Origin of the sequence: Bradyrhizobium manausense (assembly GCF_018129685.1) — a bacterium.
Taxonomy (GTDB): domain Bacteria; phylum Pseudomonadota; class Alphaproteobacteria; order Rhizobiales; family Xanthobacteraceae; genus Bradyrhizobium; species Bradyrhizobium manausense_D.
Genome location: NZ_JAFCLG010000002.1, coordinates 331,632 through 389,302, shown reverse-complemented (window position 1 = coordinate 389,302; position 57,671 = coordinate 331,632). Strand labels below are relative to the sequence as shown.

General features: G+C 61.4%; 50 protein-coding genes and 3 pseudogenes (1 of these 53 only partly in view). 25 read left to right on the top strand and 28 right to left on the bottom strand.

All coding sequences use genetic code 11. From position 1 onward, the window contains the following. The first annotated feature begins 68 nt into the window (after positions 1–68). The 3 genes from JQ621_RS09495 to JQ621_RS09485 all read left to right on the top strand — a co-directional run bounded on the left by JQ621_RS09495 (position 69) and on the right by JQ621_RS09485 (position 2,727). Positions 69–923 (top strand): VOC family protein, encoded by an 855-nt coding sequence (locus JQ621_RS09495; protein WP_212234165.1) that lies wholly within the window; start codon positions 69–71, stop codon positions 921–923. A gap of 66 nt (positions 924–989) precedes the next feature. Beyond that, the gene (locus JQ621_RS09490) at positions 990–1,643 is read left to right on the top strand and encodes a class II aldolase/adducin family protein (protein ID WP_249125003.1); all 654 of its coding nucleotides are present in this window, start codon (positions 990–992) and stop codon (positions 1,641–1,643) included. A 232-nt stretch (positions 1,644–1,875) separates the two neighbouring features. Beyond that, a complete protein-coding gene (locus JQ621_RS09485) occupies positions 1,876–2,727 on the top strand; it encodes a site-specific integrase (RefSeq protein WP_249125001.1) in 852 nt (283 codons plus the stop codon). A gap of 253 nt (positions 2,728–2,980) precedes the next feature. Here the strand turns inward: JQ621_RS09485 and JQ621_RS09480 are convergent, their stop codons facing one another. Further along, positions 2,981–5,584 carry a LuxR C-terminal-related transcriptional regulator gene (locus JQ621_RS09480; RefSeq protein WP_212234163.1) on the bottom strand — a complete coding sequence of 868 codons (2,604 nt, stop codon included), beginning with the start codon at positions 5,582–5,584 and terminating at the stop codon, positions 2,981–2,983. 188 nt (positions 5,585–5,772) lie between these two features. On the opposite strand from JQ621_RS09480, the gene JQ621_RS09475 reads away from it, so the two are divergent. The 7 genes and pseudogenes from JQ621_RS09475 (at position 5,773) to JQ621_RS09440 (ending at position 14,302) form a co-directional block, all read left to right on the top strand. Further along, positions 5,773–6,975, top strand: a complete 1,203-nt coding sequence (locus JQ621_RS09475) for an alkane 1-monooxygenase (protein WP_212234162.1) — start codon at positions 5,773–5,775, stop codon at positions 6,973–6,975. Positions 6,976–7,203: 228 nt separating this feature from the next. Then, a complete protein-coding gene (locus JQ621_RS35985; RefSeq protein ID WP_409334209.1) occupies positions 7,204–7,764 on the top strand; it encodes a rubredoxin in 561 nt (186 codons plus the stop codon). 56 nt (positions 7,765–7,820) lie between these two features. Beyond that, a complete protein-coding gene (locus JQ621_RS09460; RefSeq protein WP_212234161.1) occupies positions 7,821–9,272 on the top strand; it encodes an aldehyde dehydrogenase family protein in 1,452 nt (483 codons plus the stop codon). Positions 9,273–9,307: 35 nt separating this feature from the next. Continuing rightward, positions 9,308–10,918: a GMC family oxidoreductase gene (locus tag JQ621_RS09455; protein ID WP_212234160.1), complete on the top strand. Its 1,611-nt coding sequence runs from the start codon at positions 9,308–9,310 to the stop codon at positions 10,916–10,918. Positions 10,919–11,142: 224 nt separating this feature from the next. Further along, a complete protein-coding gene (locus JQ621_RS09450; RefSeq protein WP_212234159.1) occupies positions 11,143–12,771 on the top strand; it encodes a fatty-acid--CoA ligase in 1,629 nt (542 codons plus the stop codon). A 249-nt stretch (positions 12,772–13,020) separates the two neighbouring features. Next, positions 13,021–14,049, top strand: a pseudogene (locus tag JQ621_RS09445) (IS1634 family transposase); the annotation flags it as partial. Positions 14,050–14,110: 61 nt separating this feature from the next. Then, positions 14,111–14,302, top strand: coding sequence for a hypothetical protein (locus JQ621_RS09440; RefSeq protein WP_212234157.1), 192 nt, complete (start codon positions 14,111–14,113; stop codon positions 14,300–14,302). Positions 14,303–14,354: 52 nt separating this feature from the next. On the opposite strand, the gene JQ621_RS09435 is transcribed toward JQ621_RS09440, so the two are convergent. The 4 genes from JQ621_RS09435 to JQ621_RS09420 all read right to left on the bottom strand — a co-directional run bounded on the left by JQ621_RS09435 (position 14,355) and on the right by JQ621_RS09420 (position 18,251). Then, a complete protein-coding gene (locus JQ621_RS09435; protein ID WP_212234156.1) occupies positions 14,355–15,002 on the bottom strand; it encodes an NAD(P)H-dependent flavin oxidoreductase in 648 nt (215 codons plus the stop codon). 84 nt (positions 15,003–15,086) lie between these two features. Further along, positions 15,087–15,833 (bottom strand): SDR family NAD(P)-dependent oxidoreductase, encoded by a 747-nt coding sequence (locus tag JQ621_RS09430; protein ID WP_312015403.1) that lies wholly within the window; start codon positions 15,831–15,833, stop codon positions 15,087–15,089. A gap of 46 nt (positions 15,834–15,879) precedes the next feature. Further along, entirely contained in the window at positions 15,880–17,118 is a 1,239-nt protein-coding gene (locus JQ621_RS09425; protein WP_212234154.1) for a thiolase family protein, read from the bottom strand. A gap of 17 nt (positions 17,119–17,135) precedes the next feature. Next, entirely contained in the window at positions 17,136–18,251 is a 1,116-nt protein-coding gene (locus JQ621_RS09420; RefSeq protein ID WP_212234153.1) for a CaiB/BaiF CoA transferase family protein, read from the bottom strand. 124 nt (positions 18,252–18,375) lie between these two features. On the opposite strand from JQ621_RS09420, the gene JQ621_RS09415 reads away from it, so the two are divergent. Continuing rightward, complete coding sequence (locus JQ621_RS09415; protein ID WP_212234152.1) at positions 18,376–19,182, top strand: enoyl-CoA hydratase/isomerase family protein; 807 nt, start codon at positions 18,376–18,378, stop codon at positions 19,180–19,182. A 17-nt stretch (positions 19,183–19,199) separates the two neighbouring features. On the opposite strand, the gene JQ621_RS09410 is transcribed toward JQ621_RS09415, so the two are convergent. The 6 genes from JQ621_RS09410 to JQ621_RS09385 form a co-directional block, all read right to left on the bottom strand. Then, a complete protein-coding gene (locus JQ621_RS09410) occupies positions 19,200–19,991 on the bottom strand; it encodes an ABC transporter ATP-binding protein (RefSeq protein WP_212234151.1) in 792 nt (263 codons plus the stop codon). 50 nt (positions 19,992–20,041) lie between these two features. Beyond that, a complete protein-coding gene (locus tag JQ621_RS09405; protein ID WP_212234150.1) occupies positions 20,042–21,271 on the bottom strand; it encodes an ABC transporter substrate-binding protein in 1,230 nt (409 codons plus the stop codon). 62 nt (positions 21,272–21,333) lie between these two features. Next, the gene (locus JQ621_RS09400) at positions 21,334–22,380 is read right to left on the bottom strand and encodes a branched-chain amino acid ABC transporter permease (protein ID WP_212234149.1); all 1,047 of its coding nucleotides are present in this window, start codon (positions 22,378–22,380) and stop codon (positions 21,334–21,336) included. 3 nt (positions 22,381–22,383) lie between these two features. Beyond that, complete coding sequence (locus JQ621_RS09395; RefSeq protein WP_211376038.1) at positions 22,384–23,277, bottom strand: branched-chain amino acid ABC transporter permease; 894 nt, start codon at positions 23,275–23,277, stop codon at positions 22,384–22,386. Further along, positions 23,277–25,238, bottom strand: a complete 1,962-nt coding sequence (locus JQ621_RS09390; protein ID WP_212234148.1) for an AMP-dependent synthetase/ligase — start codon at positions 25,236–25,238, stop codon at positions 23,277–23,279. The genes JQ621_RS09395 and JQ621_RS09390 overlap by 1 nt, the downstream gene beginning before the upstream one ends. Before the next feature lie 17 nt (positions 25,239–25,255). Continuing rightward, positions 25,256–26,065: an ABC transporter ATP-binding protein gene (locus JQ621_RS09385; protein ID WP_212234147.1), complete on the bottom strand. Its 810-nt coding sequence runs from the start codon at positions 26,063–26,065 to the stop codon at positions 25,256–25,258. A 209-nt stretch (positions 26,066–26,274) separates the two neighbouring features. On the opposite strand from JQ621_RS09385, the gene JQ621_RS09380 reads away from it, so the two are divergent. Next, on the top strand, positions 26,275–27,177 hold the full coding sequence (locus tag JQ621_RS09380; RefSeq protein WP_249124999.1) for an NAD(P)H-dependent flavin oxidoreductase: 903 nt from the start codon (positions 26,275–26,277) through the stop codon (positions 27,175–27,177). Positions 27,178–27,279: 102 nt separating this feature from the next. Here JQ621_RS09380 and JQ621_RS09375 read toward each other — a convergent pair whose 3' ends face one another. Then, on the bottom strand, positions 27,280–27,906 hold the full coding sequence (locus JQ621_RS09375) for a TetR/AcrR family transcriptional regulator (RefSeq protein ID WP_212234145.1): 627 nt from the start codon (positions 27,904–27,906) through the stop codon (positions 27,280–27,282). Positions 27,907–28,004: 98 nt separating this feature from the next. Beyond that, entirely contained in the window at positions 28,005–29,165 is a 1,161-nt protein-coding gene (locus JQ621_RS09370) for an acyl-CoA dehydrogenase family protein (RefSeq protein WP_212234144.1), read from the bottom strand. Between the two features lie 264 nt (positions 29,166–29,429). Here JQ621_RS09370 and JQ621_RS09365 point away from each other — a divergent pair. Then, positions 29,430–30,026: pseudogene (locus JQ621_RS09365) on the top strand (cobyric acid synthase); the annotation flags it as partial. Here the strand turns inward: JQ621_RS09365 and JQ621_RS09360 are convergent. Both JQ621_RS09360 and JQ621_RS09355 read right to left on the bottom strand, forming a co-directional pair. Further along, positions 29,999–30,262 (bottom strand): cobalamin biosynthesis protein, encoded by a 264-nt coding sequence (locus JQ621_RS09360; RefSeq protein ID WP_249124997.1) that lies wholly within the window; start codon positions 30,260–30,262, stop codon positions 29,999–30,001. The pseudogene JQ621_RS09365 and the gene JQ621_RS09360 sit on opposite strands and share 28 nt — an antisense overlap. A 69-nt stretch (positions 30,263–30,331) precedes the next feature. Then, entirely contained in the window at positions 30,332–30,781 is a 450-nt protein-coding gene (locus JQ621_RS09355) for a hypothetical protein (RefSeq protein WP_212234142.1), read from the bottom strand. 149 nt (positions 30,782–30,930) lie between these two features. On the opposite strand from JQ621_RS09355, the gene JQ621_RS09350 reads away from it, so the two are divergent. From JQ621_RS09350 to JQ621_RS09325, 6 genes are read left to right on the top strand one after another with little or no spacing between them, the layout of a single operon-like run. Continuing rightward, positions 30,931–32,913: an AMP-binding protein gene (locus JQ621_RS09350; RefSeq protein ID WP_212234141.1), complete on the top strand. Its 1,983-nt coding sequence runs from the start codon at positions 30,931–30,933 to the stop codon at positions 32,911–32,913. A gap of 5 nt (positions 32,914–32,918) precedes the next feature. After that, positions 32,919–33,776 (top strand): ABC transporter ATP-binding protein, encoded by an 858-nt coding sequence (locus tag JQ621_RS09345; RefSeq protein ID WP_409334214.1) that lies wholly within the window; start codon positions 32,919–32,921, stop codon positions 33,774–33,776. 26 nt (positions 33,777–33,802) lie between these two features. Then, entirely contained in the window at positions 33,803–34,723 is a 921-nt protein-coding gene (locus JQ621_RS09340; protein ID WP_212234311.1) for a branched-chain amino acid ABC transporter permease, read from the top strand. A gap of 2 nt (positions 34,724–34,725) precedes the next feature. Further along, entirely contained in the window at positions 34,726–35,814 is a 1,089-nt protein-coding gene (locus JQ621_RS09335) for a branched-chain amino acid ABC transporter permease (protein WP_212234140.1), read from the top strand. 56 nt (positions 35,815–35,870) lie between these two features. Continuing rightward, entirely contained in the window at positions 35,871–37,196 is a 1,326-nt protein-coding gene (locus JQ621_RS09330; protein WP_212234139.1) for an ABC transporter substrate-binding protein, read from the top strand. Between the two features lie 53 nt (positions 37,197–37,249). Next, entirely contained in the window at positions 37,250–38,095 is an 846-nt protein-coding gene (locus tag JQ621_RS09325; RefSeq protein WP_212234138.1) for an ABC transporter ATP-binding protein, read from the top strand. 3 nt (positions 38,096–38,098) lie between these two features. Here the strand turns inward: JQ621_RS09325 and paaI are convergent, their stop codons facing one another. The 7 genes from paaI to JQ621_RS09290 form a co-directional block, all read right to left on the bottom strand. Continuing rightward, on the bottom strand, positions 38,099–38,545 hold the full coding sequence (paaI, locus tag JQ621_RS09320; RefSeq protein WP_212234137.1) for a hydroxyphenylacetyl-CoA thioesterase PaaI: 447 nt from the start codon (positions 38,543–38,545) through the stop codon (positions 38,099–38,101). Continuing rightward, complete coding sequence (meaB, locus tag JQ621_RS09315) at positions 38,529–39,533, bottom strand: methylmalonyl Co-A mutase-associated GTPase MeaB (protein ID WP_283813163.1); 1,005 nt, start codon at positions 39,531–39,533, stop codon at positions 38,529–38,531. Before meaB ends, paaI begins: the two co-directional genes overlap by 17 nt. 4 nt (positions 39,534–39,537) lie before the next feature. Further along, entirely contained in the window at positions 39,538–41,217 is a 1,680-nt protein-coding gene (locus JQ621_RS09310) for an acyl-CoA mutase large subunit family protein (RefSeq protein WP_212234136.1), read from the bottom strand. Further along, positions 41,214–41,663 (bottom strand): cobalamin B12-binding domain-containing protein, encoded by a 450-nt coding sequence (locus JQ621_RS09305; RefSeq protein WP_212234135.1) that lies wholly within the window; start codon positions 41,661–41,663, stop codon positions 41,214–41,216. Before JQ621_RS09305 ends, JQ621_RS09310 begins: the two co-directional genes overlap by 4 nt. Continuing rightward, complete coding sequence (locus JQ621_RS09300) at positions 41,663–42,253, bottom strand: TetR/AcrR family transcriptional regulator (RefSeq protein WP_212234134.1); 591 nt, start codon at positions 42,251–42,253, stop codon at positions 41,663–41,665. The genes JQ621_RS09305 and JQ621_RS09300 overlap by 1 nt, the downstream gene beginning before the upstream one ends. A 14-nt stretch (positions 42,254–42,267) precedes the next feature. Continuing rightward, a complete protein-coding gene (locus JQ621_RS09295) occupies positions 42,268–42,501 on the bottom strand; it encodes a hypothetical protein (protein ID WP_212234133.1) in 234 nt (77 codons plus the stop codon). Positions 42,502–42,737: 236 nt separating this feature from the next. Further along, positions 42,738–43,259 carry a TetR/AcrR family transcriptional regulator gene (locus JQ621_RS09290; RefSeq protein WP_312015401.1) on the bottom strand — a complete coding sequence of 174 codons (522 nt, stop codon included), beginning with the start codon at positions 43,257–43,259 and terminating at the stop codon, positions 42,738–42,740. 267 nt (positions 43,260–43,526) lie between these two features. On the opposite strand from JQ621_RS09290, the gene JQ621_RS09285 reads away from it, so the two are divergent. The 6 genes from JQ621_RS09285 to JQ621_RS09265 all read left to right on the top strand — a co-directional run bounded on the left by JQ621_RS09285 (position 43,527) and on the right by JQ621_RS09265 (position 50,220). After that, positions 43,527–45,449 carry a class I adenylate-forming enzyme family protein gene (locus JQ621_RS09285; protein WP_212234131.1) on the top strand — a complete coding sequence of 641 codons (1,923 nt, stop codon included), beginning with the start codon at positions 43,527–43,529 and terminating at the stop codon, positions 45,447–45,449. A gap of 88 nt (positions 45,450–45,537) precedes the next feature. Next, positions 45,538–46,761 (top strand): cytochrome P450, encoded by a 1,224-nt coding sequence (locus JQ621_RS09280; protein ID WP_212234130.1) that lies wholly within the window; start codon positions 45,538–45,540, stop codon positions 46,759–46,761. A gap of 37 nt (positions 46,762–46,798) precedes the next feature. Then, positions 46,799–48,064: a thiolase family protein gene (locus JQ621_RS09275; RefSeq protein WP_212234309.1), complete on the top strand. Its 1,266-nt coding sequence runs from the start codon at positions 46,799–46,801 to the stop codon at positions 48,062–48,064. A 215-nt stretch (positions 48,065–48,279) separates the two neighbouring features. Then, positions 48,280–48,663: an alpha/beta hydrolase gene (locus JQ621_RS35370; RefSeq protein ID WP_249124991.1), complete on the top strand. Its 384-nt coding sequence runs from the start codon at positions 48,280–48,282 to the stop codon at positions 48,661–48,663. Between the two features lie 13 nt (positions 48,664–48,676). Next, entirely contained in the window at positions 48,677–49,111 is a 435-nt protein-coding gene (locus JQ621_RS35365; protein WP_312015400.1) for an alpha/beta fold hydrolase, read from the top strand. Then, positions 49,108–50,220: a hypothetical protein gene (locus JQ621_RS09265; RefSeq protein WP_212234129.1), complete on the top strand. Its 1,113-nt coding sequence runs from the start codon at positions 49,108–49,110 to the stop codon at positions 50,218–50,220. The genes JQ621_RS35365 and JQ621_RS09265 overlap by 4 nt, the downstream gene beginning before the upstream one ends. Positions 50,221–50,229: 9 nt before the next feature. On the opposite strand, the pseudogene istA reads toward JQ621_RS09265, so the two are convergent. From istA to JQ621_RS09235, 6 genes and pseudogenes are all read right to left on the bottom strand, one after another. Beyond that, positions 50,230–50,992: pseudogene (istA, locus tag JQ621_RS09260) on the bottom strand (IS21 family transposase); the annotation flags it as partial. 379 nt (positions 50,993–51,371) lie between these two features. Continuing rightward, entirely contained in the window at positions 51,372–52,115 is a 744-nt protein-coding gene (locus tag JQ621_RS09255; RefSeq protein ID WP_212234128.1) for a TetR/AcrR family transcriptional regulator, read from the bottom strand. Positions 52,116–52,315: 200 nt separating this feature from the next. Beyond that, positions 52,316–53,485, bottom strand: coding sequence for an aromatic ring-hydroxylating oxygenase subunit alpha (locus JQ621_RS09250; protein ID WP_212234127.1), 1,170 nt, complete (start codon positions 53,483–53,485; stop codon positions 52,316–52,318). 175 nt (positions 53,486–53,660) lie between these two features. After that, complete coding sequence (locus tag JQ621_RS09245) at positions 53,661–54,848, bottom strand: ABC transporter substrate-binding protein (protein WP_212234126.1); 1,188 nt, start codon at positions 54,846–54,848, stop codon at positions 53,661–53,663. Positions 54,849–54,904: 56 nt separating this feature from the next. Then, complete coding sequence (locus JQ621_RS09240) at positions 54,905–56,755, bottom strand: AMP-dependent synthetase/ligase (protein ID WP_212234125.1); 1,851 nt, start codon at positions 56,753–56,755, stop codon at positions 54,905–54,907. A gap of 158 nt (positions 56,756–56,913) precedes the next feature. After that, positions 56,914–57,671 carry the 3' portion of an acetyl-CoA hydrolase/transferase family protein gene (locus tag JQ621_RS09235; protein WP_312015399.1) on the bottom strand. It continues 496 nt past the right edge of the window, so the window shows 758 of its 1,254 coding nt (coding positions 497–1,254); its start codon lies off the right edge, out of view — the gene reads right to left on this strand; it ends in the stop codon at positions 56,914–56,916.

Here is a 57,671-nt window from a genome sequence, read left to right as displayed (position 1 = left end):
TGCGCGGCAGCCCTGGCCGGCATGCGGCCGGACCACAACGTCGTTCCCGAACAGGAAAGGACACCGAGATGATTGAGCTTCTGGATGTCTGCTACACGCGGCTCGGCACGAACGACTTGGAACTCTGCCGCGACTTCGCCACCAGGATCCTCGGTCTGCAAGTGACGGGCGCGAGTCGCAACGACCTGTACCTGCGCTCCGACGACCGGGCGCACACGCTCTACTACCATGACGGCGACCCGGCCGACCATGTCATCGGCTTTGAGGTCCGCGACAGCGCCGCGCTCGATGCAGCCGGCGCCACGCTGGAAGGGCTTGGCCATGCGGTCTGGCGCGGCACGCGTTCCGAATGTGAGTCGCGGCACGTCGCCGACTTCATCGTCTTCGAGGATCCGAACGGCACCGCGGTCGAGCTGGCCGTCCGTCCCGAAGTGGCCGGCCGCAGGCACTTTCCCTCGCGCGACGCGGGCATCACCGGGTTCAGCCACGTCGGCATCTTCAGTAAGGACGCGGTGCGCGACGAGCATTTCTGGACACAAGTCTGCAACGCGCGCGTCAGCGACCGGATCGGAGACGTGCCGCTCCTGCGCGTCAACGAGATCCATCACACGATGGCGCTCATTCCCGCACCGCGCTCCGGCATTCAGCACATCAACCACCAGGTGGAGAGCACCGACGATATCATGCGCTCCCACAGCCTGCTGCTGCAACACAACGTGCCGATCGTCTTCGGTCCCGGGCGGCACCCGACCTCATCGGCCCGATTCCTCTATTTCAAAGGCCCCAACGGCATGGTGTTCGAATATTCGGTCGGCGTGAAGCATATCGACGAGGAAACCTATCGCGAGCGCCAGTTCGGCTTCGAGCCGTTCAGCCTGTGCATGTGGGGCGGGCGCTCGCGGCTGCCCGGCCTCGAGAACTGAAGCCGGTGTCGGAAACGCGGAGGCCCTATGGACGCCTTAGAGGATACGCAGAGAACAGTCCGCGTCATGGCTCGCGCTCTGGCGCGCGCTGGGCTGAGCGGCGCCTATGGCCACTGCTCCATGCGGTTGGACGGGGACCGCTTCCTGGTCTGCGCGGCGCGGCCCATGGGCTTGGTCCGGTCGGGGGAACCCGGTACGGTCGTGCCGGTCTCCGGGCCGCTGCCGCAGGGAGTCCTAAGCGAGGTCCGGCTGCACCAGCAGATATATCGCCGGCGTTCCGAGATGCAGGCCGTCTGCCGGTTTCTTTCGCCCAGCGTGCTCGCGCTGGCCGCTATGGGCCGGACGGTGCGGGCGCGGAACGGCTTCGGATCCTATTTCCACCCCCAGGTGCCGTTCTGGGGCGATCCGCGGCTCGTGCGTTCCGACAACCTTGCGGAAGGGGTGATCGGGCTTATGGGAAAGGCGCCTGCTGTGATCGTGAACGTGAACGGCGCCGTGGTGGCCGCCGAGACGCCGGCGCGCGCGCTCACCCTGGCGTGGAACTTGGAGGAGGCAGCCCGGATAGAGCTGGCCGTGCTGGCGAGCGGCCTCGAAGCAAGCGCGCCGGTCTTCTCCGAGGAATCGGCACGGGCGCGCGCTGTCTGGGAGGGCGCCATAGCCGAGCGGATGTGGGACTTCCTGACCCACGGCGATCCCGAGGCATCCGATGCGAACGCCTAGCTAGTCGACCGTGAAATATTCTGAAAGCTGCCTGAGCGGTAAGGGAAATCCGGCGATTTTCGGCAATTGGATTTGCCGGAAATTGGGGCTTCGGCATCGATTTTCTTGCAAATTCGAGTTTGGGATTGAACGAAGCCGCTAACGCGGCGTGAACGACGAGGTCGCGTGAAGGGCCTCCTGCCTGAGAGGATGTGGGTGTTGCAGCCCACCCCCCAGACAGGAGGTTTCCCAGATGGCCACGATGAGCCCTTTGCGCCGTCGCATGATCGAGGACATGACGGTCCGCAATTTATCGCCGGCGACACAGCGATCCTACATCAGTGCGGTTTCGAAGTTCAGCCGCTATTTCGGCCGATCGCCTGACCGGTTAGAGCTGGAAGACGTCCGCGCCTTCCAGGTGCATCTGGTCTCGACCGGCATCTCATGGCCGGCGCTGAACCAGATCGTCTGTGCGCTACGGTTTTTCTACGGCGTTACGCTCGGCGAGGCGCTCATCCCCGAGCGCATTCCCTATGCGCGAGAACCCCGCAAGCTACCGGTCGTGCTGAGCGCCGACGAAGTGGTGCAGTTCCTCGAGGCCGTGTCGAGCCTGAAGAGCCGCGCCGCGCTCACCACCGCCTATGCGGCCGGGCTCAGGGCCTCCGAGGTCGCGGGATTGCGGGTCGAGGACATCGACAGCGCCCGCGGTGTCATCCAGGTGCGCCACGGCAAAGGCGCGAAGGATCGCAACGTGATGCTGTCGCCCCAACTGCTTGGCATCCTGCGCACCTACTGGCGGCTCGCCCGGCCGCGGCTTTATCTGTTCCCTGGGCGTGACGAAGATCACCCGATCGATCCGACCGTGTTGCACGCCGCCTGCCGCTCGGCGGTGAAGGCTGCGGGCCTGACCAAGCGCGTCACGCTGCACACGCTACGCCACAGCTTCGCAACGCATCTTCTCGAGAACGGAACCGACATGAGGTGCAGCCGGCGAGCGCTTCCTTCAGGCCCCGCGCATCGGAAAGGCTGCGCAGATAGCAGACGCCGTTCAGGCCGGCCCCCGCGCAGTGCGCTGGATCCGGTTGCCAGGATCAGCGCCTCATAGGGATACGCCCTGCCTCCCTGGTGACGACTCTGCTGCGGGCGCGGTCGATCTCGACAACCTTGGCGCCGGTCTCGAGCTGGATTCGGTTCTGTTCGAAGAACGGCTCCGGCTTCAGCCGGGTCGCCGCGCCCCGGCGGCAAGAAATGCCTTTGAAAGTGGTGGCCGCTGATAGGGCACCACAGTTTCCGCGCTCAGCAGCTCTCCTCCATTAGCGCATCCGTTTCTGTTCCGGCCAAAGTCCCGAAATACCCCATCAGATCAGATTGCGACGCTCGGCCTCGCTGATGGCCTGCACGCGGTTGCGCGCTTTCAGGTCGGCGAAAATCTTGCGCATGTGCCATTTCACCGTGTCTTCGCTGACCAGGAGCTGGTCGGCGATCCGCTTGTTCGAGAGTCCATCGCGGGCAAGTCGCAGGACGCTGATCTGCCGGACGGACAGCGTGGTAAGCTCGGGGGGGAGCGAGGGCTGCTCAGTCCTTGGCCTTGGCCTGGCGATCCCGTCGAAATCGAACGTGACAAAGGCATCGGCGGATGCCGGGGTCAGGGCCAGCAACAGATCCCGCGTGTCTAGCCCAGTCCGATAGCTTCCCAACTGCTTGATGAGTTCGAAGGCATTGACCGCCTTTCGTCGTGCGGGTGTCAGCGCTCCGGCGGCGGCATGGGCCGCGGCTTCGCACATCAGCGCGCGCACTTCCAATCGACCAGCGCCGATCGACCGGGCGATCTTGGCAGCCGCCTCGGCATTGCGGCGGGCGAGGCTGTGCTGCCCCTTGGGGATGGCTTCCATCGCGCGCAACAGCGATATTTGAGCACGCATGGGTCTTGCATGGGGCCCGGACAGGACCTCACCAGAGTCCCTCGGCAGCAGGTGCTCGATGTCCCGCGCACCGCTGAACAGGGCCAGTTCGGCAAGTTCCAACTCGATCAACACTCCCAGTCGCGGCAATGCCCTTTCCGCCGCAAGGGCGCGTACCCGTTCCAGTAATGCCGCAGCGCCCTTGAGATTGCCATTGGCCCGATGCCAGGTCGCGATGACGCGGCTGACCCCGTAGAACACGTCGGTAACGCCGTAGTTGGCGACAAAGTCAAGCAACCCGGCGACGGAGTGCTCGGCGATATCAAGCCGCCTTTGTTCGAACAGCACCTCAAGTTCCAGGGCGATCAGCATCTTTGACGAGAAGGATGTGCGCGTCACCTGAACGTCGCTGTCATTGCGGGCGGTATCGATAAGCTGCAGCGTGGCGCGCATGTCGCCCCGGGCGAGTGCTGCCTGGATCTCGGCGGCATAAAGCCAGCCAAAAGCATAGCGCTGGCGAGCGGCGCTGTTGACCGAATGGGCCATGACCAGGATCTGCTTCAGTTCGTCAAACCGGTATTCACTGGCCAGCATGAAGGCCAGACAGGTGAGCGCCGCACCCTTACCGACGGAATTATCGTCGCCGAAGTTACGGATCCAGTCGTTGCACAGCCGCTCGCTCAATTGCAATTCGTCATGGGTCGCAGCACCGATCGCGCGGACCAGTTGCAGCCAGCCGCGGTCAGGATGCGCGCCGGACGGCGTGCGCGGGGCGGGCAGATAGCCCAGCAGCCTTTCGGCCTTGTCGGCCTGCTGGCTGAAATACATGGTCCAGGCGTAGCTGAGGCAGATGATCGGATGCTTGCGCAACTCGCGGGTTGGGAACCGGCCAAGCCATTCGCGCAACGCCTCGATCTCGCCTTGGCGCAGGGCGAGATCGAGCATGATGTCCTCGCTCAGTCCCAGCGCCCAGCGGTGGTCGCCCGCCCGCAGCGCAAGGTTTACCGCCCTCTGGAACTCGCGCCTCCGCCAGTGCCAGAAGGCCGCGCGTTTCAGGACATAGGATTTTCGCTCGGCACTGCGCGCCAAAAACCGATGCTGAAGGTAGTCGCGTAGAACCGGGTGCAACGAGAATAGCGTCGGGCCGCTTTCGGCGGGGCGAAACAGCAAATGATCGAGGTCGATCTCCTCGATCAGCGCGGCGGCGTTGGTGGACTTGTAGGCGTAATTGTAGCTTTCCGCCGAAATCGGGTCGATCATCGCTGCGTTTTCAACGAACTCAAGCTGCTGGCGCGACAGGCGCCTCTCGATCTCCTCGTGGAGGAAGGTTACCGTTTCAGGCCAGTTTGCCGCGGGCCGGACCGGCAATTCGGTCCGGCACATGATGTGGCAGAGCGCGGGCCAGCCCTGCGTCTCCGCGATCATCTGCTGCGCCGTTACGTTGGGGACCGGGTGCACCTTCAAGAACGCTTCGGCATCATCCAAGGTAAAGGCCAGATCGCGGGCATAGACCTCCCGCACTCCGCTTTCGAGCCCAAGCCGGGCAAAACCGCGCCGGGTATCCCCGGCGATAGCGAATCGGACATTCGGCGGACTTTCCAGCGCGAAGGTTTCCAGTGCGTGCAGCAGAGCGGGTGCGTGTTCGATGTCGTCGATGCAGATTACCTTGGCCGGCCGCTCAGCGCCGAATTCTTCCCATAGCGTGGACACCAACTCGGCCAGATCCGCCGGGACCGCCCGGTTTTCGCGGGGCGCTGCGTCGAGCAGTTGGCTGCAGATGGCCTCTGCCAGCGCGCCTTCCGTTCCGCATCCGTCGCGCAAAGACACCCAGGCCGCGTTGTTTCCAGCCGCCCTGAAGGCCAACCAGTTCTGCGCCAGAACGACTGATTTTCCATAACCCTGCGTTGCGCGCAGGATCAGTGTCCGGAGCTCCGGTTGGCCTGAAAACGTAAATCTGGGCCGCGCGATACAGCCCTTGGCGATCGTCTCCAGACGCGCGGAAATGCGGGCGGCAAGCAGCCGTCCCGAATGTATCGGGTCGTCGCTGGTATCCATGGTCATCGACGTCTCAAAGCACGCACGAATGAGCGTAGGATACTCGTTTGGAACACAAGAACTACACCTAAGTGTAGTTGTGGATCCTGACGCAATGATCTCCGCTTGCTCGGTCGCCCGCTCGGGAACCGGGAAGGGCGTACTGGTGTCACCTGCCGCGCGATGAATGGTGGGGTCAAGGGAGGATATGCCGAATGATCAATACGCCAGAACAATCCGCTTCAACCGTGGGGTACGTTGACCACAAGCGCTATCTTTGGATGCTGTCCACCTTGTGGCCCGCAACGCCGATGATCGGGCTCTGGCTAGTGGCGCAGACCGGTTGGAGCATCTGGTACGCCCTGGTCCTGATCATCTGGTACGGGATGGTGCCGCTTCTGGACGCGATGTTCGGCGAGGATTTCAACAACCCGCCGGAAGAGGCCGTCGAGATGCTCGAGAAGGACCGATACTATCGCGTTCTAACCTATCTGACCGTGCCGATCCATTATGCAGCCCTTCTGGTGTCGGCCTGGTGGGTCAGTACCCATGCGATGTCTTGGCTCGAAATCATTACCTTGGCGCTCTCGCTGGGAATCGTGAACGGCCTCGCGCTGAACACCGGGCATGAGCTCGGGCACAAGAAGGAGACTTTCGACCGCTGGTTGGCCAAGCTGGTGCTTGCGGTTGCGGGTTACGGTCATTTCTTCATCGAGCACAACAAGGGCCATCACCGCGACGTTGCCACCCCGATGGATCCCGCGACCTCACGAATGGGCGAAAGTATCTACCAATTCTCCACCCGCGAGATCCCCGGTGCCTTCCGCCGCGCCTGGGCACTCGAGGAAGAGCGTCTGTCGCGCCGGGGCAAAAGCGTTTGGAGCCTGGAGAACGAGATTTTGCAGCCGATGCTGATCACCTTCGCGCTCTATGCGGGCCTGCTGGCCTTTTTCGGCCCCCTGATGCTGGTCTTCCTTCCGATCCAGATGGCGTTCGGGTGGTGGCAGCTGACTAGCGCCAACTACATCGAGCATTATGGCCTGCTGCGTGAGAAGCTGCCCAATGGCCGCTACGAGCACCAGAAACCGCACCACTCGTGGAACTCGAACCACATCGTGTCGAACCTGATCCTGTTCCATTTGCAGCGCCATTCGGATCACCACGCGCATCCGACGCGGTCCTACCAATCGCTGCGCGACTTCAAGGATCTGCCGACGCTGCCCTCGGGCTATCCGGGCATGTTCTTCATCGCGCTGATCCCGGGCTGGTTCAGGTCGGCTATGGACTCGCGCGTGGTAGATTGGGCCCATGGCGATCTGAGCAAGATTCAGATCGAGGATGGCAAGCAAGCGTTTTACGAACGCAAGTTTGGCACGGTCGGCACCGACGCTAAGCCCGGCCTGGTTGCTGCCGAGTGAAGCGCCATCTTCCGCGCCGCTCTGGCTTGCCGAGCGGCATGGACACCCGACACCACAGCCCCGAGCCGCACGACTCGTTTCAATCGTCGAGCGGCAGCGGCTGGCCATGTGGGGCGGTCAGGCCGTGCGATAGGATAGGGGGCCGCGCGCCGATCACGGAGAAGACCAGAGATAGCTGCCATTCGGCCCGGCAAAACCGGATCGGCGGAAAAGGGAGGAAATAGGAACATGGCCAGGTACCAGTGTCCCGATTGTAAATACACCTATGACGAAACGCTGGGCCATCCGCATGAAGGATTTCCTGCAGGCACTGCTTGGGCCAACGTGCCCGACGAATGGGCTTGCCCCGATTGCGCAGTGCGCGACAAGGTCGATTTCGAATTGATCGGCGGATCGCCCGCCGCCACCGCGTCAGCTGCTCAGGCCGTCGAGGTTGCCGCCGTGACGCGTAGCGCTGCAACAGTCACTGACACCGCAGTGATCGAGAAACCCGCCGGCCCGGTGTCGAAACCGGCAGTGCGAACGCCAGCTGTACTGCGGGCCACCGCCCCAGCCCTGGAGGCTGTGCAATCCGCAGGGGTCACCATAGACGGTAAGCCTGCCTCCGCCGGCTGCAAGCCCTTTGCGAAATGGATATGCATCACCTGCGGCCATATCTATGACGAGGCGCTTGGTGATGCGTCCGATGGCTTCGCCGCAGGGACGCGGTTCGAGGATATTCCTGACGATTGGTGTTGCCCGGACTGCGGCGCAACGAAAAAAGACTACGTTCTTTGCCAGGAAACTTAGTCAATCCGTGTCGGCAAAGTGTATCGGGCCGATCAGGCCTGCTATGGAGGTCAACCGTGAATATTCACGCTCATCCGAGCGACATATCGTTGGGCGATACCAGATCATCCCTTGCGGATGTTTTTGTGAAGCAACGCAAGGCAGGCTGGGCGCGGCGCTCGGATTTCGACCGCAAGGCACGCATCGCGGCGCTGAACCGGCTGAGGGAAGTCCTGCAGCGGCGCGAGGCGGACATCATCGCGGCTCTCTATGCGGATTTCCGCAAGCCCGAGAGCGAGGTGAGGCTGACCGAAATCTTGCCGGTGCTGCAGGAGATCGCGCACACCAAACGCCACCTGAAGGGCTGGATGCGACCACGCCGGGCGGCGGCCACACTGGGTGTTCTGGGCACCAAGGCCAGGATCCGGCCCGAGCCGAAGGGTGTCTGCCTGATTATTGCGCCCTGGAACTATCCGTTGAACCTGGCCTTCGGGCCGCTGGTCTCGGCACTGGCAGCGGGCAACAGCGCGATCATCAAGCCGTCGGAACTGACGCTCGCGACCTCCGCCCTGATTGCAGATATCGTGGCCGAGACTTTTTCGCCAGATCTGGTGGCGGTGGTCGAGGGCGACGCTGCGGTCGCGCAGGAATTGCTGGCAATGCCGTTCGACCACATTTTCTTCACCGGCAGCCCGCAGGTGGGCAAGCTGGTGATGGAGGCGGCGGCGAAATCTCTGGCCTCGGTCACGCTGGAATTGGGCGGCAAGTCGCCCACCATCGTCGGCCCCACCGCCAACCTGAAAAAGGCCGCGCGCAATATTGTTTGGGGCAAGTTTGCCAACAACGGCCAGACCTGCATTGCGCCCGACCACGTGTTCGTGCATCGCGACATCGCGCAAGAGTTCAACGAGACGGTGATGGCGGAAATCGGCCGCGTCTATGGCAAGACGCCTGAGGCGCAGAAGATGACACCCGACTATTGCCGTATTGTGAATGACCGGCATTTCAACCGAGTTGCCGGCCTGATCGAGGATGCCCGTGCCAAGAGCGCGCGGATCCTGCTGGGCGGGCAGACGGACGCGGCGCAGAAATTCGTGGCGCCCACGCTGATCAGCCAGATCACCCCCGAGATGGCGATTTCGCGCGAGGAGCTGTTCGGCCCGATCCTGCCGATCATCGAATATGACGATATCGACAAGGTGATTGATCAGATCAACGCCAACCCGAAACCGTTGGCGCTTTATGTCTTCGACAATAGCCGGGCTTTTGCCGAGGACATCATCACGCGCACCAGTTCGGGCGCGGTGGGGATCAACCTGACGGTCGTGCATTTCCTGCATCCCAACCTGCCCTTTGGCGGGGTGAACAACTCGGGCATCGGTGCGGCGCACGGAATCTATGGCTTTCGGGCATTTTCGCATGAGAAGCCCGTCCTGCAGGACCGGTACTCGATCGTCCACATGCTGTTCCCGCCCTATACGGGCTTCGTGAAGCGGCTCATCAGCCTTGTCGTCAAGGTGCTGGGGTGATCGGTTCGATAGAGCGACGATCGGAGAGTCAAGGAATGTACGACTATATCATCGTGGGAGCCGGTTCGGCGGGCTGCGTGCTTGCAAATAGGCTGTCCGCAGATCCCGCAAAGCGCATCCTCTTGTTGGAGGCGGGACCGCGAGACAAAAGCGCGCTGATCCATACGCCGATCGGCATCGCGCTGCTGGCCAACAGCAAGAAACTGAACTGGGCCTTCAATACCGAACCCCAACGGCATCTGAACGCCCGCCGTCTGTTCTGGCCGCGCGGCAAGACGCTGGGCGGGTCCAGTTCGATCAACGCCATGGTCTATATGCGCGGCCACAAGGCGGATTACGACGGTTGGGAAGCTGCCTCTGACACCTCGGTCTGGGGCTGGGACCGTGTCCGCGCCCTGTTCAAGCGACTGGAAAACAATCAACGGTTCGGAAGTTCCGAATATCACGGGGCGGGCGGTGAACTGTTCGTCAGCGAATTGCAGACGGTCAACCCGCTCAGCCGATCCTTCGTCAAGGCGGGGCGCGAATTGCAGATCCAGCACAACGATGATTTCAACGGCGAGCATCAGGAAGGGGTGGGCCTTTATCAGGTTACGCAGAACCGCGGGCGGCGCTGGAGCTCGGCCAAGGCGTTTCTGGAAAGCGCGCTGGATCGGTCGAATCTGGAGGTCGTCACCGATGCGCGGGTGACCCGCGTGGTGATGGACGGTCGGCGCGCGACCGGCGTGTCCTACAGGCGGGGCAACGAATACAAGCAGGCGCGGCTGAACGCCGGGGGCGAGGTCCTGCTGTCCGGCGGCGCGGTGAACTCGCCGCAGATGTTGATGCTTTCAGGCATCGGCGCGGCGGAGGAGCTGAAGGAACATGGCATTCCGGTGGTGCATGACCTGCCCGCCGTGGGCAAGAACCTGCAGGACCATCTGGACATCACGCTGATGAACGCGGCCACTTCGCGCAAACCGATCGGAGTGGCGTTGAGCTTCCTGCCGCGCGCGGTGGCGGGGCTGTTTTCCTACATCTTCCGCCGCAAGGGGTTTCTGACCAGCAACGTCGCGGAATCGGGCGGCTTCGTCAAAAGCACACCCGAGCGCGACCGGCCGAACCTGCAATTCCACTTCCTCCCGACCTATCTGAACGACCATGGACGCAAGATCACCTATGGTTATGGCTATACCCTGCACATCTGCGACCTGCTGCCGAAAAGCCGGGGCAGAATCGGTCTGAAAAGCCCCGATCCCCTGGATGATCCGCTGATCGACCCGCAATACCTCGAGGACCCGGAGGACATGAAAACCATGATCGCCGGGGTCAAGATCGGCAGGCGCATCTTCGACGCGCCTGCCATGGCTGTTCATTCCCGGCGCGAGGTTTTGCCCGGCCCCGCGGTTCAGAGCGATGACGAGATCGCCGCCGATATCCGCAAGCGGGCCGAGACGATCTATCACCCGGTCGGAACCTGCCGGATGGGCGCCGACCCGGCCTCGGTGGTCGATCCGCAGCTTCGGGTGCGCGGCATCGAAGGGCTGCGGGTGATCGACGCCTCAATCATGCCGACGCTGGTAGCGGGCAACACCAATGCGCCCACCATGATGATCGCGGAAAATGCCGCTGACATGATCTTGGGGAACATCCATGTGCAAGGCTGAAAATCGCAGTATAATTTCAGCAAGGTTGCTACCCCACAAAAGGATGTCGATCCGGGAGGGGTGACCACAATCGGGCGGGCTCCGATGGGGAGCCTACATCCGACGCTCTCAGCGCTTTCGCACCGGACAGGACGGATCAATCCTGTCCACGAAACTCAACCCCGATCCGCCCGTAACGTTCGCGGATCGTGCGGCAACAAACAAACCATCGGAGGGAAGTGCGTATGCTCGGATTGATGCAAGACTGGCCTTTGCTTTGCCATCGGATTATCGAACACGCGGCGAAGTATCACGGTACGCAAGAGGTCGTCACACGGTCGGTCGAGGGCCCCATTCATCGCACCAATTATGCCGAAATCCACAAGCGCGCACTGAAGATATCGCAGCGGCTCGATCGCGACGGCATCAGGCTCGGCGACCGCGTCGCCACCATTGCGTGGAACACCTGGCGCCATCTCGAGGCCTGGTACGGCATCATGGGCATCGGCGCGATCTGCCACACCGTCAATCCGCGACTGTTCCCCGATCAGATCGCCTGGATCATCAACCATGCCGAGGACCGCGTGGTGATGACGGATATCACCTTTGTGCCGGTGCTGGAAAAGATCGCCGACAAGCTTCCCAGCGTCGAACGCTACATCGTGTTCACCGACAAGGCGCATATGCCGCAGACCACGCTGAAGAACGCGGTCGCCTATGAGGACTGGATCGCGGAGGCCGACGGCGATTTCAGGTGGAAGACCTTCGATGAAAATACCGCGGCCGCGATGTGCTATACGTCCGGAACCACGGGCGATCCCAAGGGCGTATTGTATTCGCATCGTTCCAACGTGCTGCATGCGCTGATGGCCAATACCGGCGATTCCCTTGGCACAGGCGCGGGCGACACGATGCTGCCGGTGGTTCCGCTGTTCCATGCCAACAGCTGGGGCATCGCCTTCTCGGCCCCCTCGATGGGCACCAAGCTGGTGCTGCCCGGCGCGAAACTCGACGGCGCGTCGGTATTCGAGCTGCTCGACAGCGAAAAAGTGACCCACACCGCGGGTGTTCCAACGGTGTGGCTGATGCTGCTCAATCATATGGCCGCCAACCATCTGAAACTGCCGCACCTGCGAATGGTGGTGTGCGGCGGCTCGGCGATGCCGCGCTCGATGATCAAGGCGTTTGTCGACATGGGGGTGACGGCGCGCCACGCTTGGGGCATGACCGAGATGAGCCCGATCGGCACGCTTGCCTCGTTGAAACCTCCGTTTTCCGAACTCACTGGCGAGGCCCGGCTCGACATTCTCCAGACCCAGGGCTATCCGCCGTTCGGCGTGCAGATGAAGATCACCGACGACGCCGGCAAGGAACTGCCGTGGGACGGCAAGACGTTCGGCCGGCTGAAGGTGAGCGGCCCCGCGGTATCGAAGGCCTATTTCCGCATCGATGCCAACATCCTCGATGAGGAAGGCTATTTCGACACCGGCGACGTCGCGACCATCGACAAGTACGGATACATGCGGATCACCGATCGCTCGAAGGACGTGATCAAATCCGGCGGCGAGTGGATTTCCTCGATCGACCTGGAAAATCTCGCGGTCGGACATCCGGCGATTGCGGAAGCAGCCGTGATCGGCATCCATCATCCTAAATGGGACGAGCGTCCGCTGCTGATCGTGCAGCTCAAGCAGGGCCAGAGCGCGTCGCGCGAGGACATTCTGAAATACATGGATGGCAAGATCGCCAAATGGTGGATGCCGGATGACGTCGCGTTCGTCCATGCGATTCCGCACACCGCGACAGGAAAGATCCTGAAGACCGCGCTGCGCGACCAGTTCAAGAGCTACAGCTTCCCGACCGCGGCGGCGTGATCGCGAAGCCTGCGAACAACACGATCATGATCCGGTCCAGTCCGACCGGATCACTATACGGACACCGATTTCGGTAATTCGCGAACAGCGATTTCATTAATTCCGGGAAAGAAATTCCGCTAAACCCAAGTTTGCACTTTGCGGGACTTAAAAACTGAGTCTTTTCGCGGTTTTGGGTTGTGAACAGCTCTCGATTTGTATCCATGTAAGGGGCTTTTGAAATCAACGCGCGTGTGGTTCAATTTGGAAATGTTCATTGAGACAGTTCCGAATCGCGATTCACCACCGGCGGTGGTCTTGCGGGAGAGCTATCGCGACGAGAACGGGCGGCCTAAGAAGCGGACACTGGCGAATTTGAGCAAGCTGCCGGACCATGTGGTCGCCGCGCTGAAGGCGATCCTCAGGGGCGGTACACTGATCGGGACAGGCCCGGATCACTTGCAGATCGAGCGTTCGCTACCGCATGGCCATGTTGCAGCAGCGCTCGGGATGATCCGCAAGATCGCCCTGGATCGATTGATCCTGAGCACGGCGAAGGATGCCGACGCGCGGCGCGGTTGCGATCTCGTGGTGGCAATGCTGGTCGACCGGTTGATCGCACCACGCTCCAAGCTTGGCTTTGTGCGGGCGGTCGACGAGGAGACGGCAACAACGAGTCTGGACGCGGTCTTGGACCTTGGCAGGGTGAAGGATCGCGAGGCCTACGAGGCACTGGATTGGCTGCTTGAGCGCCAGGTGCGGATCGAGAATGGTCTGGCGTGGCGCCATCTCGAGGACGGCGTCCTGGTTCTCTACGACGTGAGTTCATCCTACTTTGAAGGTCGCCATTGTCCGCTGGCGCACTATGGCCACAGCCGCGATCATCGGAGCGATCGCCTGCAGATCGTTTACGGCCTGCTGTGCACGCAGGACGGCTTACCGATCGCTATCGAAGTGTTTGAGGGGAATACGGCCGATCCAATCACGCTGAAATCGAAGATTGAGAAGCTGAAATCCCGCTTCGGCATCAAGCGAGTTTTGCTGGTCGGCGACCGCGGCATGATCACCACGGCCAGGATCGGCGAGGATCTCAAATCGTCAGGCTTGGATTGGATTACGTGCCAGCGTGCATCGCAGATTCAAGCGCTGGCCAAAGACCATGGGCCGCTGCAGCTCTCGCTCTTTGATGAGCGGGATCTGGCCGAGATCAGCTCTCCTGACTTTCCGGGCGAGCGACTGATCGTGTGTCGCAATCGCGAACTTGCCGATGAGCGCGCCCGAAAGCGCGAGGCGCTTCTAGGTCAGAGATTTTGAAGTTCGAATCATATCAAGCGGCCTTGTCGAGTTTGTAGGTCCAAGAGTGAACGACGGGATCGCGATTGAAGAAGTCGATGGCGGCCATGATGCGATCCCTGAGCTCGGCGTCATCGCCGACAACATCGTCAACATCGGTCGCTCAATGGAAAAAAATCCGTCCAGTAGGCGCCTCAATCTAAGCCAACTCGGGCCCGCCGCTCACCCCGGCGGGCTTTATTTTGCGGCAACCAACTGACCTCAATCCGGAAACGTCAATTTTGCGCCGGAAAGTAGCTAGCCCGGATATCTCACACACTAATTTTGTAAGGCGTTGATTTGGCGCCGGGAAGCAGTTTGGCGCAGGTCGTTTCTGGTTCGGCGGGCGCTTGGGCGCTCGGCATTGGAGCTCGCTTCCACACCGCTCGACGACGTTGCGCGGCGAACACGATGGCGCTGGCAACGGACTGACCGTTGCTGACAGCCCCGGCAAGAATGATCGTCTTGTCGCCGGCGGTCTGCCTCAGTTCCGTGATGAATGCGAACGGGTTGTACGTGCCGGCGGGGCCACCCGCACCGGCACAGACGGCAATGATCCCGTCCGCGTTGGCGTCGAGCGCCTTCTTGGCATGCTTCATCGTGGTCGCGTCGTGGAACACCAGCCCGCCATAGGCATGTATGGCGTCGGTCAGCTCTCGCGTAATTCCGAGGGTCGTGATGACGATGGGAACCTCATGACGGATGGCTGCGGCGAAGTCTGCCGCGTGCCGAGGATTGGTGGAGTGAACGACGAATTGCGCACCAAAGGGCGCGCAATGTTGCCCGGCGAGCCGGCCGCGTATGTCGGCCAGCCACGCTTCGAAACCGTCCGTCGTGCGCTGGTTGAGCACCGGAAAGGTGCCGATCACGCCAGCTTGACAGGTCTCGACGACCAGATCCGGTCCCGAGACGAGAAACATCGGCGCTGCCATCACCGGAATTTTGAGATGCCATCGCAGTCGATCAGGTAGCATATCGGATGCCGATTGCCAGAGGAAACGTGGTCAGCGCGACTGCATGCGCGCGCCTGCATCCAGATCGAGCGTGGTCGCGTTCAGGTACGAGTTCTCGACGATATGTTGCACCAGCCGGGCAAATTCCCGCGGTTGCCCCATCCGGTTCGGATACAGGATCATGCGATCGACGATCGACTGAGAGACATTGTCCGGCATGCCTGCGACCATTGCAGTATCGAACAGCCCCGGCGCGATCGAGACGACGCGGATACCGTGCGGCGCCAAGTCGCGGGCAACTGGAAGCGTCAGGCCGATTACGCCCGCCTTGCTGGCGCTGTAGGCCGCTTGACCGACCTGCCCTTGGGATGCGGCGCCCGAAGCCGTGTTGACGATGACGCCGCGCTCGCCGCCGTCCGCATCAGGAGCGTTCCTGGTCATGGCGAGCGCAGCAAACCTGATGATATTGAAGGTGCCGGTCAGGTTGATCGCGATCACCTTGTTCCATGTCGCGATCGGGAACGGCTCGCCTTTTGATACGGTCTTGGCGGCATCGGCAACCCCGGCGCAATTCACGGCTACATGAACACCGCCTAACGCGGCGACGACCGCCGCTATCCCGTCTTTTACGCTGATCTCGTCAGCGACATCGACGACGCGCGTGAGGCAGGCATCGCCGAGGTCCGATTTGAGTGCCTGCAGCTTTTTCTCGTCGCGATCGAACCCGGCGATCCGCGCGCCGGCCGCGGCGAGCTGCTTGCAGGTCGCGAGCCCCAGTCCAGAGGCCGCGCCGGTCACTACGGCAACCTTGCCATGAAGCTCCATGAAATATCCTCGTTGTCTTCTATTTGCTCAGGATGGTCACGCACGCCACCGCTTCTTCGATACCGTGCAGTCCGCCGCCATTTTCGGCGATCGCGATCCGCGCGCCGGCGACCTGGCGGGCTCCGGCCTCGTTGCGCAGCTGCGCGACCAGTTCGTGGACCTGCGCGAGGCCGGTGGCGCCCACCGGATGCCCCTTCGATTCCAGTCCTCCCGACGGATTGACAGGTACGCGGCCTCCGATGGTGGTTTCGCCGCGTTCGCTGATGGCGCCGCCGTCGCCGAAGGCGCACAGGCCGAGATTTTCGATCTGGATGATCTCGCCCATGGCGGTGGCATCATGCACTTCGGCAACCGAGATATCGCCCGGACCGACGCCCGCCTTTTCGTAAGCGCGCCTGGCGGCGCGCGCGGTGCAATGGTTTTCGACGTCCGACGGGTCACGGTCGCTGCCGGTCTGGACCACGGATGCCAGCACCCGGATCGCGCGCGACCGATCGATGCCGTAGCGCTTGAGGCCCGCTGCAGTTGCCACCACAACCGCCGCTGCGCCGTCCGACACCGGCGAGCACATCGGCAGCGTCAAAGGATACGTGATCGGCGGCGCGCCCAGCACCTCGTCAATGGAATAGGGCGTGCGAAACTGCGACAGCGGATTTTCAACGGAGTGCTGGTGGTTCTTGGCTGCGACCGCGGCGATCTGGCGCTGCGTCGTTCCGAACCGCGCCATGTGATAGCGGGAGAACGCCGCATAGACGTCCATGAATACGCTGTAGGGCTTGTCCGACGTAGTGCCAGGCGGCGGATCGATGCCTTCGCCGAGCTGCATCAGCCGCTCGCCGATTTCGTCCTTGCGGCTGATGTCCCAGGCGCTGTCGAATGATCCGAACATCAGCTCGCGATCCTTCGAGAACATCTTCTCAGCGCCAACCGCAAGCGCGACGTCTCCGTCGCCTGCTTTCAGGAAGTTGACGGCCAGGTTCAGCGCCGAGCTGCCGCTCGCGCACGCGTTCTCGATGTTGACGACCGGGATCTGCCCGATCCCCATCGACCGCAGCGCGATCTGACCGCGCACCATGTGCTGCTTTTCCATGTGCCCCTGCGACGCGTTGGCGAAGTAGGCGGCTTCCAATGCCGTGGTCTCGAGGCCGGCATCCGCGAGCGCTGCGTTGACCGCCTCCTTCGTCATCGTCTTGATGTCTTTGTCCAGCATGCGGCCGAACGGCGTCATGCCCACTCCCACGACGTAAACGTCTTCCATGCTGGCGGCTCCCGTTCTCAGGTTCTGTTTGGTGCCCGGTGCGACAGTTCTAATAGCACTTCATCGGTGTGTTCGCCGAGGGCGGGCACGCCCCGGGTCGGTCCCGGATGGTGGCCGTCGATAATCAGGGGCTGTGCCACGTAGCGGCGACGTCTGCCATCGCTGTCGGCCGCGTCGTTGAACAGCCCGCGTTCTTTGAAGTGCGGATCGGCCGCCACCTCGTCAATGGAATTGACGGGACCCCAGGGAATCCCTGCGGCGTCGAGCCTTTCGGCCCACTGCGCCCGTGGTGCTGCGGCGATAGCCTTGCCGATGCGCGCGACCAGCTCGATTTCCCGTTGGGTCCGTTGCGCCCGCTTCAGATCGGCAACGTCCTCCATGCGGATCAGCGTGCAAAGCGGCCGCCAGAACCAGTCCTCATGCGCGATCGACAGCGACAGCAGCTTGCCGTCCTGGCACTCGAACAGACCATAAGCGGGCTCTGCCGCGATGTCGGCGAGCGGCTCGCCGTTCATCGCCGGGCCAACCATGACCGACATCCACGATACCAGCCCGTCGGTCATCGACACGTCGATATACGCCCCCTTTCCCGTGCGCGCGCGCGCCAGCAGCGCCGCAAGCACGCCGAGCGCCGCAAACATCCCCGATGAAAGGTCGCCAACCGCGATATCGCTCGGAAGCTGCGTCGAACGCGTTGCGGCCTGGGCGTGCAGGAATCCGGCGAGGGCCTGGTAGGAGAGATCATGGGCGGGTCGGTCGCGGTAGGGGCCGGTCTGTCCGAAGCCAGAGATCGACGCATAGACCAAACGGGGATTGATCGAGGCCATCGCCTCATAACCCAGCCCCAGCCGCTGCATGGTGCCGGGCCGAAACCCTTCCAGCAGGACGTCGGCAGAAGCGACGAGATCCCGGAACCGCTGCTTGTCGCCGTCCGCCTTGAGATCGAGCGCCACCGAGCGCTTATTGCGATTGAGCGCGGCATGGAACGCCGGAAACTGCCGCGCGGGATCTCCGATGCCCGGACGCTCGACGAGGATGACGTCGGCCCCAAGATCGGCCATCAGAAGCGTCGCGTAGGGCCCGGGATATTGCTCAGCCAGGCTGACAATACGAATACCCTCGAGCTGCAACATGACGATGTCTCTTCCCCGGATGTGCAGAGCCTAAGCTTGCAGATTTTATTCGTTGGTCTATAATTTTACTGACTAAATTATTAATTGACCCAAAAGTCAAATACTTGTTGTCGAGGTGAGAACAGTGACGACGTCTAAAAAGATCAAGCCGGAGCAAAGCGTTCTGGTCGAAGTTCGTGCCGATGCGGTATGGATCACGCTCAATCGGCCGACGGCGCTCAACGCAATTACGCCCGACATGGTGGCGGGAATTACCACCGCTCTAACGCATGCCGACGATCCGGCGATCAAGGCCGTGGTGCTGATGGGCACCGGGCGTGCCTTTTGCGCCGGAGCCGATTTGAAATACGTCAATAGCGCGACGCAGGGCGATGCACCCGCCGCGACGCGGTTCCTCGACGCCGTCCTCGACATGATGGCACGACTGGAGACCTGTCCGCGGCCGGTCATCGCCGCAGTCAATGGGTTGGCCCTGGCGGGCGGCCTGGAATTGGTGCTGTGCTGCGATCTGGTTATCGCAGCGCGGTCAGCGAAGCTTGGTGACGCGCATGCCAATTTCGGTCTGCTGCCGGGCGGCGGCAGTTCGGTGCGACTGCCTCGAAAAATCGGTCCGACCCGTGCGAAATATCTGCTGTTTACTGGCGATTTCGTGCCGGCCGACGATCTGGTTGCCTGCGGTCTCGTCAACGAGGTCGTCGATGACGCCGAACTGACGGCGGCCGTCGAGCGCCTGGTCGCCAAGCTCGGGTCAAAGAGCTCGCTGGTGCTCCGCCGCATGAAGGCGCTGGTCGCCGACGGTCTCGAACAACCAAAGGAGGTTGCGCTCCGGCTCGAATTGCTCGCAAGCGAAGTCCACGTCCACAGCCACGACATGAAAGAGGGGCTTGCCGCATTCGAGGAAAAGCGCAATCCGTCGTTCATCGGCCGCTGAAACGCTCTCTGCCTCAATTACCCGAGCCATCGCTTGCGGCGCCGATAGTGCTTGATGTTCCGATAGCTCTTGCGTTCGCCTTCGAGGTTGAGGCCGAGATAGAATTCGCGGATGTCCTCGTTGGCGCGAAGGTCGGCCGCGTTACCTTCCAGCACGATGCGTCCGTCTTCCATGACGTAGCCGAAATCGGCGAGGTCCAGCGCGACGCGGGTGTTCTGTTCGACGATGAGCAGCGTCAGGCCGTCGTCCTTCAACGAGCGCAGAACGCCGAACACCTCATCGACCATCATCGGCGCCAGCCCCAGCGACGGCTCGTCGATCATGATGAGCTTCGGATTTGCCATCAGCGCGCGGCCGATCACCACCATCTGCTGTTCGCCGCCGGACAAATACCCGGTCGTGCGCGACTTCAGCAAGGCAAGGCGCCTGATCCGGTCGTAGACACCATCGAGCCGCCGCCGCATCGCCGGCGCTGAAGGCTCCATATGACCGCCGGCAATCAGGTTCTGCTCCACGGTCAGGTGACTGAGGACGCGGCGGCCCTCCATGACGTGGACGATCCCGTTGCGGACGATTTTTGCCGGATCACCGCCGTCGATCCGCGAGCCCTCGAACGAAATCGTCCCCGACGTCACCTTGCCGTCCTCGGTCATGAGGAGGTTCGAGATCGATTTGAGCGTGGTCGACTTGCCGGCTCCGTTGCCGCCCAGGAGCGTGACGCATGACCCCTTTGGCACGGCAAGCGTAAGGCCCTTCACCGCAAGGATGACGTCGCTGTAGAGAACTTCGACATTGCTGAGCTCAAGCATAGGCAACTCCGCGGCCGGAGCGCTGTCGCGCTCCGGCTGATCCAGCAGGGCTACCACTTCGTAATTGCAGGAACCGGCACATTTTCAGCGGCGATAACATACTTGCCATCCTTGATTGTCGCGACGTTGACGGTCAGGCCCGTAACCGGGAATGGCGCATCATTCGTGTAGGTCAGATTCGGCAGGATGCCGAAGGTCTGATCGCTCGGGAGTTGTGTCGCCATCAGCGCCGTGCGAACCGCCTCACCAGTGACTTTGTCGGCGCCGACCTTGCGTGCAGCAGCTTCGATCGCCCGCAGCGCGACCAGCGTCTGATTAAAGCCCATGACGCTCGCGACGGACCATGTCACCTGCGCCTTGTATTTTGCGACAACCATTTGCTGGAAATCATGGGCCTTGGTCTTTTCGTCGGTTGGCACGGCCATGCCGTAGACCTCATAATCGCCTTCCAGATCCTTCATCCCACCGATGGCCTTACCCGAGGCAATCAAGCCATTGTGCGAACTCATCATGATTGCAATGTCAGTCTTGCCGAGCGCCTGCAGCGCACGCTTGGTCGCTACGACCGCGGCCGTGTTGGTCTGGATATCGATCACTTGCGCGCCCTTGCGGATCACGCGGCCAATCTGCGTCGTCAGATCGGTCGGCTGCACTTCGGTATAAATCGTCTCGACGATCTCGGCCTTGTCCGGGTTGTCTTTGGCGAACTTTTCCGCACCCTTGGCAATATCGACATAAGCTGGCGAGGCTTCCGAGGAAATGATGGCAACCTTCAGCGGTCCCTTGATGCCGCGCGTACTGCGGAACCATTCGAAGAACGCCGCCGCCTCATGGCCGTAAGTTGGACGCGGGTTGAAAATCCAGGGATCCGGCTTCCAGGCGAATCCGTAAGCTGCGGTCGACATGAACATCGGCACCTTGTCCGCTGGAAGCCGGCCCTGGAGCGCGGCGACGTCAGGTCCACCGACGCCGAGAACGGCCACCGGATTGAGCTCGGCCTTGATGCCGGGCCAAAGGCTCGCCGTCTGCGCCGCGTCGTAACGGCCGTCATAGTCCTTGATCCCGACCTTGATGCCCATTCCCTTGCCGATTTCGTCGTTCCACCAATCGACGGCGGCACGGCGCGCGCCGACAAGATCCTTCATGATATCGGCGTAGGGACCGGTAAAGTCGGCAATCGAGGCAATGTTGTAGGTCGTCTGCGCCGAAGCGGGGAGCGCCAGTGCGACGACCGCCGCTGCGGCGGCGCCTGCGATCCATTTAGAAAGTCTGCTCTTCATCTCTACGTCCTCCCGTTACTATTTTGTTTTATGGACACCGCCCTGCGGTGGCTTCGTTACGTTCAGTATGGAAACGGCCACATCCGATACGACCGCTTCAGGATATTCCAGCGATGCATCAGGCCGCGCGGCTCGAAGATCAGAAATGCTGCGATGACGCTGCCGAGAAACACGTTCATCAGGGCAAATACGACATCGCCGCCGATCGATGGGAATTGCGAGACGACGGATGGCCCGAGCGACACGAAGCCCTCCTGAATGCATTTGATGACGACGACGCCGACGAGAGCGCCGGTGATCGACCCCATGCCGCCGACGATCACCATCGCAATGAACCAGATCGAGTTGAACAGCGTGAACTGATCGACCGCGACAAAGCGAACGAAATAAGCCCACAACCCGCCGCCGACGCCGGCATAGAAGGCGCCGACCAAGAACGCGGTCGCCTTGGTGGCCACGACATCAATGCCCATAATGCCGGCTGCGACGTCGTCGTCGCGCACCGCCACGAAAGCGCGTCCGTACCGGCCCCGCACGATGCCGTAAGCGCCGTAGGTCATAAGCGCCGCGACGGCGAGACAGAGATAATAGATCGAGATATCCGTCGCGAACGCAAATCCGAACAGGCTGGCAGGGTCGAGCGTCAGGCCGTTCGAACCGCCAAACCAGGGCAGGTTCAGAACGAAGAAATGAAACAGCGCTTGGGCGGCGATCGTCGTCAGCGCCAGGTAGAACCCCTTGATGCGCACCGCCGACAATCCGAAGATGAAGCCGAACAAAGCGGCGGAACATCCGCCCAGCGGAATCGTCAGCCAGAACGGCAGCCCCAGTTTCGTGGCCAGAAAACCGGTCGTGTAGGCACCGACGCCCATAAAGGCGGCCTGTCCCAGATTGATCTGGCCGGCATAACCGGTGGTGATCTGAAGGCCGAGGACGATCACCGACGAGATCAGTATCAGTGTCGAGATGGCGAGCAGCCGCGGCCCGAACAGGATCGGCAGCGCCAGCAGGAAAATCAGAAACAAGGCGAGGGCAATCTGCTGCGGACGCGTCCGCACCAACGCCGCATCGTGCGCAAAACTGGTGGCGAAAATGCCGGCCGGATCCATCGCTCAAACCCTCTCGATCGTTCTCCACCCGAACATTCCGGTCGGGCGGATGAACAAGATGACAAGCATGATCACGAACGGAAATACCGAGCCAACCGCTCCGCCGACCACCGGGTCGACATAGGCTGTCACAAGTCCCTGCACGGCGCCGACGATCAGACCGGCCAACAAGACTCCGGCGATCGACTCGAATCCGGCGAGCAGGGCCACCGGCAGCGCCGAAAGCCCGATGTCGGAAGCCAGGAAGTTCAACGACTTGCCGCTTAAATAGATGATTGCGCCGAGGGTCGACAACACAGCGCCCAGCGCCCAAGCGAATGCGATGGAGCGCTTCACCGAGATTCCCATCGACAACGCGACCTGATGATCCTCCGCAACTGCGGTCATTTTGAGCCCGGCGCGGGTGTTGTTGAAGAACCACGACAGGCCCAGTCCGACGATCACCGTGATCACGGCGCCGATCAGCAGTGATCGCGGAATCAGGATGTCGCCGATGATCACCGGCTTCAACGCGAAGATGATCGGAAACGGCCGGACCTGCGGTCCGAATATCAACAGGATGAGGCCCCTGATGAGAATCAGCAGGCCGATCGTCACCATCACCATCGCGAAACTGGACTCGCCGACGAGACGCGAAAAAAAGATGCGCTCGATGATAAGTCCGAAAATCGCCGATACCGCCATCGCCAGCGGAAGCGCCACGAACAGTGGCAGTCCGGTTTGGATGACCATCCACCAGACGATGAAGCCGCCGAACACGACGAGCTCGCCTTGCGCAAAGTTGAACACCTTCGACGCGCGGTAGATGACAATGAAGCCCATCGCGATAAGGGCGTAAAGGAGCCCTACCAGCGAACCGTTGACCAGGTAATTCAGAAAGTCGATCGTGTCGAACATTATGACACCCCGGTTATTTTGCGTCGCGGCTGGACCGCCGCGACGACCAGAGGTGCGGCATCCACGGAATGAACCAGTACGTTGGCTGCCATCGTCCCGCGGCGGCCATCCTGGTAGGTGACCGGGATCGAAAGCGCCACGCGATCCTTGCCGGTGTAGAGGCCGTCAATCAACTCTGCATAGCGCTCCACCAGAAATTCACGTCGTAGCTTGCGCGTCCGGGTCAATTCGCCCTCGTCCGGATCGAGTTCCTTGGGAAAGTTCGCAAAGCGTCGGACCTGGGCGTGAGCCGGCAGGAATTTGTTGATGCGGACGATCTCTTCGCGGATCAGATCGGCCACCGCCGTCATTTGCGACAGATCGGCGAATGTCGAATAAGCCAGCCTGCGTTCCTCCGCCCACCGCGACACCACACCCATGTCGATATTGATCAACGCTCCGATGTAGTCCCGCGACGCGTCGCCAAGCGTCATGATGTCCTTGATGAACGGACTGAAGCGCAGCCGCGTTTCGATGAATTGCGGTGGATAGCTTTGACCGGAACTCAGCTTGGCGAGATCCTCGATCCGCTCGAGGAAAACCAGCTCGCCGGAACTGGTGACGGATACAGCGTCGCCGGTGCAGTACCATCCGCCATCTATTCGTTCGGCGCTCTTCTCGGGCTTGCCGAAATAGCCCTGAAAGAAAGAGCCGCCGCGTACCAGCAACTCGCCTGCCGGTGAAACCTTCCATTCCAGCGCCGCTGTCTCGGGGTGCGCTTCAAGCCAGTGGCCGACGGTTTCGAGGTCGTAGCGTTCGCCCTTGTGAATCGTCATGATGCCGATCTCGGTCGAACCGTAAATATTGCGCAAGGGTACGCCGATGGCGTGAAACAGCCGGAACACATCGGGCGCCATGGTTGATCCGCCGCTCAGCGCGACCTTCACGCGCGTCAGGCCGAGCTTGTCGCGCAACGGCTTCAGAACCAAAGCCTCCGCGATCGGAAATGCCAAGCGGGCTGCCAATGGCACCGGCTTGCCGTCGAGCCGAGCGACGTTGACCTTGCGTCCGATCTCGACGCCCCATTCGTAAATGCGGCGGCGGATTGGCCCCGCGTCGAGCATCTTTGCCTGGATCGTCGAGGCCAGGCTCTCCCATTGCCGGGGTGCGAACACCATCGCCTCGACCGCGAGTTCGCGGAGATTGGCCAGAACCTGCTCCGGCGACTCCGGAAAGTTGACCACCAGCGGCAAGGTGACGCCGATCGTAACACCGAATAATTGTTCGGTGACCCAGGCGGGCGCAATGTAGGTGAGGTAATCCATGCCCGGCGTCAGGTCGGTGCCCTTCACCAATCGATGCGCGTTGTCGATCAGATAACGGTGCGTGATGACGACGCCTTTGGGACGCCCTGTCGTGCCCGATGTGTAGGACAGGATGGCGATGTCGTCCGGCTGACCCAATGCGACAAGGCTATCGAACAGCCCCGGCTCGGCAACGTTGCGTTTGCGTCCCTCGTCTTCCATTTGCTCGAGCTTCATGAGGCTCGGCTGCCGGTAGGACCACATGCCGGTATCATCCCAGTAGATCAGCCGGCGCAGTGTCGGGACGCTGCCGAGTACCGCGAGGCCCTTGTCGATCTGCTCCTGATCCTGGCCCACGAAGTAAACCGCCTGACTGTCGTTCAGCAGATATTCGATTTCACCGACAGTGAGGTCGGGGTAGAGCGAGACGACCTTGCCGCCGAGCGAGAGCACGGCCAATTCGACCCAGAAATTCTCGGGCTCGTTCTCGCCGATGATGGCGACCGTCTCGCCACGCGCAAACGACATCGATTGCAAGCCAACCGCGAGATTGCGGACGCGCTCCAGCACGTCGCCGTAACGGAACTCGCGCCAGATGCCTCGACATTTGTGACGCGCGATCAGCCGGTCCGGCTCCGCAGTGGCCCGCGCAACGAATGCCTGCGGCAATGTTTTCATTGTTGCGGCGGCTAAGGTCATTTTTCGCCCAGGTAAGCCTTCATGACCAAAGGATCGCGCTGGATCTGCGCCGGCGATCCGGTCGCGATCATCTTCCCGAAATCCAGCACGTAGATGCGGTCCGCGAGATCCATGACCACACCCATATCGTGCTCGACGAGCACTACCGGGATGCCGCGCGCCTCACGTACGTCGAGAATGAAACGGGCGAGGTCTTCCTTTTCCTCGTTGTTCATCCCGGCCATCGGCTCGTCCATCAGCAGAATTTTCGGTTCCTGCGCGAGCGCGCGGCCGAGGTCGACCCGCTTGCGCAAGCCGTATCCCAGCGTTCCGACCAGCTGATGGCGGATGGATTCGATTTCCAGCAATTCAATTATTTCCTCGACGACCTCGCGGTGCTGCGTTTCTTCGTTTTGGGCCCAGTGAAAATGCACGAAGGCCTGCAAGATCGAGCTGCGCATATGCATGTGCCGTCCGATCAAGATATTCTCGATGACGGTCATGCCGGGAAAGATGTGCGTTCCCTGAAATGTCCGCGCCAACCCGGATCGCGCGATTTGATGAACGCTTCGGCCGACAATCTGCTCGCCACCGAAGACGATGTCGCCTTGTTGCGGGCGATAGAAGCCGCTCATGCAGTTCATCAGCGAGGTTTTGCCGGCGCCATTGGGACCGATGATTGCGATCAACTCGTCGCGCCTGATCTCGATCGAGACTTCATTCAGGGCAACGACGCCGCCGAACGACATTCGCAAGCGGTCCGCGGTCAGAATCGGCCGCATGCCGCTCACGTTGGGCTCCGCGTGGGTCGCCGCTTCGGCGCTCATGTCTCCTCCGTAGTCGCGCAGTCGTTCAAAGCACGCGCGTCGTTATTTTTCTTGCGTTATGACCAATCAGGCATAATATTTACTTGTAAGTCAAATAGATTTTTGACGCTTTTCATGTGACCAATTCACGGCGTGAACGAATGCTGGGCGACCCCAATCTTGCTGTGCAACTCCGTACCCAGTTCAAATTGCCCGTTCTGGTTGGGCCGATGTTTCTCGTATCGGGTCCCGACCTTGTCATCGCTTGTTCCCAGGCCGGCGTCGCGGGCTCGTTTCCGACCCTTAATGCGCGGTCGACGGCAATCCTGGATCAATGGCTCGCGAGGATCACGGCCGAGTTGCAGCTGGACGCGGCTCCCTATGCGGCGAACCTGATCGTCCATCCAACCAACACCAGGCTGGCGGAAGACGTCGATCTGGTCGTCAAACACAAGTCGCCGCTGGTGATCGCCAGCGTCGGAAATCCGGGTCGTGTTGTTGCCGCGGTAAAGAGCTACGGCGGCTTGGTTTTCTCCGACGTCGCCTCGCTCAAACACGCCCAACGCGCGGCGGAAACCGGCGTTGATGGTCTGATTTTGTTGTGTGGCGGCTCCGGCGGCAACACCGGTTGGCTCAACCCCTTCGCATTCGTCACCGCCGTTCGTAAATTCTTCTCCGGGCCCCTTGTTCTCGCCGGGGCGATCTCGAACGGCCACCTGATCCATGTTGCGGAAGAGCTCGGCGCCGACTTCGCCTATGTCGGTACGCCCTTTATCGCGGCGACGGAGAGCATGGCGGCGGATGATTACCGGCAAATGCTGATCGAGAGCAACGCCGACGACATTCAGCTGACGGCCGAAGTCACTGGCATACCCGCCAACATGCTCCGCAAAAGCCTCGAACGCAGCGGCTTCAGGCCGGAGCCGAAGCATGACGGTTTCAATCTCCTGAAGGAGATCGAGACGCTGAAGGCATGGCGAGATATCTGGAGCGCGGGGCAGGGCGTTGGCGATGTCGAGCGTGTCGAGCCGGCTGCGGGCGTGATCGACCGCATGACGCATGATTACGATGCGGCGCGCGCAGCAAGCCAGCAACGGGCCGCGCGCAGGTTCGCTTCAGTCGGCAGTCAATAGCTCGCGGGACGGCTCTCATCCGCTTTTGCCTTAACGGCTCAAGGTGGGGGCCGATCCCACGGATATACGCAATATCCAGCAATCGCGGGATACGCTCTTAGGCTAGGGCGAAACGGCGTGGTCGAGAAGGTCTGTAAAAACCTTCGCGATCTCCGCGCCGCTTTTCGGTCCGTCCTTATCGAACCACCGCGCCATCCAGTTGACCGCACCCATGAAGAAAAACACGGTCAATTTTGGATCGACCTGCCGTATGCTGCCGTCGGCCATGCCCTTCTCGATAATCGCCTGCATCTGATGCTGCGCCTTGTCACGGCGCGCGGCGACGATCTTGCGGTTGGCGGGATCGAGCGCCTGGAATTCGACGAGGACGGCGCAATCGCCGATCTCGCTGTTGTGCGACTCGATGAATTCGTTCGCAAACGAAAGCAGGATTTCACGGCCGGTCCTGCCGGTCTTGTACGCGTGCTCGAACGCGCGATCGCCGAGATCCTGCGACAGCATATGGCACTCGAACAGGATTTCCTGCTTGTTCTTGATGTAATAATAGAGCGCGGGCTTGGTCACTCCGAGCGTCTTGGCGACATCGTCGAGAGACGTCGCCTGATATCCTTGCGAGCTGAATGCGCGCGCCGCCTCTTTCAGCAAGGCGGTTCGCTTCAGATTGAATTGCTGGTCGCGGGTCTGAACGGTGTCGTTCCACGCGGCAAGCTGACGGTCACGGCCAGACACCACCACTCCTAGAATTTCATTGCGAGAACAGCAGCGCTAATCCCGGCACAATTGAGTTGATTCGCACACCTTTTATCAACGCGAATACCCATCGCAAGTCAAAGATTGCGGGCGATGATGAGTTTCTGGATGTTGCTGGTGCCCTCGTAGATCTTGCAGACACGGACATCGCGACAGTAACGCTCCACCGGGAAATCCCGCAGATAGCCGTATCCACCATGAATCTGCAGCGCCTCGGAGCACACTTTCTCGGCCATTTCGCTGGCGAATAGCTTCGCGATGGCAGCTTCCTTCATGCAGGGCAGGCCGGCCTCGAGCAAGCGCGCAGCATAAATGTAGTACTGTCGGGCGATATCGACCTGCGCCGCCATGTCGGCGAGAGCGAAGCTGACGCCCTGCAACTCCATGATCGGCTTTCCTGCGACCTCACGTTCACGCGCATACCGTACGGCTGCTTCGAGAGCCGCCTGAGCGATGCCGACCGCCTGCGCCGCGACGGCGATACGCCCGTCGGAAAGACCTGACATCATGATGCCGTAGCCGCCATCGAGCGTGCCAAGAATGTTTTCCTTGGGAACGCGGAGCTCCTCAAGCTGGATCTGGGCGGTATGCGCGGTCCGCTGCCCGAGTTTCTCCTCGACGCGACTGACGACGTAACCTTTGGCAGGCGGCTCGACTAGGAACGTAGTGAAGCCGCGCTTGCCGGCGTCTGGATTCGTGCGTGCGACGATGATTGCAACGCCGGCCTCGCTGCCGTTTGAGATGAACTGCTTGGTCCCGTTGATCACGAAATCGTCGCCGTCGCGGCGCGCCGAGGTTCGAAGTGCCGATGTTTCAGAGCCAGCCTGGGGCTCGGTAATCATGAAGGCGCCGATTTTTTCGCCGGAGGCCAGCGCCGGAAGCAGGCGTTGCTTCTGCTTGGCCGTGCCGTTTTTTGCAATGACATGCGCTGCGCCGAGATTGTGAACATGGACGATCGTTCCGACCCCGGCATCGGCGGCGGAAAGTTCCTCGATGGCGAGACAATAGGCGAGAAAGCCGGATGCCGAGCCGCCGTATTCCTCGGAAACGGTCATGCCCATGAAACCTTGGGCGCCGAGAACTCTCAGCTCCTCGGTCGGCCACGCCGAGGTGCTATCACGCTCGGCTGCAGTTGGGGCAAGGACATCCCGTCCAAGTTGGCGCGCCGTGTTGCGAACCATGCGCTGCTGTTCTGACAAGAACGGCTCCGAACCGGTATCGCTGAAATGCTTGTTCATGGTCGCATCCCATCCGCAATTAAGGCCGCAGAATTGCGGCATGCTATTTACGACAGGATACATTAATTTACTCGTGGGTCAAATTTCGGTCATGCGCGCGCCGGTTTGCGAACGCCTTCAACTCGTTACAGTTCTGATCACCCTTACAGGGGCTTAACGCAAACCGGTCGGTTGGTCATTTCCTATCGGCCGGGCGGGCGGCTGCGACGGCATTGTCCGAACCCTTCCGGTCGAATTCGATTGAATACGCTGGATTGCGCGGAGATCCTGCCGGGCAGCAAATCCACCGTCGGCGATCTCGCCTTTCTGCGGACGCAGGGTTGGGACATCGACATCAAGGCCCATGTTCGCCGCGGCGGTCATGTGCTCGGTCTTTGCGGCGGCTACCAGATGCTGGGGCGAACCATTGCCGACCCGGAAGGAATCGAGGGACCCGCCACGACGGTGGAAGGCCTCGGGTTGCTTGACATCGCCACGGTCATGATCGCGGACAAATCCACCAGGCTGGTGCGAGGCATCCATTGCGCAACCGGCACGGCTATTGAGGGTTATGAAATTCATCTTGGCCGCAGCGAAGGCCGCGACTGCGAAAGACCCGTGGTGACGATCGATGGACGCCCCGATGGCGCGAGCACGGCCGACGGGCGGGTGCAGGGTACATATGTGCACGGGCTGTTCACGGGCGACGCATTTCGAAAAGCGTGGCTAGCCCATCTCGGAATTGCTTCTTCGCTCGCTTATGCATCGCAGATCGAGTCCGCGCTCGATGCGCTGGCCGATCATCTGGAAGCGCATCTGGATATCGACGCCATTTTGAGCATTGCACGAAGCCGTCAGACCACCAGCGCCAGTGCGGCGTAGGCTGCCGCTTCGATCACGCACGCTGCGGTGTAAAGGTTGAGCGCGCGACCGATATCGTCGGGTACGGCTTGGCGGGTCGCTTCGGCATTGAGAAAGGGATCTTCGGCCATGTGTTCGGCGTAGCGGCGCGGGCCGGCCAGTGCCAGTGCCAGTGCCAGCGCTCCCGCCATCGCACTTTCCGGCCAACCGGCATTCGGCGAGCGATGTTTGGAAGCATCGCGTCTGACCGCGCCCAACGATTTGCCGACCGATCCGCCCGCAATCGGCCGACGGGCGTGGCGCGGTTTATTCGAACCGCCGGGACTTCACTTTCGCGCGGCGCGTCTTTCGTGAGTCGCGGCGACGTCAAATCCGAGTTGGCTTCCGTCCCTAGGATTATCCGTTCGTTGTAGTACGGCGGGGTTGTCACCAAGATAGAATGCGTCGTCGCCGCTGGCGATCATCAACGCCCAATGCCGCCGCGCGATTTCGGCGGCGAGTATCGCGATGCCGTCGAACAGCAGCGAGAATTTTCCAGCAAAGGTGTTCCGGTCCATCTTGGCGGAGAGGCCTTCGTAGAATGCCTTCGTCCGAAAGCTCTGTGCTGCGACGAACGACCGTGCGGGATCGGGTCTGCATGACAGCAGCAATGCTGGCTGGAACCGATCTTTGAAGCCGACCTTCCACCAGAACAGTATGCGTACCGTCCCGGGCGAAACGCCCAGCAGGCGGTGATCGAGGTGGAAGGGCTGCTGTTCCGAGGCCAGTGATCCCATCTTGCAACGTCGTGCATCCGGGGAAATCTGGAAACATTTTAGCGATCAACTAACTAAACACTTGTTTAGCTCATTCTGAAGTGATAGGGATCGGGAAGCGCAAAAAGGCATCCAATCCCGGTAAACGGGACTTGAGGGGAGAGCGATAGTTGGACGAGGCCGGTAACGCGGACACGTTCCCGAAGCTGCTGCTTCATCATGTTGCCGTGCGCGCGCAACGCCCGGCCATGCGCGAGAAGCGCTTCGGGATATGGACCACCTGGACATGGGAGGCGCTCGCGCGTGAGGTTCAAGCGCTGACGCTCGGGCTGAGGGCCTCGGGAGTCACAGCGGGCCAGAGGGTCGCAGTTATTGGCGTGAACCGGTCGCGCCTGTATTGGTCCATCACGGCCGTGCAGTGCCTCGGCGCGATACCGGTCCCGCTCTATCCGGACTCGGTTGCCGACGAGATGTCCTATCTCCTCGCGCATGCGGGGGTTGTGGCAGCGATCGTCGAGGACCAGGAGCAGGTCGATAAGGTTCTTAGCGTTCTGGCGGAACTACCCGCGCTCCGCCTTGTCGTTTATGACGATCCGCGCGGCATGGTCGATTATGATTCCGGCGACCGAAGTCTGATGAGCCTTGAGGCCGTTCTGGCTCGAGGTCAGGAGGCGTCGTCCGCCGAGGGCTTGGGTTCTGCCTTCGTCGATCTTGTTGCGCGGACCGATGGAGCGGCCACCTCGATCATCCTCTACACGTCGGGCACGACCGGGCGTCCCAAGGGCACGGTGATCTTGGCTGGACGCGCCGTCCGGGCCGCGCGCGAGACCGTCGCCGCGGATAAGCTCGACGAGAATGACGAGGTTCTGGCCTATCTGCCCATCGCTTGGGGCGGCGATCACTACCTCAACTACGCCCAGGGACTTGTCGCGGGCTTCTGCATGTCCTGTCCCGAGGAGCCCGAGACGGTCGCGGAAGACATCGTCGAGATCGGACCGACCTTCTACTTCGCGCCACCCAGCACCCTTGAGGGCCTCCTGACCCGGATCCTGATCGGGATGGAGGATGCGAGTCGCGCCAAGCGCTGGCTGTTCGACACCTTCATGAAGGTCGCTCGCCGCTGGGGCGAGCCGATCCTGAACGGCACAGATGGCGTCCCACTCCATGGTCGCCTGCTCTACCGCCTCGGCGAGGCCCTGATCTACGGCCCCGTCAAGAACGTGCTCGGTTTCTCTCGGATCAAGGTCGCATACACCGCCGGCGAGGCAATCGGCCCCGACCTCTTCGCGTTCTATCGTTCGCTCGGAATCAATCTAAAGCAGTTTTACGGCCAGACGGAAGCCTTCATCTACATCAGCGCCCAGCCCGACGGACAGATCCGATCGGACACGGTTGGCCCGGCCGCGCCTGGGGTGGAAATCCGCATTGCCGAGAGCGGAGAGGTGCAGTTCCGTTCGCCGGGCCAATTCGTCGAATATCTCAACGATCCCGTGCGGACGCAGGAGTCGATGACGCCGGACGGTTTCGTGCGCACGGGTGATGCCGGCTTCTTCGGCGCGGACGGACACTTGCGCATTATCGATCGTGCAAAGGATGTCGGGCGCCTCGCCGACGGAACGCTGTTCGCGCCAAAATACATCGAGAACAAACTCAAGTTTTTCCCGAACATCAAGGAGGCCGTCGCCTTCGGCGCGGATCGCGGCTTCGTCACAGTATTCATCAACATCAACATCACGGCGGTCGGCAGCTGGGCTGAGCGCAATGGTCTCAGCTACGCTTCCTATCAGGAACTCGCCGGGCTTCCGCAAGTCTACGACATCGTCCTCAATCATATCCGCCAAGTGAACCGCGATCTGGCCGCCGAGCCGACCATGGCGGGGGCAGAGATCGCGCGCTTCGTCATCCTGCACAAGGAGCTCGATGCCGATGATGGCGAGCTGACCCGAACCCAGAAGGTAAGGCGCGCCTTCGTCCACGAGAAATATGCCGGTCTCATCAGCGCCCTCTATCGCGGCGCCACGGAGTGCTTCGTCAGTACGGATGTCGCCTTCGAGGATGGTCGGCATGGCCGCATCGAGGCGACCTTGCGGATCGCCGACGTCAATGGGGAGCATCGCCTGCGATCGATCCCGGCTAAAACGATCGTGGCATGACCGTCATGTCTGCACCAATGACCTTCGCTGTCCCGTCGCTGTGTTCGCCGCACGCGGTCTCCTCAGGCACTCCCACCGATCACGCGGGCGCAGCGGCGTGCTGCCTCCTGGAGATCGACCGCGTCTCGCTTCGCTTCGGTGGGATCAAGGCGCTGAATGACGTTTCCTTCGATATCCGATCGGGTGAGATCAGGGCTATCATCGGACCCAATGGCGCGGGCAAGACGTCGATGCTCAACTGCATCAACGGTTTTTACCGGCCCAGCAGCGGCCACATCGTGTTCGAAGGCGTGCGCAGAACGCACACGCGGCCATCGATCGCCGCCCGCGGCGGCATCGCCCGCACCTTCCAGAACGTCGCGCTCTTCAAGGGTATGACGGTGCTCGACAACATAATGACGGGCCGCGCCCTCAAGATCCGCAGCGGAATTCTGAAACAGCTCATCCGCTTCGGACCAGCCTTGAGCGAGGAGATTGAGCACAGGCGGAAGGTCGAGGAGATCATCGAGTTCCTCGAGATCCAGGCCATCCGCAAGACCCCCGTTGGCAAGCTGCCCTATGGTCTCCAAAAGAGAGTCGAGCTCGGCCGGGCTCTCGCGATGGAGCCGAGGCTACTTCTCCTCGACGAGCCGATGGCCGGGATGAATCTCGAGGAAAAAGAGGATATGAGCCGCTTCATTGTCGAGGTGAACCGGACCTATCGCACGACGATCACGCTGATCGAGCACGATATCGGCGTCGTCATGAATCTCTCGGACCGCATTGTCGTGCTCGATCACGGCTGCAAGATCGCCGATGGAACACCCGCTGAGATCAAGAGTAACCAGCAGGTTATCGAAGCCTATCTGGGCGTGGGGGGCTGACGGTGTTGGGGATCGATCCTACCAAAATTGCCTTCTTCGCTGAGGTTCTTGTCAGCGGTCTGTTGTCGGGCGTCCTCTATGCGCTCGTGGCCCTCGGCTTCGTGCTGATCTTCAAGGCCTCGGGCGTGTTCAATTTCGCGCAGGGCGCCATGGTTCTGGTCGCGGGGCTGGCTCTTGTCCGGGCCTTTGGATGGCTTGAGGCGTCAATGCCGTTCTGGCTCGCGCTGCCGCTCGCGATCATCTTCGCCGGCGCGGTGATGACGGGTATCGCGTGGGCTGTCGAACGCTTCGTCCTGCGCAAGCTCGTCAATCAGACAGCCCTCACGCTATTCATGGCGACGATTGGGATCTCATTCGTGCTCGAAGGACTCGGGCAGCAGATTTTCGGCGCACAGGTGTACAAGCTCGATCTCGGCTTGCCGCGGGACAATCTCTTTGCACTTGAGAGCCTCTTCGACGGCGGCATCCTGCTCAACAAACTCGACCTCTGGTCGGCAGTTCTGGCGGCCGTCCTCGTCGCGGCGCTTGTTATCTTCTTCCAGAAAACCCGTATGGGCCGGGCTTTGCGCGCCGTCGCCGACGATCACTCGGCCGCGCAATCGGTCGGAATTCCACTGACCAGGGTCTGGTTCGTCGTCTGGACAGTCGCAGGTCTCGTGGCCATTGCGGCCGCTTCCATTTGGGGTTCAAAGGTGGGAGTCCAGTTCTCACTCGTCTTTGTCTCCCTGAAGGCGCTTCCCGTCATCATCCTCGGGGGCCTGACCTCCATACCCGGCGCGATTGTCGGCGGCCTTCTCATCGGAGCCGGCGAAAAGCTCGCAGAAGTCTATCTCGGCCCGAGCGTCGGTGGCGGGATCGAACAGTGGTTCGCCTATGTCGTTGCCCTCGTGGTCCTGCTCGTGAGGCCGCAAGGTCTCTTCGGTGACCGCATCATCGAACGGATCTGACGATGTTCTATCGCGAGGCAGGACATTTCAAAGACAACTACCGGGCGGACATGGCGACCTTTCCGATCCGCGAGGATCGGATCGGCATCATAACCCTGCTGCTCATCGCGCTCGTTGCGATCCCGCTCGTGCATTTGGCCGGCATTCCTCCCTTTGCCGGCGACTATTTCTTCAACGCCATCCTGATTCCGTTCCTGATCTTGGCCATGGCGGCCATCGGACTTAATCTGCTCGCAGGCTATTGCGGTCAGATATCGCTCGGAGCGGGCGCCTTCATGGGCGTCGGCGCTTATGCGGCCTACAACATCGCGATCCGAATTCCGGAGATGCCGCTGGTCCTGACCTTCCTCCTCGCCGGGGCGGTCAGCGCGCTCGCAGGGCTCGCTTTCGGGTTTCCGTCGCTCCGCATCAAGGGTCTCTATCTCGCGGTCGCGACCCTTGCGGCGCAGTTCTTCCTCGATTGGGCGTTCCTCCGGATGGCCTGGATCACGAACTATTCGCCGTCGGGCTCGGTCTCGGCGCCGCCCCTCGTCTTCGCCGGCTGGCACGCAGATACGCCTGTCGAGCGCTATCTCGTGGTCCTCGTGTTTACGATAGTTGTGGCCTGGGGCGCTTCGAATCTGGTGCGCGGGAATCTCGGCCGGCAATGGATGGCGATCCGGGACATGGACATCGCGGCCGAGATCATCGGCATCCGGCCGATACAATCGAAGCTAACTGCTTTTGCGATCTCGTCGTTCGTCCTTGGCCTTGCGGGGGCACTCTGGGCCTTTGCGAATCTGCGGTCGTGGGAGCCTTATGCCTTCTCGATCGACCGCTCGTTCCAGTTACTCTTCATCGTCATCATCGGCGGGCTCGGCTCGATTATCGGCTGCTTCCTCGGTGCCGCTTTCATCTTGCTCCTGCCGCTCATCGTCGACGCCGTGCCACGCTGGCTGTCGATCCCGGTCCCTGCCGGCGCCGGCTCGAACATTACGCTCGTCGTGTTCGGCGCGCTGATACTGCTCACCCTGATTTTCGAACCCCATGGACTGGCCCGCATCTGGGGCATCGCCAAGCACAAGCTCAGGCGCTGGCCGTTCCCTTACTGAGATCGCACCCCAGAACCGGCGATGAAGCTGGCATTAAACCACAGGAGGAAATGCTGATGTCGATACGGATTACCAAACTGAGCGTTCTTTTGCTCTCCGCCGCACTCTGTTTGCCGGCTGCAGCCGAGGCGCAGGAGAATGGCCAATTTATTCCCGTCGTGTCCTACCGGACCGGGCCCTACGCACCCAATGGCATCCCTTGGGCGGACGGGATCGTCGACTATCTCGAACTCGTCAACCAGCGTGACGGCGGCATAAACGGCGTCAAGATCCTCTACGAGGAATGCGAGACAGGTTACGCTACCGACCGCGGCGTCGAATGCTACGAGCGGCTGAAGAACAAGGGCCCGACGGGTGCTGCCTTCATCAATCCGCTTTCGACCGGCATCACCTTCGCGCTCACCGAGAAGACGCTCGTTGACAAGATTCCACTGATAACCGCGGGGTTCGGCCGGTCGGAATCGCGCGACGGCAGCGTATTCCCTTGGAACTTCCCGCTGATCGGCACCTATTGGACCGCGGCCGACGTCGCCATTCAGCACATCGCCAAGGAGCTTGGCGGAACCGACAAGCTGAACGGCCGCAAGATTGTTCTGCTCTATCACGATTCCCCGTTCGGCAAGGAGCCGATGCCGGTGTTGGAGGTGCTGGCCAAGAAACACGGCTTCCAGCTCACGATGATCCCCGTCACGAGTCCGGGTGTCGAGCAGAAGTCGCAATGGCTCCAGATTCGCCAATTGCGGCCCGACTACGTCGTGATGTGGGGCTGGGGCGTCATGAATCCGACCGCGATTCAGGAGGCTGCCAACGTCAACTTCCCGCGCGACAAGATGATCGGCTTCTGGTTTGCGGGCGCCGAGCCTGACGTGGTGCCGGCCGGCGCCCAAGCCGTCGGCTACAAGGCGTTGATGCTTCAGCATGGCGCGGGGCGCGCGCGGGTTCATGATGACCTCGACAAGTACGTCTACGGCAAGGGCCTCGGCAAAGCGAAGCCGGCCGATACCGGTGGCGTTCTGTTCAATCGCGGGATGGTCGGCGTCATGCTCGGCATTGAAGGGATCCGTACGGCCATGGCCAAGTACGGCAACAAGCCGATGACGGGAGAGCAGGTCCGCTGGGGAATCGAGCACCTGGCGCTCGACGAGAAGCGCATCAAGGAACTCGGCTTCGAAGGCATGATCAGCCCGGTCAAGATCAGCTGCGCCGACCACGAGGGGACGCGTACCTCGCGTATTCAGCAGTGGGATGGCAAAAGCTGGAACATCATCTCCGACTGGTACACCGCCGACGAGGCGATGCTGGCGCCATTACTGAAGGAGGCGGCTGCCCGCTATGCCAAGGAGAAGGGCATCACGCCACGCGACTGCAGCAAGGAAAGCTGATCCGGCACTTCCGGGGCGGCCCGAGCGCCGCCCCGATTCGGTGGAGACAAGGAATGATGCCCGCAGCAAGCAACGTTGAAGGGGAGGGCGTGGCGGTTCCGCCAATCCTCTCGGTGAACAACATCGAGGTGGTCTATGACCACATAGCGCTCGTTCTGAAGGGCGTCTCCTTCAGTGTGCCGCAAGGCGGCATCGTCGCACTTCTCGGGGCGAACGGCGCTGGCAAGACGACGACGCTGCGGGCAATCTCCAACATGCTTAAGGCCGAACGTGGCGACGTCACCAAGGGTTCGGTGATGTTCGCGGGAGAACGCGTCGACCGCCTCACAGCCAATGACCTCGTCCGCCGTGGTTGCATCCAGGTTCTGGAAGGGCGACGCTGTTTTGCCCATCTGACGATCGAGGAGAACCTGCTCGCGGGCGCCTATACGCGCCCGGACGGTGCTGCCGCGATCCGGCGCGACCTCGAAAAGATCTACGAGACTTTTCCGCGTCTCCGCCAGCGCCGCGCGTCGATCGCCGGCTATGTCTCGGGCGGCGAGCAGCAGATGTGTGCGATCGGCCGCGCCCTGATGTCGAAACCCCGCATGATCCTTCTCGATGAGCCGTCGATGGGGCTCGCGCCCCAGGTAGTCGAAGAAATTTTCGAGATTGTACGTGACCTGAACACGCGTGAGGGCGTCTCCTTTCTGCTCGCAGAGCAGAACACTAACATGGCGCTCAAATACGCGACCTACGGCTACATCCTTGAGACCGGCCGGATCGTCATGGACGGTCCGGCGGAGACAATGCGCGAGAACGAGGACGTCAGGGAATTTTACCTCGGCGCGGCCGATGCGGGAGGTGCGAATTTCCGCAACGTCAAGACCTATAAGCGCCGCAAGCGCTGGCTGAGCTGAGGCTCAGCCCTTATGCGGCATCGCGTCGGCAATGGTCCGTGACTGGCCGCGGAACTCGGCCACGACCTTGCCGGTCGCCGCATTGACGACGGCGCAATCGTAGATCGCGCTCTTGGTCGTCCGCGATCGCTCCAAGGCATGAGCAATCAACCGATCCCCGGGCTGGACCGGACGCACGAAAGTGATGGTGCAATGATGGGCGACGGCCTGACGCCCGTGGCTGTTGCAGGCGATCGAGAGCGCCGTGTCGGCCAAGGTGAAGAGCACCCCGCCATGACAGGTGCCGAAGACATTGAGGGCGTTATCGGGAACAGTCATCTCCAGTTGCGCCTCTCCCGGGCCCGCCCGGCGTAATATGAAGCCAAAGGTACGAGCAGGCTCGTCGCCCGACAGCATGAATTCAGCGCAATGCTGCGCAACCGCGCCCGGATTATCAGACGGCTGGTTCATGCGTGCTTTCCGCTACCTGAGTTTGGTCAGAGATCCGATCTGGCATCTTGGTCCCCTCCGAGATCACGGCCGCCACCGCCTCGTCGAGGCTGATCAGCCCTGCTTCGATCTGCGCCAGGAGGTCGAGCAAGGCCGGATCGCGGCGGGCCATGGTCCGGCGGCGCATCAGCGTCGCAGCGCTTTCCGCGACTAAGCGTCGAATCCGCGCTCGACGCCGGGCCTGTCTATCGCCCGGCGCACTCGCGCCGAGGGCGAGGACGGCCGCGAGCAACTCGGCGACGCCCTGTCCGGTGCTGGCAACGGTTTCCAGAACGGGCACATCCTTCTCTCCGTCGCGGCGCAGGCTCAGCATTGCCCTGAGCTGACGGACGGTACGCGCCGCGAGCGGCAGATCGGCCTTGTTCACGACGAGGATGCTGGCGATCTCGAGGATGCCGGCCTTGATCGCCTGGACGTCGTCGCCGAGCCCCGGCGCGTTCACGACCACGCGGATATCGGCCACATCGACGACTTCGACCTCCGACTGTCCGGCTCCTACGGTTTCGATCACGACCACGTCGCGGCCCGAGGCATCGAAGAGGTCGACGATGTGGTGGATGCTTTCGGTCAAGCCGCCGAGATGACCGCGCGAAGCGATCGAGCGGATGAACACGCCCTCGTCCTCGGTGTGGCGTCCCATCCTGATGCGATCACCAAGTACCGCGCCTCCCGAGAGGGGGCTCGAAGGATCGACGGCCGCGACCGCGACCGTACGTCCGCTCTTGCGCAACGCCGCCACGAAAGCGTCGACGAGCGTGGATTTGCCCGCACCCGGCGGACCCGTGAATCCGATCGTGAGCGCGCGCCCGGTCGAAGGCAGAATCGCGGCGTGGAGAGCGGAGGCCAGCGGGCCGCCGTCCTCCATGATGGTGATGCCCCGGGCAACGGCGCGCGAATCGCCTGCGCGGACCCGCTCAGACAAAGATGGTGCGATGCGGGCTCCCGCCATGCTGTCAGGCGACGATCAGGGGATGCCCGAAGCCGAGCTCCCGACGCAAACTGCTCACGATCTCTCCATGAGTGACGCCAGCTTCAGTGGCGTCCACAACCTTCTCGAAGACGTTCTCGTCTTTGCTATTGGCGGCGCGCGCCAAGGCATCGAGCGCTCGCGCCACTGCTTCCTGGCTACGCTCCTGCTTGAACGCCTTGAAGCGCTCGACGTGCCGGTTCATCGCGTCGGGATCGGGTCGCTCGGCCGGAGGGACGGTGAGGTCCTGGTCGACCTGGTAGCAATTGACCCCGATGATCTTGCGATCGCCCGACTCGACCTGCTCCTGGAAGGCGAGCGCGGAATCGCCGATCATGGTCTGGACCAGCCCGGCCTCGGCAGCCTTGTACATGCCGCCTGCCGCATCGATCTTCGCGATCACGGCCTCGATCTCAGCCTCCATCTGATCGGTCAATCGCTCGACGTAGTAGGAGCCGCCGAGAGGATCGATCACGTCGCAGAGCCGAGCCTCTTCGCGCAGGATATTCTGCGTCGCGACCGCCACGCGCGCCGTTTCCTCGCTCGGGCAGGCGATCGCCTCATCATAGGCATCGGTATGCAGCGACTGTAGGCCGCTCAGGATGCCGGCCATGGCCTGGACGGAGACGCGCGCGATGTTGTTGAGCGGCTGCTGTTGCGTCAGATCAACCCCGGAGGTCTGTCCGTGGAACTTGAAGCGCCAGCAGGCCGGATCCTTCGCCCCTAGCCTGTCGCGCGCGATCCGAGCCCAGATCCGGCGGCCGGCCCGGAATTTCGCCACTTCTTCGAAGAACGAAATCGAGATGTCGAAGAAAAAGGTGAAGCGCCGCAGCACATCGTCGATATCCATGCCGCGCGCTATGCAGTCCTCGGCATATTGGATGGCGGTCGAAAGCGTGAAGCCCATCGTCTCCGCCGGCGTCGCGCCGGCCTGCTGCATATGCTGACCGACGACCGAGACCGGGTTCCAGTTCGGAACGTGACGGCGGCAGAACTCAATGTGATCCAGCAACATGCGCCGCGATCCCGGCAACGACAGGCGGTAGAACTGGTGATTGGCAATGAAATGCGAGATGTAGTCGCTCTGATTTGATGTTCCGGTGACCTGGCTCCAGTCCACGCCGCGCCGCCGCGCGACGCCCAGCGTGAATGCGAGCAAGGTGAACGGCGATGGATCGTTCATAGCTGTCGAGATCTTGCCGAGAGGCACCCCGGCGAGAGCATCGTCCATGTGGTCGGTTGTGTTCACGACCGTGCCACACGTGCCGAGCAACTCCGGGTCGACCTCGTCGCAATCGATGCCGCGGAAGCCTGAACAGCACGGCAACAGGCTGATTGCGTTCGCACCAGCATCGATGATCCGGAGGACGCGCTTGTTGTAGTCCGCCGGTGTTCCGAGCCCGATAAGCTGCCGCTGCGTCCAGGTCCGTCCGCGATGCATGGAGGGATAGACGCCGCGCGTATAGGGAAATTGGCCCGGAAAACCGAGATCGTCGAGATAGCGTTCGCTCGACCAGTCACGCGGGGAATAAAGCGGCTGGACCTCGATGCCAGAGCGGTTGCGAACCGGTTGCTCGCCAGCCATCTGCTTCGAATAGTCTGCACGCCATTCCCCTTGGGCCTGCTCGAAGCCGGGAAGGGGAAGTTGGATCGCCGTATGGGTCATGGGTTTGCCTCCAAGAATTCGTTGATGCGAGCGTGGCGCGCATCCTGTCCGAGAGATGTCACGCAAGCCACGATCTCGTCGCGTGCCGCGCCCGGCCCGAACACGTTGCTGACGCCGGCCTCGATGAGGGCGGTCTTCTCCTCGTCGGGTACAATCCCGCCCACAATGACGCGGACATGATCGAGCCCGGCGGCGCGCAAGGCCGTCATCATCTTCGGGACGATGAGATGATCGGTCGCGAGGGAGCTAATCCCTATGACTTCGACATCCTCCTCGGTCGCGAGCTTCACGACCCCGGCCACGGTCTGCCAGGGCGGCGTGTAGATCACCTCCATGCCGGCATCGCGTAGATAGGCGGCGACGATCCGGCTGCCGCGATCATGACCGTCGAGGCCAATCTTGGTGACCAGAACTCGGATTGGCCGGAAGCCTGAAGTTGTGCTCATTATTTGCCTGCCAAGGGAGTAGGGCTGAGCCCGAAGGACGCAAGGTATTCGTTCACGATGCCATCGAGACTGCCGGCGCTTTTGCGGTACCAGACCGGCGTCCAGTTCAGAGCGCCGATCAGCATAAGGCGAGCGAGCTTGGGATCGCGGCCGGCTGGAAGATCGACCTCAGCCAGGAGGGAGCGTAAGCGCGACTCGTAGCGCTCGCGCTGCAACTTCAGCTCGTTGGTAGCTTCAGGAATGTCCTCAGGCAGCACGCGGACTATAACTCGCGCATAGGCGCTGGCGTCGAGAATAGCCTCAAGATGCGCCATGATCGCGCAGCGTAGACGGATGTTGGGATCACGCTGACCTTCTAGCGCCTTTTCGAAGCGACCAATGATACGGTCGACGCCTTGGGCATAGACGGCCAGGAGCAGGGCTTGTTTCGTGGGGACGTGAAAATAGACCGCTCCCGGCGTTACTCCCGCTTCCTGCGCGATGTCGCGCATGGTCGTGGCATGGTAGCCCCGCTCTGCAAAATGAGCGGCCGCCGCATCAAGCAGCGCCGGCAGACGATTTGCCTGGCGTTTCGCGATCGTTGCTGCCAATGGATCCTCGATAGCTAACTAAACGATTGTTTAGCAAGCTTTGAGGTAGCAGTCAAGATCGTGCGGATGGTAGAGCGGCTGCTGCCGAGTATCTCGATCAGTGCGGATTTTTGCGGCAGCCGGTCAATGGGTGGTTGTCCCGCCTGGAAGATGCGGCTGCGGATGAGGTCGGCGACCGCGTCGGAGCACTTGCGCCTGATCGACGCGCGCCGCGAAGGGGCGACGCCCTGAAGCTCCGGTTTGCCCATTTTATCATCATAAATTGGCAGAGCTCTTTTTCAAGGGCTTTGCACGCGCCATGCGTGGGCCGACGATGGATGCTCCGCAAGAGCCAGCGTGCATCGGCAGCGTGAGGCTGCTGCATGCGTTAGCCAAATGATCAGTCGGAGTGAGGGATCCCGCGATCGGGCATGCAGACGTGCGCCGCGCTCCGCTCCTGGAGATCGCCAGGCCAGCCGCGAAACGTGGGATTGTGCGCGTCAGCCTATTCGCGGCGGGTGGCGCTCAGCAGCTTCCGCGCGATGCTCGCGGGCGTCTCGCCGCAGGGGCGGTACCAGGTGATCGCCCAGTTCATCGCGCCCAGTAGTCCGAGTCTGAAGATGCGCTGATCGATTCCCGCTGGAAGCGGCAGCTCCGCGATCAGGTCCTTGAAAACGGCTTCGTAACTATCGCGAAGCGTAACCACCTGTTCGGGCAGGCCAGAGGCCGAGGGGTGAGTGACCAATACTGCGGCGAATCGATTCTTATCCAGCAGCCCTTGCATATGTGCGATGCAAGCCGCTTCCAGGCGAACCCACGGGTCGGGTCGGGTCTTGATCGCTGTCTTCACTGCGTCCACCGATTGCGACACGGCAAAGGAATAGACGGCGACGAACAGCTCTTCCTTGGAAGAAAAGTGGTGATAAAGCGACCCCGGCAGGATACCGACCGCTGCTGCGATGTCGCGCATTGAAGTGTTTTCGTAGCCCTTGTTGCCGAACAACCGCGCCGCTTCACTGATCAGCACCTGTCGACGATCCCCGGAAAGCACCTGCCGCTTTTTACCAGCGGCGGAAGGGCGAGCCACCTTAGCGCGTCGGGTTTGCTGTGTAGGGCGGGTGGGTCGGCTTTTCGCGATCATCGGGTTCGTTCGGAGTTCGAGCTAGGGCTCTCTTACCTGACGTGTTCCACCTCGTCGAGCATTGTGACTTGCAAAACAAGCGATTGTTTGGTTAGAAGATGGCTTCTGAGATTTGGTGCAGGTCGACGACTGATCTGATCAGCAGGAGGGATTATGGGAGCCTGGGAGGTCAAAGGCCCTGCGAAGGGTACTTGCAAGTCTTGGCGCGACGTTTATCCGGAGCTTGCCGGACAGGTCGCCAGGATCACGGCACCACTCGGGCGCGGTATCGCGTGGGAAGGCACCGAGATATGGGCCTATCGTGACCGGCCACGCAGTATTTCGGAGTGCCTTGCGGCGAATGTTGCGCGCTGGCCCGATCGCGAGGCCTATGTTTTCCATCCCGGCGGCGAGAGGATGACGTGGGGCGACGTCGGCGCGCAGGTCGATCGCGCCGCTGCTGGACTCCGGCAGAAATTTGGCTTCAAGAAGCGTGACCGGCTATGTCTGCTGACAGCGGGCTGCCCGGAATACGTCATCAGCTATCTCGCCATCATCCAACTCGGCGGCGTCGCAGTGCCGGTCAATCTCGGGTTGACCGCTGAAGGATTGGCGGCGCAGATCAACAAGGTCGGTGCCAAGGGACTGGTGGTCTCTTCCGAAGTCTGGAGCAGCAAGCTCGACTCGGTGCGCGGCGGCCTCGACAGTGTCGAGTGGGTGTTCGTCATCGGTGGCGAGGCGCCGCAGGGGACGCTCGCTTTTTCAGAACTAAGCTCCCTGGAGACGCCGCCGGTCGAACACGAGGCGGTCGATGAGTGGGATCTGTGTGCGATCTCCTTCACGTCAGGCACGACCGGCGTGCCCAAGGGGACGATGGCCATGCACATCAACGCGCTCGGTTGCGCTCAGAACGTGGTCATCGCGGCCAAGGGGCTAGGTACCGACGACGTCAACCTGTGCATGCCGCCGTTGTACCACAACACCGCGGTCTACGCGGACTTCCTGCCCGCGCTGCTGAGCGGCGGGAAATGCGTCGTCATGGCGGCCTTCACGCCGCTGGACGCAATCAAGCTGATTGAGGCCGAGCGGGCAACGTGGGCGGTCGCAGCGCCGATCATGCTCTGGATGATGATGAACCATCCGGAATTCAAGAACCACGACTGCTCGACGCTCAAGAAAATCATCTTTGGCGGCCATGCGTCATCGGAGACCTTCATCAACCAGCTCAATCTTGAATTTGCACCGATTGCCATGGTGAACGCCGGCTCGGTGTCCGAGAGCACGGCGCTCGGTTTCGCGCTGCCCACCGAAGACGCGATCCGCAAGATCACCAGCTGCGGCCTCGCGACTCCGAATACCGACATCGCCATCTTTGACGATGCGGGTAACGAAGTTCTCGAACCCAACGTGATTGGTGAAGTTGCCTATCGTGGCCAGCAGACCAATGCCGGATATTGGGAAGAGCCGGGCAAGACCGCCGAAGTCTTCCGCCACGACGGTTTTGTCCTGTCCGGTGACTGGGCCAAGATCGACGAAGAAGGCTATCTCTGGCTGTTGGACCGCAAGAAGGACATGGTCGTGCGAGGCGGCCAGAACGTCTACTGCATCGAGGTCGAGAACAAGTTGTACCTGCACCCGAAGGTCCTGCGGGCGGCGGTGGTCGGTGTGCCCGATCATGTGTTCTCGGAGCGATTGAAGGCAGTCGTGGTGCTCAAGCCCGGCGAGGGTGCAACGGCCGACGAAATTCGTGACCATTGCGCCCAGCATCTCGCCAGGTACGAGACACCGGAATATGTGGTGTTCGGAGCCAATCTGCCGGCCAATCCGGCAGGAAAGACCTTGAAGCCACCGCTGGTGGACTTCTGGGGTGACTCCTTGGTCACGGCGCTCGCTCGATTTTCCGCGTTCTGCGCCAGCCTGCCGCCCGCCCTGTTCGACACGCCCCATCTTAAGCTTGACGCACAGCCGGTTACACCGCGCGAGGCGTTGGGCGAGCTCGAAAAGGGTTCGGAGAGGGGGCAGCATATTGCACGGATCATCGAGGAGCGCGGCGTCTGTGGGCTGACGACGCCCGACGAGGCCAGATTTCGCAAATGATGGCTGAGCTATGACCGCTGAGGCGGGCCCGGCGATCGGGTCCCGCGCGCCGCGCTGCTCGCGCGGAAAGGACAGGGAGTTTCCGTTGATGCTGAATCTCGATTTCGCCGATCCCAAGACCAATGCCGATCCGTTTCCGATTTTCTCGCAGTTGCGGGAGAGCGATCCGGTGCATTGGTCGACAGCTTTGAAGGCGTGGGTCATTACGCGCTATGACGATGTGAGGCGCGTGGCGGTGTCGAACTCCGACATGTCGGCGGAGCGACTGGCGCCGTTCTTTGCGACGGTGCCCGCCGAGAGTCAGGGCGGCTATGCCAACCTGATGACCTACCTCGGCAAATGGATGGTTTTCCGTGATCCGCCCGAGCACACCCGGCTGCGGCGGCTGTTCACCAAGGCTTTCACCTCGCGATCTATCAAGGCGCTTGAACCCAACGTTGAGGAGATCGTCGCGCTGCTATTGGACGAGATAGAGAAAAAGGCGCGCTCCACGGGGGTCGTCGACTGGATCGCGGATTTTGCTTACCCATTGCCGGCAACCGTGATGATGGATCTACTCGGCGTGCCGCGGGAAGACTTGCATCGCGTCAAGGACTGGTCGGACGACATCGCCTTGTTCATCGGAACGTCGCGCGCGACGGCAGACAAGTATATCCGCGCAGAGGCCGGGGCGAAGGCCATGGCAGACTACTTTCGCGACATTATTGCCAAGCGAACGGTCGATCCTCAGGGTGATATCATCAGCCAGCTCGTAAGCGAGCCCGATAAGCGCGAGGCGCTGACCGAGGACGAAGTGATCGCAACCTGCATCCTTCTGCTGTTCGCAGGGCATGAAACGACGACTAACCTGCTCGGTAACGGGTTCTATTACACGATGAGCTCGCCGGAGCAGTGGGCGCGCGTCAAGGACGATCCATCACTGGCCGAATCCGCCGTCGAGGAATGGCTGCGGTATGATGGGCCAAGTGGCGCTTTGGTGCGTGTCATCACGGCCGATGTGGAGTTCGGTGGCCGAAAGCTGCTGCAGGGGCAACGCTTGTTTGCCTTCATCAATGCGGCCAACCGCGATCCCGAGCAGTTCGGGGATGCGGATCGCTTCGATCTCGGCCGATCGCCGAATCCGCATTTGACATTCGGTCATGGGATCCACTTTTGCCTCGGCGCTCAGCTCGCCAGACTCGAAGGGCAGATTGCCTTGCGTTCTCTGATCGAGCGGTTTCCCGGGATTTCACTTGCAGCAGATTCCGCCCCGGGGTGGAAGGATTCAATCATCCTCCGAGGCATGCAATCGCTCCCGGTTCGCCTGCGCTGATGCGCATGAAGCGTCATACTGGATACTGGTGAAAAAGATGGCCTCTGAAGTCTATGTGATCGGAACTGCATGTACTCCGTTTGGTAGAAAGCCGCAGACCAGCTTCAAGGCTTTGACCCGAGAGGCCTACCTTGCGGTGCTGGCGGACGCGGGGATGGAGGATGGGCGCGACATTGCAATGGCGTGGTTTGGGAACTGCGGCATGGGGGCATTCGGACAGCGCAATATCCGCGGACAAGTCTGCCTCTCTCCGTTGGTGCGGGAGGGTCTGTTTCCCGAGCGCGTCCCGACGATGAATGTTGAAGGCGGTTGCGCCACCGCGTCCCAGGCCTTGCATGGCGCATGGAAGGACATCGCGTCGGGCGACGCGCAGCTTTCACTGGCCATTGGGGTCGAGAAGACCTTCGTGCCGGACGACCCGGCAAGAACGCAGGAAATCTTCGACGGAGGGATTGATCAGCTGGATCCCGGCGAATGGCTCGCCTACTACCGCGATGCGGGTGAGGCCAGTGGCAAGCCCTTCCTGCCTGATGAAAAACGTGGCACCATCTTCATGGATACCTACGCCATGCAGGCGGCGTATCACATGAAGCGCTTCGGCACGACGCAGCGTCAGATCGCGATCGGCGCGTCCAAAAATCACCATCACGGAAGCCTTAATCCTCTGGCACAATATCGCTTCAGGATGACTGCCGATGACGTGCTGGCGGATCGTGCGATCAGCTATCCGCTGACACGAAGCATGTGCGCGCCGGTTGGCGATGGCGCCGCCGCCGCTCTTGTCTGCTCGAAGGACTATCTCGCGGCATTGCCGAGCCGGGTGCGGGATCGCGCGGTGAAGATCAGGGCCAGCACGATGTCGGGCGGCAAATACCGGTCGCTCGACGAACCGGGCCTCTCGCGTATTGCCGCGGACAGGGCCTACAAAATGGCGGGGATTTCGCCGTCGGAAATCGATATCGCCGAGGTTCATGACGCGACCTCGTTCTGCGAGATTTATCAAGTCGAGATGCTGCGCTTCTGCGCGGAGGGACAGGGCGGGTCTTATGTCGCCTCAGGCGCAACGACATTCGGAGGAGATCGTCCGGTAAATCTTTCCGGGGGGCTGGTTTCCAAGGGACATCCGATCGGAGCCACAGGTCTTTCGATGATTCATGAGCTTGTGCTGCAGTTGCGCGGCGAGGCCGGTGAACGACAGGCCAAAAAGGCACGCCTGGCGCTCGCAGAAAATGGTGGGGGTGTGATTGGCTTTGACGAAGCGGCCTGTGCAATAACGATCCTGGAGAGGCACGAACCTAGCTGAACGGCCGGGTAGATGCGGTCCGCGCTCGCGGTCCGTGGTGCCAGAGCAGAATCTTAATGGGCTATGGCGATTTCCGGCTGTGTGCTGCATAGCCAATCGCAAGCCAATGTTCGTCATGAGGTTACATGTCAGTTCAGCCACGTCGCATCATCTTCGTCGGTGCTGAAGGAAACGAAATCGAAGGGGATGCCTAGGGCTGCGGTACTCGTACGGCGTTGCTGTTGCATGGTGGCGGACAGACCCGGCACGCCTGGCGTACGACGGCGGAAAAGCTCGCCGGGCGAGGCTTCACTGCCATTGCCATTGATCAGCGCGGCCACGGGGATAGTGCATGGGTCGATAGTGGTGCCTATGCTCTTGAAGATTATGGCCGGGAGGCGGCCTGGCTCGGCCAGGAGATCGAACGGCGTTTCGGCGCCAAACCTGTTGCGATCGGTGCTTCCCTCGGTGGGCTCGCGTCGCTCTATGCACTTGGCCAGGCGGCTTGCTTTTCAGCGCTGGTCCTCGTCGATATTGCGCCACGTCTAGAGGCAAGCGGAGTCGCCAACATCCGCGATTTCATGCAAGCGTGTGCAAGGGAAGGGATTCATCAGCCTTGACGAGGCTGCTGAAGTGGTCGCGGCATATTTGCCGCATCGAGCCAAGCCTCGTTCGACAGACGGCTCGCGCAAAAACCTGAAGCAGCGTGCAGACGGGCGCTGGTACTGGCACTGGCACTGGTACTGGCACTGGGACCCGCGCTTTTTGGATGGACCACGCCGCGTCGATGGGGCCGGCGACGCGGTGCTGCATCAGCTCGAGCAGGTCGCCAGCGATCTTACGCTGCCGATACTGCTGGTCCGCGGTGGGTCGTCGGACGTTGTTTCCCTCGAAAGCGCGGAGGCCTTTCGAAGCCTCGTACCGCGCGCACAGATGGTCGACGTCAGCGGTGCGGGTCACATGGTTTCAGGTGACAGGAATGACGCGTTCGCCGATGCAATTCTGGACTTCCTGGGAGCCGACGCCGGCAACGGAGCGCCGCAGACACCCCCACAAGGAGCATTATGACCGATATCCTGTCTTCCGCGGAGCCTGCCCTGCCCACCGCCGTGTTTGCACAGCAAGATGGGCGTGCGTTACAGCCGCGAGCATGGCAGTACGGTCCCGACTTATATCTGTCAGGAGAGCGCGGTGCGCCGTGCCGGAAAAACGTGTCAAACGGTGCCCGGCAAGATCGTCGATGCGGCAGTTGTTGCGTGCTGATCGAGATGATGACGCCGATGACGCTGGCCGTCACCCTGGAAGTCCAGCGCGAACTTGAGACGCGCGCTCACGAGGCAAATACCGCACGTCGCCAGCATGTGGAGCGGTTGCGCTATGACGCCGAGCTTGCCCGCCGACGCTACATGAAAGTAGACCCCGACAATCGACTCGTCGCCGATACTCTCGAGGCGGAATGGAACGACAAGCTGCGCCGTCATGCCGAAGCTGCCGAGGAATACGAACGCCGCAGCAAGCAGCAGGCTGCGACACTCAGCGCCGAGGTCCGCCAACGCATTCTCGGTCTTGCCGAGCAGCTGCCACAAATCTGGAACGACTCGCGCGTCGACTTCCGTGAGCGTAAACGCATCGTGCGCCTGCTCATCGATGACGTGACGTTGATCAAAGCGCAGAAGATTACCGCCCATGTGCGTCTGTCCGGCGGGGCTACGCGCACATTGGAACTCGAACGGCCGCTGCCTATCGCCCAGCTGCGCAAGTTCAAGCCCGAGCTTGTCGCGACCGTCGACCGGTTGCTCGATCAGCATTGCGACCGCGAGATTGCCGACATTTTGAACCGCGACGGATGGCGCACCTGGGAGGGCAAGCCCTTCAACCTGAAGAAGATCGCGTTCATTCGCGGCGCCTACAAACTGGCAAGCCGATACGATCGGTTGCGCCGCCGCGGCATGCTCACGACGCGCGAGGTCGCTGCGAAGTTCGGCATCTCGGAGACGGCCGTGCACGAGTGGGGTCGTCAAGGGCTGATTACGAAGTGCTTCAGTGATCTTTTGAATCGTGGCCTGTGGGCATTACCAGTGCAGCAGACTATCCTCAAGGGGTGTGGCGGTCGAGGTGCGCGACCGGCGCGGCTCGTCCCAATCACCGCGCCATCATCAGAACAAGGTGCAGTATGAAGCGATCGTCTTATCCTTTGGCCGCCTCGGCCGGGCCGCCAGGATCGCGGTGCCGTAATGGCTGGCCATCTCGGCATAGGTTCGGTTGATCCCGGGGTCGTAACGATCGAGGTTGGTCACGGCGGCCTTGAGATTGTCGCAGACTACGAACTTCGGCACACCGCAGATATCTGAACAAATTGGTATGCACGCCGATCCAGTCGGATAGGCTCTCGCTTGGGCAAGCCTCGGCGTAGGTGTAGTTCGAGGCCCCCATCGCCGCGACGAACAGCTTCATGGCGCACACTTCGCCCGTGATGGGATCGAAGATGTCGATGGTGTCGCCGGCGAAATCGACGAACACCTTCTCCCCACCGATGTGGGTCTGACGCATGCTCGGCCGTGCACGCAGCTTCCAGGCCTCGAAAGTCGTGCAAAACCAGGTATAGCCAAAGCCGTCCGAATTGGCAGCGCGATACTCTTCCCACAACAGCAAGCGGGTCACGCTGCGGCGGCGCAGTTCCTTCTCCACATAAGCCCAATCCGGTGTCGGGCGCCGGTCGCTTTGTGAGGCAGCCGTCGGCGCCGGGAACAGCAACAGCTCCAGGCCCTCGTCGTCCAGGCCCTCCGGTAGAGGCCAGATCAGCCCCGCAAGACGGGCGCGACGCACGTAGCCATGCACGACCCCATTGCTCACTCCCAACGTCCGCGCAATGACGCGCTCGGTCAGGCCCTGGTGCCTCAAACGTAGAACTTCTCTGATCCGGCGCATCGACAATCTCTGGGTAGGCATCAGGCTTCCTCATTGGTTGAATGAGAAACCCGTAGCCCGGTTGAGTTGTCGGCCGAAGCGTCCGGCACCGCCAAAAGGTGCTCACGATCGCCTGAAATCGTTGCTCACTATCCTCTGAAGTCGTTGCTCACGATGCGGTGAAATCCATGCTCACGATCCCGCGAAACACGCAGTGTAGGCACCACGCTGTCACGCCTGTACGACGTGCACGGCCCCATCGGAGTTGCGACTCAGACCCTGGTGCTGCGTGAACGCGCCACGTCCTCACTTGCCCCGGCGCATCGGGGCTGAAACGGGGTGACGGCCAAGCTTGGGCATACGGCCGCCGTCGCACCGACCATGTTGCGTGGTGGTGGCAGCATGAGATCGCTCCGATCAATCAAGCTTTCTCGCCTCGCAGCACACGATCGCTGACCAGCGCCGGCTTCCTGGTCTGCCTCGCAGGCGAGGAGTTCGCGATGCTGGCGTGCTCGTCCCAGAAGCCGTTGCAAACGAAGCGCATGTAGGCCTTCGTGACGAAGTCCGGCAATTCCCGCATGGAGCCGTTCGATCGGGCGAAGCGGCTTGAGAGATACTTTCGAGCTCCCATCAACATAAAGGCGAGAACTTCGTATTCGCGAGGGTCGACCGTGTGCGCATCGCCGGCATCAGCGGCGCGTTTCAGCACACGTTGGTAGCCGTTCGCGACAACGTCGATGTGCTGCTGAAATGCTTCCGGCGAGAACAGCTCGGACTCATAGAGGATACGGTAGAATTCCGGTCGCTTCACTAGGTAGGCGAAGTAGGCTTCGAACCGCAGCTTCTCGCGCGCCGCGTCGTTGGGAGCGAGCGATGAGCGCTCCTTGATGAAGCCGAGCATTTCTTCGCTCATGCTCGGCAACAACTGATCGAAAAGGTCCTGGCGCGAACGGAAGTAGTTGTAGAACGTGCCTTGGGCAACGCCGGCCCGCCGCGTGATGGTGGACACCATCGCAGCGGAATAACCGACTTCGCCGACCACCTTCGCAGCAGCCTCTAGCAGCGCCGCGCGGATTTGGCTCTGCTTCTGCGCGCGCGTCAGTTTCTGCGCCTTTCCCAGTTTCTTAACGAGGGTTAGCTTTCGTTTCTGCCGTTCAGGCTTCACCGTCGGAACTCCGGATTTGATATCGACCGTCTACAGCAAAATGGCTCGCCGGGCAAAAGCCCCGAACGCTGCTTTTTGTGGCGGCGGCGGCGGATGGCTCGGCCACGGTGGCCTTTGACATCCGTCTCAAACGCTACGTTGGTGCCGCCCACCGGGCCGGTATGCACGGCGAAATGGGCGCAGAACCGTGGCTTCGCCGGCTATCCAGGAATGGCCGGGGCTTCTTTCAAACCCAAACGCGATCGCATCCCGTGGTGATAGTGCGTTAAGCCGGGTTCGTTGCGGCCGAACGTGATAAAGCTTTGGGCATTGGACCGGAAGCCGCGCTGCATATCGATGCATACCGGAAAGTCCTCGTGTTCGACGGTCGCCAGGAGCAACTCCATGTTCTTGTCCCAATATTTTCTTGCCTTCTCGGTCGTCGGCGGCTCGGGCGAGTAGAGCGCGGCTTCTGCGATGCACTTATCCGGCGAGAGATCCTCAGGGAACGATCGCCACGTTTCGACATGATCGCCCTGCCAGACGATCAGGGTATTTGGAAATATCAGATAGATGATGGCCGAATGCTTCAGAAGGTCCCATTCCGATTCGGGTTTGTCTCGCAACTCGAGGATGCTACGGCGAGGCAGAATGAAGCGACCATTGAGCCCGAAGGCGTCGAAGACGTTGATATTGGGCTGGAAGATCGATGCCACCGTGTTGCGGTGGAGTGTGCCGATGTGCCAGGTTTCGAGGAACGTGTCGATCACAAGCTTCCAGTTCATCGGTTTGTGCAGGTTGGATGTCTGGTAGTGGGAGGAAGTCTCGAGCTTGTAGGACGCGAGTTCGGGGCCGAGGCCCTGAAGGAGATCGTCCGCGTCGATATCGGGCCCAGGCGAGGTCTTGACCCAGATGATCCCGTGCTTCTCCGTGGCTGGGAGCGGCACCAGGCTGCCGTTGTCGGCCGAGACGTCCGGGAAGGCGTCAGCAGGCCCGCGGGAGCGTAGCCGCCCCTCGAGATCGTAGGTCCAGGCGTGATAGGGGCACACGAACATCTTCTTGCCCGACCCGCAGCCCTGAGCGACCGGAGCACCACGATGTCGGCAAACGTTGAGAAAGGCCCGTACCTTTCCCTCGGCATTGCGCGTAACCAGGACCGGCACACCGGAAAGCTCGTCGGTCACGTAGTCGCCCGGATTAGGCATGCGTGACGACAGGCACATCACAAGCGGGGTTTCCCGGAAAAACTGTTGCTGCTCCAACCGTGCCTGATCCATGCAGGTGTAGTCGGAAATGGGATTGCGATAGATGTTGTCGCCCATCGAAGTGGACTTTCGATCGAACAATTCGAAGACGCGTTTGATCAGCTCTACCTGTGTTGTATGTTGCATGGATCCTCACACTATGCTGAGCGCCGAAAGCGACGCCATCTCTTTCATCGATAATGTACCACGGCGACGCCTTACCAACTGCCGGTCATGTTTCTCGCGGCTGCCGAACCGCGCAAAAGCCCGATTCGTCAGTCACAGCAAACTCCTCGTTGAGACGTCGCCGGGGTAGCTTCCTTTACTTCGCGACAGCCACGCTGTCGGGGAGTCGCACCCAACGTCCCTTTTCAACCCGATAGATCACCGACTCACGCGAGGAAACATGCTCGGTTGCGGAGAAGCCTTGCGGCGGGCCGCTGAAGATGTCTTGGTAATTGCGGATCTTCTCCATCCCCTCGACGAGTTTCTGCGTCGTGAGGTCCGGCCCGGCGTTCTCGATCGCCTTCACGGTCAGGTCGATGATAACCTGGCCGAGCGCGGCTTGAATGGTCGGATCGATGTTGTAGCGGCTCTTGTATCGGGCGATCCACGCGGCTGCCGCCGGCCGTGCGGTTTCCGGGTTGGGGGCGTCGAAGAAGCCGGCCGTATAGTAGCCCTCGGTGGTGCCGCCCTGAATGCCGGAAATGGCCAGATCGTAGCTCGCAGACGTTCCGATCATGTCGACGTCCCATCCCATCTTGCGGGCGGCGGAATAGGGAATGACGGTATCCCGCACGATCGTGCCCATCGCGATTAGGTCGCAGTTGGCCGCACGCAATTTTGTCAGTTGAGCGGTAAAATCCTGATCAGTGGGCTTATGTGTCGTGACCTCGGCAAATTTCATTCCCATCGCGTCAAGTTGGGCCTTGGCGCCGTTGAACACTTCGGTGCCGAAGTCGGTGTCCTGGTGCATGGCGCACACGGTCTTCTTCCCCTTCTTCTCCACCATGTATTTCACAGCCACCCGGATCTGGTCCGAGTACGGCGCGTAGATCGCGAATTTCAGCGGGTGGAAGGGTTTGGACATCGAATCCGCCCACGAAATCGGGAAGATGTTAGGAACGCCGGCCTTCAGCTGCTCGGGCAGCACAGCGTTGTTCTGCGGCGTGCCGAGATTTCCGATCATCGCGAACACGCTGTCGCGGTTGATCAGCTTGTTCGCGGCCTGGACCGCTTTCGGCACCTGGTAGCCGGTGTCTTCGACCACCAGCCGCAGCTTTCGTCCGTTGATCCCGCCGGTTTCGTTTACTTCATCGATGCGCATCCGGATCGCGTTGACCACGCCGACGCTGAAGCTGGCAGCGACGCCGGACAGGTCGGCATGCATTCCGAGCACGACTTCGTCCTTCGTGACACCTTGCGTTTTCCAGATCACTTCCTGCGCATGGAGCGCGGTGGAAGCGTTCAGCACGGTGACCAGTCCTAAGATCAAGGATGTTGTTCTCATCGCGGTTCCTCCCAGGGGTTTTGTCGGTTTCGTTCGATTTTCTATCCGTGCTTTGGCTAGTACATTGCGTCGATGAGCGCTCTGTACTTCTCATTGACGAATTTTCGCTTCAGCTTCATGGTCGGTGTCAGCTCGTCGTCCTCGGCCGTCAGCAGCTGGTCGATAAGGGCGAACCGCTTGATGGTTTCCACGCGCGCGAAGTTCTTGTTCACTTTGTCGATCTCGCTCTGGATCAAGCCTTGCACGTCCTTGGCAGCGCACAATGATGCGTAGTTCGTGAACGGAACAGCGTGGTCCTGCGCATATTTCACGACGTTGTCGTGGTCGATCATGATGAGGCAGCTCAGATATTTCCGTTTGTCACCGATGACGACCGCGTCCGCGATGAACGGAGAAAACTTCAGCTGGTTCTCGATCTCCGAGGGCGTGATATTCTTGCCGCCGGCGGTTACGATGATGTCTTTCATCCGGTCGGTGATCTTGACATAACCGTCGTCATCGATCTCGCCGACGTCGCCGGTGTGCAGCCAGCCATCCACGACCGTCTCGGCTGTCTTGGCGCTGTTGTTGAGATAGCCGAGGAATATGTGCGGGCCCCGGACCAGTATCTCGTTCTGCGGAGACAGCTTGACCTGAGTGCCGGGCAGGGCCGTGCCTACCGTGCCGAGCTTCTTGCGCTTGGGCATCACCGTGGAGATGCCGGTATTTTCGGTCTGGCCGTAGATCTCGCGCATTTCCAGGCCCAAAGCGAGATACCAGCTGATGAGATCTGGCGAGATCGGCGCCGCACCGGTCCCGAGGATGCGCGTGCGGCGCAAGCCGAGATAGATCTTGATGTTGTGCAGGACGAGCTTGTCGGCGACCCGGAATGCGACGTTCAGGTGCCACGGGATTGCTTCTCCCGCCAGGCTGCGTCGCGCCCTCGTCCTGCCGATGGCGATCGCTGCATCGTACGCGGCCTTTCCGAAGATGGTCGCGTCCGACATCCTGATTGTGACGTCGGAATAGAACTTTTCCCAGATGCGGGGCACCGCGAAGAACCACGTCGGGGAAACCTCGCGCGCATTCTCGGGGACGGCATCCAGGCTTTCGATGAAGTTGACCACAGCGCCCGTCCGGAGCGGATAGAAGACGCTGAATTTTCGCTCGGCGATGTGACAGAGCGGCAGGAAGGAAAGCAGTTCGTCTCCCGGCACGCTCTCGCAGAAGACGTCGGCGCTCGCGATATGAAACATGATGTTGCGATGGCAGATCATCGCGCCTTTCGGCGGCCCGGTCGTGCCGGATGTGTAGATAAGCACCGCCAGATCCGCCGGCCTCGCCAGCGCGAGTTCGCGCTCCCACACCGCGGGATTGGATCTCTCATATTCGGCGCCGAGCTGCAGCAACCGGTCGAAGGAGATCACCTGTTCGTCGCTGAATCGGAGTAGCCCTTCCATGTCATAGACGATGATCTTGACGAGCGAGGGACAGTTCGCGCGGGCGACAAGTATCTTGTCGAGCTGTTCCTCGTTCTCGGCAAAGAAGAACCTGGTCCGGCTGTCATTGACGATATATTCGACCTGCCTGGCGGAGTCGGTGGTGTAGATGCCGTTGGTGACACCGCCGACACCGAGCGTGCCCATGTCGGTATAGAGCCACTCCGGCAGATTCTCGGAGATGATCGAAACGACATCGCCACGGGTCAGTCCGAGGCTCTTGAGGCCGAGGCCGGCGAGTTTGGATCGTTCCCCGTATTGCTTCCACGTGATCGGCGTCCAGATGCCAAATTCCTTTTCACGCATCGCCACCGCGCTGTCGCGCTGTTGCACCTTCAACCAGAACAGCCGGGGGACCGTGTCGCAGCCATCAACGTGAATTGACGCTTCGTCGGCCGGGGAGGGCACTTGGTTGAGCGGCGCGAGCATCGGCTAGTTGCCCTGCGCGACAAGCTGCAAGCAAAGATGCCGTGCCTTCATGTCAGCCTCCCAAGTTTCGACTATCGGCCTTGTCGTTGAAAAATATGATCGGTGGTTCATGGATCATTGTCAATCGGACCAGTTGCACTTTGATGTTTCCCTGCCTGCTATTCGCGGATGGCCGCGAGACGATCGCGGAATTGAGGAGCTGCGATCGCGATCATGCGGCGACGTCGCTCTTCGAGTGACAGTCCGCGAAGTTCGGCGATGCCGAATTCGGTCACGATCGCGTCGACGTCCGCACGGGGACAGGTAACGGTCGTCATCGATGGAACGATCCGGCTGATGGTGCCGTCGCGGGTCGTGGCTGGAAGCGCAATGATGGCGCGACCGCCGGCCGAAGCGTTGGCGCCTCGCATGAAGTCGAGCTGCCCGCCAAGCCCGCCGACATATACCCCGCTGGCTACCTCGGCGTTTACCTGGCCGGTCAGATCGACTTCAATCGCCGAGTTGATGGAAATGAACCGGTCGATCGCCGCCATAACGCGAAGGCTGTGCGTTTCCGGGGGCGGACGGACCGCGATCGCGGGATTGAGGTGAGCGAAATCGTAGAGGCGCCGCGTCCCGAAAAGCGATCCGCACACCGATACCCCGGGATGAGTGGATTTTCTCGCATTGGTGATGATGCCATGCTCGATCAGCGGGACGACGCTGTCGCCGATCTGTCCCGAGTGGATTCCGATGTCGCGATGAGCGGAAAGTTGCGACAACACCGCGTCCGGAATGGTTCCGACCCCGAGCTGCAGCGTAGCGTCATTGGGAATGAGGCTTGCCGCGAGCCGCGCGATCGCCAGCTCGGTCGGTCCGACTTGCGTCGGGGGCAGCTCTATCGGCTTGTGCCGGGCCTCGACAAACAGGTGCGGCA

Excerpts from the sequence above, each read along its gene's own strand:
- JQ621_RS09495 (WP_212234165.1), top strand. The coding sequence starts at position 69 with ATGATTGAGCTTCTGGATGTCTGCTACACGCGGCTCGGCACGAACGAC.
- JQ621_RS09490 (WP_249125003.1), top strand. The coding sequence starts at position 990 with ATGGCTCGCGCTCTGGCGCGCGCTGGGCTGAGCGGCGCCTATGGCCAC.
- JQ621_RS09485 (WP_249125001.1), top strand. The coding sequence starts at position 1,876 with ATGGCCACGATGAGCCCTTTGCGCCGTCGCATGATCGAGGACATGACG.
- JQ621_RS09480 (WP_212234163.1), bottom strand. The coding sequence starts at position 5,584 with ATGACCATGGATACCAGCGACGACCCGATACATTCGGGACGGCTGCTT.
- JQ621_RS09475 (WP_212234162.1), top strand. The coding sequence starts at position 5,773 with ATGATCAATACGCCAGAACAATCCGCTTCAACCGTGGGGTACGTTGAC.
- JQ621_RS35985 (WP_409334209.1), top strand. The coding sequence starts at position 7,204 with ATGGCCAGGTACCAGTGTCCCGATTGTAAATACACCTATGACGAAACG.
- JQ621_RS09455 (WP_212234160.1), top strand. The coding sequence starts at position 9,308 with ATGTACGACTATATCATCGTGGGAGCCGGTTCGGCGGGCTGCGTGCTT.
- JQ621_RS09450 (WP_212234159.1), top strand. The coding sequence starts at position 11,143 with ATGCTCGGATTGATGCAAGACTGGCCTTTGCTTTGCCATCGGATTATC.
- JQ621_RS09435 (WP_212234156.1), bottom strand. The coding sequence starts at position 15,002 with ATGTTTCTCGTCTCGGGACCGGATCTGGTCGTCGAGACCTGTCAAGCT.
- JQ621_RS09425 (WP_212234154.1), bottom strand. The coding sequence starts at position 17,118 with ATGGAAGACGTTTACGTCGTGGGAGTGGGCATGACGCCGTTCGGCCGC.
- JQ621_RS09420 (WP_212234153.1), bottom strand. The coding sequence starts at position 18,251 with ATGTTGCAGCTCGAGGGTATTCGTATTGTCAGCCTGGCTGAGCAATAT.
- JQ621_RS09410 (WP_212234151.1), bottom strand. The coding sequence starts at position 19,991 with ATGCTTGAGCTCAGCAATGTCGAAGTTCTCTACAGCGACGTCATCCTT.
- JQ621_RS09405 (WP_212234150.1), bottom strand. The coding sequence starts at position 21,271 with ATGAAGAGCAGACTTTCTAAATGGATCGCAGGCGCCGCCGCAGCGGCG.
- JQ621_RS09400 (WP_212234149.1), bottom strand. The coding sequence starts at position 22,380 with ATGGATCCGGCCGGCATTTTCGCCACCAGTTTTGCGCACGATGCGGCG.
- JQ621_RS09395 (WP_211376038.1), bottom strand. The coding sequence starts at position 23,277 with ATGTTCGACACGATCGACTTTCTGAATTACCTGGTCAACGGTTCGCTG.
- JQ621_RS09390 (WP_212234148.1), bottom strand. The coding sequence starts at position 25,238 with ATGAAAACATTGCCGCAGGCATTCGTTGCGCGGGCCACTGCGGAGCCG.
- JQ621_RS09385 (WP_212234147.1), bottom strand. The coding sequence starts at position 26,065 with ATGAGCGCCGAAGCGGCGACCCACGCGGAGCCCAACGTGAGCGGCATG.
- JQ621_RS09380 (WP_249124999.1), top strand. The coding sequence starts at position 26,275 with ATGTTTCTCGTATCGGGTCCCGACCTTGTCATCGCTTGTTCCCAGGCC.
- JQ621_RS09370 (WP_212234144.1), bottom strand. The coding sequence starts at position 29,165 with ATGAACAAGCATTTCAGCGATACCGGTTCGGAGCCGTTCTTGTCAGAA.
- JQ621_RS09355 (WP_212234142.1), bottom strand. The coding sequence starts at position 30,781 with ATGGGATCACTGGCCTCGGAACAGCAGCCCTTCCACCTCGATCACCGC.
- JQ621_RS09345 (WP_409334214.1), top strand. The coding sequence starts at position 32,919 with ATGTCTGCACCAATGACCTTCGCTGTCCCGTCGCTGTGTTCGCCGCAC.
- JQ621_RS09335 (WP_212234140.1), top strand. The coding sequence starts at position 34,726 with ATGTTCTATCGCGAGGCAGGACATTTCAAAGACAACTACCGGGCGGAC.
- JQ621_RS09330 (WP_212234139.1), top strand. The coding sequence starts at position 35,871 with ATGTCGATACGGATTACCAAACTGAGCGTTCTTTTGCTCTCCGCCGCA.
- JQ621_RS09325 (WP_212234138.1), top strand. The coding sequence starts at position 37,250 with ATGATGCCCGCAGCAAGCAACGTTGAAGGGGAGGGCGTGGCGGTTCCG.
- paaI (WP_212234137.1), bottom strand. The coding sequence starts at position 38,545 with ATGAACCAGCCGTCTGATAATCCGGGCGCGGTTGCGCAGCATTGCGCT.
- meaB (WP_283813163.1), bottom strand. The coding sequence starts at position 39,533 with ATGGCGGGAGCCCGCATCGCACCATCTTTGTCTGAGCGGGTCCGCGCA.
- JQ621_RS09310 (WP_212234136.1), bottom strand. The coding sequence starts at position 41,217 with ATGACCCATACGGCGATCCAACTTCCCCTTCCCGGCTTCGAGCAGGCC.
- JQ621_RS09305 (WP_212234135.1), bottom strand. The coding sequence starts at position 41,663 with ATGAGCACAACTTCAGGCTTCCGGCCAATCCGAGTTCTGGTCACCAAG.
- JQ621_RS09295 (WP_212234133.1), bottom strand. The coding sequence starts at position 42,501 with ATGGGCAAACCGGAGCTTCAGGGCGTCGCCCCTTCGCGGCGCGCGTCG.
- JQ621_RS09285 (WP_212234131.1), top strand. The coding sequence starts at position 43,527 with ATGGGAGCCTGGGAGGTCAAAGGCCCTGCGAAGGGTACTTGCAAGTCT.
- JQ621_RS09280 (WP_212234130.1), top strand. The coding sequence starts at position 45,538 with ATGCTGAATCTCGATTTCGCCGATCCCAAGACCAATGCCGATCCGTTT.
- JQ621_RS09275 (WP_212234309.1), top strand. The coding sequence starts at position 46,799 with ATGGCCTCTGAAGTCTATGTGATCGGAACTGCATGTACTCCGTTTGGT.
- JQ621_RS09265 (WP_212234129.1), top strand. The coding sequence starts at position 49,108 with ATGACCGATATCCTGTCTTCCGCGGAGCCTGCCCTGCCCACCGCCGTG.
- JQ621_RS09250 (WP_212234127.1), bottom strand. The coding sequence starts at position 53,485 with ATGCAACATACAACACAGGTAGAGCTGATCAAACGCGTCTTCGAATTG.
- JQ621_RS09245 (WP_212234126.1), bottom strand. The coding sequence starts at position 54,848 with ATGAGAACAACATCCTTGATCTTAGGACTGGTCACCGTGCTGAACGCT.
- JQ621_RS09240 (WP_212234125.1), bottom strand. The coding sequence starts at position 56,755 with ATGCTCGCGCCGCTCAACCAAGTGCCCTCCCCGGCCGACGAAGCGTCA.